50 protein-coding genes and 1 pseudogene (2 of these 51 only partly in view) are annotated in these 57671 nt (G+C 63.0%); 30 read left to right on the top strand and 21 right to left on the bottom strand.

What is annotated here, in order from left to right:
• The 7 genes and pseudogenes from MA07_RS15215 to MA07_RS15185 form a co-directional block, all read left to right on the top strand.
• Positions 1 to 811: the 3' portion of an extracellular solute-binding protein gene (locus tag MA07_RS15215; RefSeq protein ID WP_036352464.1), read on the top strand. Its footprint begins 326 nt before the window's first position; 811 of the gene's 1137 nt are visible here — the last part of the coding sequence; its start codon lies off the left edge, out of view; its stop codon occupies positions 809 to 811.
• Between the two features lie 143 nt (positions 812 to 954).
• On the top strand, positions 955 to 1779 hold the full coding sequence (locus tag MA07_RS15210) for a sugar ABC transporter permease (protein WP_036352461.1): 825 nt from the start codon (positions 955 to 957) through the stop codon (positions 1777 to 1779).
• Positions 1776 to 2588 carry an ABC transporter permease subunit gene (locus MA07_RS15205; protein WP_036352458.1) on the top strand — a complete coding sequence of 271 codons (813 nt, stop codon included), beginning with the start codon at positions 1776 to 1778 and terminating at the stop codon, positions 2586 to 2588. The genes MA07_RS15210 and MA07_RS15205 overlap by 4 nt, the downstream gene beginning before the upstream one ends.
• 37 nt (positions 2589 to 2625) lie before the next feature.
• The gene (locus MA07_RS15200) at positions 2626 to 3639 is read left to right on the top strand and encodes a LacI family DNA-binding transcriptional regulator (protein ID WP_244445261.1); all 1014 of its coding nucleotides are present in this window, start codon (positions 2626 to 2628) and stop codon (positions 3637 to 3639) included.
• A gap of 4 nt (positions 3640 to 3643) precedes the next feature.
• Complete coding sequence (locus MA07_RS15195) at positions 3644 to 4198, top strand: haloacid dehalogenase (RefSeq protein WP_152568879.1); 555 nt, start codon at positions 3644 to 3646, stop codon at positions 4196 to 4198.
• Positions 4199 to 4377: 179 nt separating this feature from the next.
• Positions 4378 to 5163 (top strand): annotated as a pseudogene (locus MA07_RS15190) (aldehyde dehydrogenase family protein); the annotation flags it as partial.
• 225 nt (positions 5164 to 5388) lie between these two features.
• Positions 5389 to 6684: an FAD-binding oxidoreductase gene (locus tag MA07_RS15185; protein WP_036352525.1), complete on the top strand. Its 1296-nt coding sequence runs from the start codon at positions 5389 to 5391 to the stop codon at positions 6682 to 6684.
• Positions 6685 to 6711: 27 nt separating this feature from the next.
• Here MA07_RS15185 and MA07_RS15180 read toward each other — a convergent pair whose 3' ends face one another.
• The 3 genes from MA07_RS15180 to MA07_RS15170 form a co-directional block, all read right to left on the bottom strand.
• Positions 6712 to 7824, bottom strand: a complete 1113-nt coding sequence (locus tag MA07_RS15180) for an amino acid ABC transporter permease (RefSeq protein WP_036352450.1) — start codon at positions 7822 to 7824, stop codon at positions 6712 to 6714.
• A 3-nt stretch (positions 7825 to 7827) separates the two neighbouring features.
• Positions 7828 to 9000, bottom strand: coding sequence for an ABC transporter permease subunit (locus MA07_RS15175; protein ID WP_036352447.1), 1173 nt, complete (start codon positions 8998 to 9000; stop codon positions 7828 to 7830).
• Between the two features lie 66 nt (positions 9001 to 9066).
• Entirely contained in the window at positions 9067 to 10104 is a 1038-nt protein-coding gene (locus tag MA07_RS15170) for an amino acid ABC transporter substrate-binding protein (RefSeq protein WP_052003199.1), read from the bottom strand.
• 188 nt (positions 10105 to 10292) lie between these two features.
• Between MA07_RS15170 and MA07_RS15165 the strand changes: the two genes are divergently transcribed.
• Positions 10293 to 11930 carry an amidohydrolase gene (locus tag MA07_RS15165; protein ID WP_036352442.1) on the top strand — a complete coding sequence of 546 codons (1638 nt, stop codon included), beginning with the start codon at positions 10293 to 10295 and terminating at the stop codon, positions 11928 to 11930.
• A 111-nt stretch (positions 11931 to 12041) separates the two neighbouring features.
• Here the strand turns inward: MA07_RS15165 and MA07_RS15160 are convergent, their stop codons facing one another.
• The 5 genes from MA07_RS15160 to MA07_RS30910 all read right to left on the bottom strand — a co-directional run bounded on the left by MA07_RS15160 (position 12042) and on the right by MA07_RS30910 (position 17777).
• On the bottom strand, positions 12042 to 13493 hold the full coding sequence (locus tag MA07_RS15160) for an amidohydrolase family protein (protein WP_036352439.1): 1452 nt from the start codon (positions 13491 to 13493) through the stop codon (positions 12042 to 12044).
• 48 nt (positions 13494 to 13541) lie between these two features.
• A complete protein-coding gene (locus MA07_RS15155; RefSeq protein WP_036352436.1) occupies positions 13542 to 14213 on the bottom strand; it encodes an aspartate/glutamate racemase family protein in 672 nt (223 codons plus the stop codon).
• Between the two features lie 7 nt (positions 14214 to 14220).
• Positions 14221 to 15669: an amidohydrolase family protein gene (locus MA07_RS15150; RefSeq protein ID WP_036352433.1), complete on the bottom strand. Its 1449-nt coding sequence runs from the start codon at positions 15667 to 15669 to the stop codon at positions 14221 to 14223.
• Between the two features lie 69 nt (positions 15670 to 15738).
• Positions 15739 to 17196 carry a dihydropyrimidinase gene (gene hydA / locus MA07_RS15145; protein ID WP_036352430.1) on the bottom strand — a complete coding sequence of 486 codons (1458 nt, stop codon included), beginning with the start codon at positions 17194 to 17196 and terminating at the stop codon, positions 15739 to 15741.
• A 344-nt stretch (positions 17197 to 17540) separates the two neighbouring features.
• Complete coding sequence (locus MA07_RS30910) at positions 17541 to 17777, bottom strand: hypothetical protein (protein ID WP_036352427.1); 237 nt, start codon at positions 17775 to 17777, stop codon at positions 17541 to 17543.
• Between the two features lie 623 nt (positions 17778 to 18400).
• Here MA07_RS30910 and MA07_RS15135 point away from each other — a divergent pair.
• The 9 genes from MA07_RS15135 to MA07_RS29000 all read left to right on the top strand — a co-directional run bounded on the left by MA07_RS15135 (position 18401) and on the right by MA07_RS29000 (position 29182).
• Positions 18401 to 20347 carry a methyl-accepting chemotaxis protein gene (locus tag MA07_RS15135; protein WP_036352424.1) on the top strand — a complete coding sequence of 649 codons (1947 nt, stop codon included), beginning with the start codon at positions 18401 to 18403 and terminating at the stop codon, positions 20345 to 20347.
• 4 nt (positions 20348 to 20351) lie between these two features.
• On the top strand, positions 20352 to 21797 hold the full coding sequence (locus MA07_RS15130; RefSeq protein WP_052003198.1) for a chemotaxis protein CheW: 1446 nt from the start codon (positions 20352 to 20354) through the stop codon (positions 21795 to 21797).
• On the top strand, positions 21794 to 22894 hold the full coding sequence (gene cheB / locus MA07_RS15125) for a chemotaxis-specific protein-glutamate methyltransferase CheB (protein WP_036352421.1): 1101 nt from the start codon (positions 21794 to 21796) through the stop codon (positions 22892 to 22894). Before MA07_RS15130 ends, cheB begins: the two co-directional genes overlap by 4 nt.
• Complete coding sequence (locus tag MA07_RS15120; protein WP_036352418.1) at positions 22891 to 23748, top strand: protein-glutamate O-methyltransferase CheR; 858 nt, start codon at positions 22891 to 22893, stop codon at positions 23746 to 23748. Before cheB ends, MA07_RS15120 begins: the two co-directional genes overlap by 4 nt.
• A complete protein-coding gene (locus tag MA07_RS15115; RefSeq protein WP_036352416.1) occupies positions 23741 to 25735 on the top strand; it encodes a chemotaxis protein CheA in 1995 nt (664 codons plus the stop codon). Before MA07_RS15120 ends, MA07_RS15115 begins: the two co-directional genes overlap by 8 nt.
• On the top strand, positions 25732 to 26001 hold the full coding sequence (locus MA07_RS15110) for a hypothetical protein (RefSeq protein ID WP_036352413.1): 270 nt from the start codon (positions 25732 to 25734) through the stop codon (positions 25999 to 26001). The genes MA07_RS15115 and MA07_RS15110 overlap by 4 nt, the downstream gene beginning before the upstream one ends.
• A gap of 101 nt (positions 26002 to 26102) precedes the next feature.
• Positions 26103 to 26486 carry a response regulator gene (locus MA07_RS15105; RefSeq protein WP_036352410.1) on the top strand — a complete coding sequence of 128 codons (384 nt, stop codon included), beginning with the start codon at positions 26103 to 26105 and terminating at the stop codon, positions 26484 to 26486.
• Positions 26487 to 26536: 50 nt separating this feature from the next.
• Positions 26537 to 27184 carry a chemotaxis protein CheX gene (locus tag MA07_RS15100; protein WP_244445260.1) on the top strand — a complete coding sequence of 216 codons (648 nt, stop codon included), beginning with the start codon at positions 26537 to 26539 and terminating at the stop codon, positions 27182 to 27184.
• Between the two features lie 3 nt (positions 27185 to 27187).
• Positions 27188 to 29182: a PAS domain-containing sensor histidine kinase gene (locus MA07_RS29000; RefSeq protein ID WP_081928984.1), complete on the top strand. Its 1995-nt coding sequence runs from the start codon at positions 27188 to 27190 to the stop codon at positions 29180 to 29182.
• 158 nt (positions 29183 to 29340) lie between these two features.
• On the opposite strand, the gene MA07_RS15090 is transcribed toward MA07_RS29000, so the two are convergent.
• The 6 genes from MA07_RS15090 to MA07_RS15065 are packed head-to-tail and all read right to left on the bottom strand — an operon-like array spanning position 29341 to position 35872.
• Positions 29341 to 30237, bottom strand: coding sequence for a sugar kinase (locus tag MA07_RS15090; RefSeq protein ID WP_036352405.1), 897 nt, complete (start codon positions 30235 to 30237; stop codon positions 29341 to 29343).
• Positions 30234 to 31304 (bottom strand): sn-glycerol-3-phosphate ABC transporter ATP-binding protein UgpC, encoded by a 1071-nt coding sequence (ugpC, locus tag MA07_RS15085; RefSeq protein ID WP_036352402.1) that lies wholly within the window; start codon positions 31302 to 31304, stop codon positions 30234 to 30236. Before ugpC ends, MA07_RS15090 begins: the two co-directional genes overlap by 4 nt.
• The gene (gene argH, locus MA07_RS15080; RefSeq protein ID WP_036352400.1) at positions 31304 to 32812 is read right to left on the bottom strand and encodes an argininosuccinate lyase; all 1509 of its coding nucleotides are present in this window, start codon (positions 32810 to 32812) and stop codon (positions 31304 to 31306) included. The genes ugpC and argH overlap by 1 nt, the downstream gene beginning before the upstream one ends.
• A 4-nt stretch (positions 32813 to 32816) precedes the next feature.
• Positions 32817 to 33668 carry a carbohydrate ABC transporter permease gene (locus MA07_RS15075; protein WP_036352397.1) on the bottom strand — a complete coding sequence of 284 codons (852 nt, stop codon included), beginning with the start codon at positions 33666 to 33668 and terminating at the stop codon, positions 32817 to 32819.
• Positions 33668 to 34594 (bottom strand): sugar ABC transporter permease, encoded by a 927-nt coding sequence (locus MA07_RS15070; protein WP_036352394.1) that lies wholly within the window; start codon positions 34592 to 34594, stop codon positions 33668 to 33670. Before MA07_RS15070 ends, MA07_RS15075 begins: the two co-directional genes overlap by 1 nt.
• Before the next feature lie 24 nt (positions 34595 to 34618).
• On the bottom strand, positions 34619 to 35872 hold the full coding sequence (locus MA07_RS15065) for an extracellular solute-binding protein (RefSeq protein ID WP_036352391.1): 1254 nt from the start codon (positions 35870 to 35872) through the stop codon (positions 34619 to 34621).
• 164 nt (positions 35873 to 36036) lie between these two features.
• Here MA07_RS15065 and MA07_RS15060 point away from each other — a divergent pair, with 164 nt between their 5' ends.
• The 6 genes from MA07_RS15060 (at position 36037) to MA07_RS15035 (ending at position 42442) form a co-directional block, all read left to right on the top strand.
• Positions 36037 to 37290 carry an ROK family transcriptional regulator gene (locus tag MA07_RS15060; RefSeq protein WP_036352387.1) on the top strand — a complete coding sequence of 418 codons (1254 nt, stop codon included), beginning with the start codon at positions 36037 to 36039 and terminating at the stop codon, positions 37288 to 37290.
• 88 nt (positions 37291 to 37378) lie between these two features.
• Positions 37379 to 39676, top strand: a complete 2298-nt coding sequence (locus MA07_RS15055) for a PIG-L family deacetylase (RefSeq protein WP_200879380.1) — start codon at positions 37379 to 37381, stop codon at positions 39674 to 39676.
• A 4-nt stretch (positions 39677 to 39680) separates the two neighbouring features.
• Positions 39681 to 40592 (top strand): DMT family transporter, encoded by a 912-nt coding sequence (locus MA07_RS15050; RefSeq protein ID WP_036352381.1) that lies wholly within the window; start codon positions 39681 to 39683, stop codon positions 40590 to 40592.
• 216 nt (positions 40593 to 40808) lie between these two features.
• Positions 40809 to 41132, top strand: a complete 324-nt coding sequence (locus tag MA07_RS15045; protein WP_036352378.1) for a hypothetical protein — start codon at positions 40809 to 40811, stop codon at positions 41130 to 41132.
• Between the two features lie 588 nt (positions 41133 to 41720).
• Entirely contained in the window at positions 41721 to 42125 is a 405-nt protein-coding gene (locus MA07_RS15040) for a hypothetical protein (RefSeq protein WP_036352375.1), read from the top strand.
• The gene (locus MA07_RS15035) at positions 42125 to 42442 is read left to right on the top strand and encodes a cytochrome c (protein ID WP_036352516.1); all 318 of its coding nucleotides are present in this window, start codon (positions 42125 to 42127) and stop codon (positions 42440 to 42442) included. Before MA07_RS15040 ends, MA07_RS15035 begins: the two co-directional genes overlap by 1 nt.
• Positions 42443 to 42486: 44 nt before the next feature.
• Here MA07_RS15035 and MA07_RS15030 read toward each other — a convergent pair whose 3' ends face one another.
• Positions 42487 to 43329, bottom strand: coding sequence for a universal stress protein (locus tag MA07_RS15030; RefSeq protein ID WP_036352373.1), 843 nt, complete (start codon positions 43327 to 43329; stop codon positions 42487 to 42489).
• Positions 43330 to 43526: 197 nt separating this feature from the next.
• Here MA07_RS15030 and MA07_RS15025 point away from each other — a divergent pair, with 197 nt between their 5' ends.
• From MA07_RS15025 to MA07_RS15005, 5 genes are all read left to right on the top strand, one after another.
• Entirely contained in the window at positions 43527 to 43724 is a 198-nt protein-coding gene (locus tag MA07_RS15025; protein ID WP_036352370.1) for a hypothetical protein, read from the top strand.
• Between the two features lie 140 nt (positions 43725 to 43864).
• On the top strand, positions 43865 to 44872 hold the full coding sequence (locus MA07_RS15020) for a 2-hydroxyacid dehydrogenase (RefSeq protein ID WP_036352367.1): 1008 nt from the start codon (positions 43865 to 43867) through the stop codon (positions 44870 to 44872).
• 336 nt (positions 44873 to 45208) lie between these two features.
• Entirely contained in the window at positions 45209 to 45838 is a 630-nt protein-coding gene (locus MA07_RS15015; protein WP_036352512.1) for a TetR/AcrR family transcriptional regulator, read from the top strand.
• 59 nt (positions 45839 to 45897) lie between these two features.
• The gene (locus MA07_RS15010) at positions 45898 to 47031 is read left to right on the top strand and encodes an efflux RND transporter periplasmic adaptor subunit (RefSeq protein ID WP_244445259.1); all 1134 of its coding nucleotides are present in this window, start codon (positions 45898 to 45900) and stop codon (positions 47029 to 47031) included.
• The gene (locus tag MA07_RS15005) at positions 47031 to 50174 is read left to right on the top strand and encodes an efflux RND transporter permease subunit (protein WP_036352365.1); all 3144 of its coding nucleotides are present in this window, start codon (positions 47031 to 47033) and stop codon (positions 50172 to 50174) included. The genes MA07_RS15010 and MA07_RS15005 overlap by 1 nt, the downstream gene beginning before the upstream one ends.
• A gap of 270 nt (positions 50175 to 50444) precedes the next feature.
• Here the strand turns inward: MA07_RS15005 and MA07_RS27860 are convergent, their stop codons facing one another.
• From MA07_RS27860 to MA07_RS14975, 6 genes are all read right to left on the bottom strand, one after another.
• Positions 50445 to 51938 (bottom strand): tetratricopeptide repeat protein, encoded by a 1494-nt coding sequence (locus MA07_RS27860; protein ID WP_081928983.1) that lies wholly within the window; start codon positions 51936 to 51938, stop codon positions 50445 to 50447.
• 180 nt (positions 51939 to 52118) lie between these two features.
• Positions 52119 to 53021 (bottom strand): shikimate dehydrogenase, encoded by a 903-nt coding sequence (locus tag MA07_RS14995; protein ID WP_081928982.1) that lies wholly within the window; start codon positions 53019 to 53021, stop codon positions 52119 to 52121.
• A 5-nt stretch (positions 53022 to 53026) separates the two neighbouring features.
• Entirely contained in the window at positions 53027 to 53476 is a 450-nt protein-coding gene (locus MA07_RS14990) for a type II 3-dehydroquinate dehydratase (protein ID WP_036352362.1), read from the bottom strand.
• 28 nt (positions 53477 to 53504) lie between these two features.
• Positions 53505 to 54806 (bottom strand): TRAP transporter large permease, encoded by a 1302-nt coding sequence (locus tag MA07_RS14985; protein ID WP_036352360.1) that lies wholly within the window; start codon positions 54804 to 54806, stop codon positions 53505 to 53507.
• The gene (locus tag MA07_RS14980) at positions 54803 to 55321 is read right to left on the bottom strand and encodes a TRAP transporter small permease subunit (RefSeq protein WP_036352358.1); all 519 of its coding nucleotides are present in this window, start codon (positions 55319 to 55321) and stop codon (positions 54803 to 54805) included. Before MA07_RS14980 ends, MA07_RS14985 begins: the two co-directional genes overlap by 4 nt.
• An 86-nt stretch (positions 55322 to 55407) precedes the next feature.
• Entirely contained in the window at positions 55408 to 56400 is a 993-nt protein-coding gene (locus tag MA07_RS14975; RefSeq protein ID WP_036352356.1) for a sialic acid TRAP transporter substrate-binding protein SiaP, read from the bottom strand.
• Between the two features lie 196 nt (positions 56401 to 56596).
• Between MA07_RS14975 and MA07_RS14970 the strand changes: the two genes are divergently transcribed.
• Both MA07_RS14970 and MA07_RS14965 read left to right on the top strand, forming a co-directional pair.
• The gene (locus tag MA07_RS14970) at positions 56597 to 57265 is read left to right on the top strand and encodes a GntR family transcriptional regulator (RefSeq protein ID WP_036352355.1); all 669 of its coding nucleotides are present in this window, start codon (positions 56597 to 56599) and stop codon (positions 57263 to 57265) included.
• On the top strand, positions 57262 to 57671 hold the 5' portion of the coding sequence (locus tag MA07_RS14965) for an FCD domain-containing protein (RefSeq protein ID WP_052003195.1). Its footprint extends 271 nt past the window's final position; 410 of the gene's 681 nt are visible here — the first part of the coding sequence; its start codon is at positions 57262 to 57264; the stop codon falls past the right edge of the window. The genes MA07_RS14970 and MA07_RS14965 overlap by 4 nt, the downstream gene beginning before the upstream one ends.

The raw sequence follows: 57671 nt of genomic DNA, 5'->3' as shown, positions 1-57671 counted from the left end.
CCGCAGCAAGATTCCGTCCGGCTCCCTGGTGACGCGCGAGAACGCCAAGATGGCCCTTGGCACGAACGTGGATGGCTATGTCATGCCGATGTTCAACAGCCAGACGGCACTTGCCTATAACCCGGCTCTCGTTCCCAATCCGCCGAAGAGCTATGACGAGATCGTCGAGTTCGCCAAGAAGAACCCAAAGCAGTTCGGCTATAACGGAATCAAGGGCGGCGCGTCCGGCGTGAGCTTCGTCATGGGTTGGATCTATGCCTATGGCGGAGATGCGCAGAAGCTCATGAATGGTCCTTTCGACGAGAGTGAGACCAAGAAATGGGACAAGGCCTTCGCGTCCCTGAAGGAGTTCAGCCGTAACGCGACGCTCACCCCGGGCAACGCCGGAACCCTCGACATGCTCAGCCGCGGTGAAATCGCAATTGGTCCGGTCTGGGTCGACATGTTCTATTCGTGGAAGGCGAACGGACAGCTCCCGCCCGAGATGAAGCTGGTCCTGCCCACGCCCGGCATGCCCGGTCAGCCGATGCACTATGTCATCCCGGCCAAGACCGCGAATGCGGACCTCGCCCAGAAGTTCGTGGCCCTTGCCACCAGCCCGAAGGTGCAGGCCGAGGGGATCGTCAAGCGGTTCAACTGGTATCCCGGAATCGATGCGCAGCACGTTCAGGCGAACCTGGACAAGGAGACGTGGCAGAAGCTCTTCACGGACATCTCGCCCGAAGAGCTCGCCAAGAATGGCAAGCCGTTCCCGATTGCTCCCTACAACAAGGCAATCTTGGAGGCTTATGAGCGCCAGGTCAGCAACTGACATGGTTTCCGAGGCCCGGGGAGGGAACCCTCTCCGGGCAACCCTTCTGTCGCATCCCTTGAGGCGGTAGAACAAGAATTCGGTCCCGTGAGAAGCAACGTCAGGCCCCTGGAGTGACCGGCGCCGATGGAAGATTGTCTGCCATGCCAATTCAACTGATCGGATTCCTGCTCGTCGCTCCGGCGCTGGCGGTTGTCCTTCTTCTCTTCATCGTCCCGCTTGTCAGTTCCGTCACGGGCGCTTTCGACGTCGGCGGATCCTACGGCCTCGGCAACTTCACGAAGGCGTTGGAGCTCTATAGCGGCGACATCCTGTTCACCCTCGTCATCGTGCTGCTGTCGTCGGGACTGATCGGCCTGTTCTCCATCATGATCGGCGGCTACCTGACGCTCGGAACGAACGCCCGGGCTGTGGCCATTCTGCGATGGATCTACCGCTGGCCGCTCTTCATCCCGTTCATCGTCGTCGGTCAGATCCTGCGGACCTTCCTCGCCAAGAACGGATTGATGAACAACATCTTCATCGAACTCGGCCTCATGACCCCTGCCGCGGCCATGAGCTTCCTCGACTGGCGGGGAATCGTCGTCGCTTTCGTGTGGAAGCAGACCCCCTTCGTGACCCTGCTGCTCGCAGGCGCCATGGCGTCCATCGATCAGAGCACCATTGAGGCCGCCCGCAACCTGGGGGCAGGGCGTGTGCGGATCCTCATTGAAGTCGTGCTGCCCCAGGTGCGCCAGACCCTGCTGGTCGGCCTCATCCTCAGCTTCGTCACCATGATGTCGGTGCTCTCCGTGCCGCTCATGATCAACGCCCAATCGCCCACCATGATCACCGCCAACATGGCTTTCCGCATCAACGCCCATGGCGATTATGGCGTCGCCAACGCACTCGGCTTGATCTCGCTCCTGATGACGAGCGTGGCCGCTATGGTCTATCTGCGCCAGACCATGAGGGAGCATAGCCGATGAGTTTTCAAATCGACTGGAAGTGGATCCCGCGCGGCATTGCGTTTGGTCTCCTGGCCTTCATCATCTTCGGCCCCCTGACGAACCTAATCCTGTGGGCTGTCGCGGAGCGCTGGTATTTCCCGCATGTGCTGCCGTTGAAATACGGCTTCTCGTTTTGGGCGAATGTCTTCTCCCCCCGCGGCAACGCGATGGCTTCATTGGGAACGAGCGTTCTGATCGCCGCTTTGACGGTGATCCTCTCGCTCGGCCTCGCCATTCCGGCAGGGTATGCGCTTGCGAGACTGCGCCTGCCGTTCCGCGGCTTGATTCTGCTGGCCCTCCTGATTCCTCAGGCGTTCCCGAACCTGCCGGTCTACGTGAACATCGCCCGGATCTTCTATCAGTACAGCCTCAACGGCACGATCCTTGGGGTCGTCCTCGTGCATGTCACTCACGGGCTGGTCTACGCCGTCTGGATTGCAACTGCCGCCTTCTCGTCCATCGACCGGGAGCTGGAAGAGGCCGCGCGGTCGATGGGCGCCAGCGCCCTGCGAGGCTTCTGGGATGTCACCCTTCCCATTGCGGCGCCGGGGCTGCTCGCCAGTGCGATTTTCGTGTTCCTGGAGTCCCTCGACGAGTTCACGGGGACCTATTTCGTCGGCGCTCCCGACGTCATGACCCTGCCGCTGCTGCTCTACACGGCAGGTTCGGGCGGCAATTACCAGATCGCCTCAATCACAGCCCTGATCCTCCTTGTTCCGTCGATCGCCTTCATGTTCGTGGTCGAGAGATTCCTCAGGTCGGATGTACTCTCCAGGGTCGGACACTAGGCAAGCCATGGAAGAGCCGGAAACAGGACCTGCGGACATGGTGCCGCGCTTCATTAGCGCTCACATGGTGGCGGATCGCGCGGGCGTTTCGCGCTCTGCCGTTTCCCGCGCCTTCACGCCAGGAGCGAGCATCGCGCCGGAAACACGTGAAAAAGTCATGCAGGCGGCGGCCGAGCTGGGCTACCAGGTGAACGATCTGGCTCGCGGACTTCTCGCCAACCGGAGCCGTCTCGTCGGGCTTGTCGCCTCGGATCCTGCGAGCCCATTCCGGACGCAGCAGATCGCCGCCTTGTCCAGACGCCTCGTCGAGCGCGGCAGCGTTCCGGTTCTCATCCCGACCGGGACGGGCGAGGAGCAGGTTAGCGCCGCCCATTCGACGCTGCTGCGCTACAGGGCCGAGGCGACGATCGTGTTGTCGGGCATGCCGTCCACGTCCCTGGTTGAACTCGCGCAGCGAAACGGTCAGCCCCTCATCGTGGTCGGGCGCACTGAACATGGCCCCGATCATATAAGGGTCGATAACGTGCGCGCAGCACAGGTGGCCGTGGAGGTGTTCGTCGCACGAGGGATGAGGAAACTAGGCTTCGTCACCTCGTCCGTCCGTAGCCCCAATCTCATTGAGCGAGAGGAGGCCTTCGTTTCAGCCGCAGCCAGTCATGGCTTGAATGTCCGGATCCAGCGCGCCGGGTACACCGACTACGATGGCGGCCAGGTTGCAGCATCCCTGCTCCTGGGAACGGGAGATGCCGTCGAGGCGGTCTTCTGCGTCAACGACCTGATGGCCTTCGGCCTGATGGATTATGCTCGCGACGTCCTGAATCTGTCCATTCCCCGAGATCTTTCGGTGATCGGATTCGACGGCGTTCCCGCATCGCGCTGGGGCGCCTACAGGCTGACGACCTTCCACCAGGACGAGGAAGTTCTCGCCCATGAAATCATCAGGGTGTTGGACCAAAGGCAAGCCGATCCCAAGGCCCGCCCCATCGTGTCCGTGCTCGACGTTCCCTTGATCTATCGAGGAAGTGTCCGGCCCCTCAGGGGTGAGGCATGAGAATGTGCTGCTCGTGAACGAAGGATGCGCTGCGATGACCGTCCAATACCATTCCATATGGCTGATGCCCCGAGACGAGGATGAGCAGGCATTTGCCGTGATCGTCCGAAATCTCGCTAAGCGGTTCGACAGTCCGGTCTTCCAGCCTCACCTCACCCTCGTCGAGGACATGCCTCGCACCTGTGAGGAGTTGAAGCCGCTCCTGGAGCAGTTGACCGAGGGGATGGCTTCATTCACGGCACCCGTCGACGCCGTCGAGGAAAGCTCCCTTTACTACCGCTCCTTTTATGCCCGTTTTCCTGTCAGTGTGCCGTTGAGGACTTTGAAGGAGAGAGCCGTCGGCCTCTTCGAGGTTGGGAGCCTGGAGACATTCATGCCGCACATATCACTGGCCTATGGGGTTCCGGAAGGCTCGGAAAAGACTGAGGCGGTTACTGCGCTACGACGCGACCTTCAGGGCATGCCCGTGGTTTTCGACAGGGCCTGCATCGTTTCCTCGTCCCAGCAAACTCCTATCGAGGACTGGGCGATCAGACACAGCTCTCGATTGCAGGCCTAAGCTCCTGAAAGATTGATGTCTCGTCCTTCTGAGGCATCGAAATCCGGTCTCGCCATCTATTGCATGCCAGACGGCCGGATGGGCACATCCAAGCGAATCGAGGGAGGTTCACCGTCGGGACTTTCGGGTTCCTGCGGCTCAATAGAATCCAACTGCGGAATGTCGCTTGCAGCCTCGGACGCCGGATCAATCTCACCGGCTCCACCCGGGTCGGGCGCATCATTGCAGATATGGCGGCGCGCTTCCTGAAGCCGGTGCTCCTGGAACTTGGGGGAAAGGCCCCGCTGATCGTTCTCGACGACGCGGATCTCGATGCCACCGTCGCGGCATCGGCCTTCGGAGCCTTCATGAACCAGGGCCAGATCTGCATGTCGACGGAACGGATCGTTGTCGGCAACGCGGTAGCGGACGATTTCATCACGAGGCTGGCTGCGAAGGCGGAGTCGCTTCAGGCCGGCAATCCGCGTCACGGCAATTTCGCTCTGGGCTCATTGGTCGGTGTTGAGGCCGCCGAGCGGATCATCGGTCTGGTCAACGATGCTGTGTCCAAGGATGCCAAGCTCCTCGCGGGAGGGCTGGTCGACGGTACGGTCATGTCCGCGACGGTGCTCGACCATGTCACCCCGGCCATGCGGCTCTACGGCGAAGAGTCCTTCGGTCCGGTGGTTTGCGTCGTGCGCGCAACGGGAGTCGAGGAGGCGGTCCGTATTGCGAACGACACCGAGTACGGCCTCTCAGCCCCCGTCTTCGGTCGCGACATCACGCGTGCTCTCGATGTGGCCCACAGGATTGACCCCGGCATCTGTCACATCAACGGTGCCATGGTGCATGATGAGGCCCAAATGCCATTCGGCGGTGTCAAGGCGAGTGGCTATGACCGCTTCGGCGGCAAGGCCGGGATCAATGAATTTACGGAACTGCGCTGGATCACCATTGAGACAGGCCCGCAGCATATTCCGATCTGAGCTATTTTATTTCACAGAGATATGGATTCTGCGCCAGCCGTCCTCTGAGACGGCAGGCCCATTATAAGCTCTACATTGTCGCCACGTGGGACGACCACAGTGTTCACTCTCGGATTGCTATGGGCGCCAAATGCTTTCGGTTATGTACCTGGAAGCTCATAATCCCTTTGCGTTAGGGGACTCTCCCGCTACGGTCTTATGTGAAACAAGTAAATGGGGCGTTTCATGACTGGATACGGGGATACGTACTACGCCCGCACGCTCGCTGATGTGTCGCAACGGACTTCTCTCAAAGGGGCAGTGACCGCCGACGTTGCCGTCATCGGCGGTGGCCTCGCCGGTCTTACGGCGGCACTCGATCTGGCACGGTCGGGGCGCTCCGTAGTGGTTCTGGAGTCTGAAAAAGTCGGCTGGGGGGCTTCGGGACGGAACGGGGGCTTTGTAGGGCCCGGATATGCGACAGGTCCTGCCGACATCACCCGGATGGTCGGGCCGGAGCGGGCACAGGTTCTGCACCGTCTTTCGATCGAAGGTGCCCGGATCGTCGAGGAGAACATCGACAGCCTTGCCATGAGCGACAACAAGCGGGTCTACGGCAAGTTGAGCGTGCTCCGCTATCATGATCCCGACAGCCTCGAGCGGCATTGCGAGATGATGCAGCGGGAGTTCGGCTACCACCTCGAAGTGATGCCCACCGACGCCGTGCGGGCCCTGCTGCAGTCGCCGAAATACCATCAGGCCGTTTACGACCCTGCGAGCTTTCACTTCCACCCACTCAACTATGCCCGTTCTCTGGCAAATGCCGTCGAGGCCCTCGGCGGACGGATTTTCGAGAAGTCCCGCGTCACGGGATGCGATCTCGACCGGGCGGAGAAAACCGTCAGGACGGCGCAGGGCGAGGTGAAAGCGCGAGACGTGATCCTAGCTGGGGGAGGGTATACGGACGCTCTGGTGCCCCGCCTGCGCAGGAGCATCCTGCCGGTTGCGACCTACGTTTTGCTGACTGAGGCGGCACCCGAGAAGCTCGCGGAGGCCGTGCGCACGCCGATGGCGATCAGCGATAACAGACGTGCCGGAGATTATTACCGCCTCGTCGACGACGGACGGCGTCTTCTGTGGGGCGGTCGCATCACCACGCGCACGACCGAGCCTCGTCGTCTTGCAGAGATGATGCAGAAGACGATGATCTCCACCTATCCGCAGCTCAAGGGCGTCCGCGTTGACACGGCGTGGTCGGGACTCATGGCCTATGCCCGTCACCTGATGCCGCTCATCGGGCAGCTTCAGCCAGGGGTCTGGTACGTGTTCGGCTTCGGCGGGCGCGGCATGAACACGACGGCCATCGGAGGACGCGTGATCGCGGAGGGCATCCTCGGATCAAGCGACCGCTACCGGCTCTATGAACCCTTCGGCCTCAGGTGGAACGGAGGCCCGTTCGGCGTTGCCGCGGCACAGCTCACCTACTGGACCTATCAGGCCATGGATCTCGCCAAGGAGCGTCGTGCCGCCCGAGTGACCTGATAACGATCCCGGATCCAGCACGGTCCTCTAATCGTACCCGAGGCGCATGCGGCGCTCCAGGAATCGGCTGTAGGCGCCCATCCCGTAGGAGAACACCAGGAACACGACGGCCGCGAAGACATAGCCCTCCAGCACGGCAATACCCACCCAGTTGGGATCCGTCATAGCCGTGCGCACGGTGGAGAGGAAATCGAGCAGGCCGATAATCGTGACGAGGGTCGTATCCTGGAAGAAGCCGATGGAGATGTTCACCAGCGGCGGGATCGCGATCTTTAGGGCCTGAGGCAGAACGACGAAACGCATGGACTGCCAGTAATGCAGCCCCATGGCGCTGGCGGCTTCGTGCTGCCCCCGCGGAATTGCCTGCAAGCCGCCGCGCACGGCCTCTGCGATATAGGCGGCAGCGAAGATGATGATCGCGATCTGCGCCCGCAGCAGCTTGTCGACAGTGATCCCGCTCGGCATGAAGAGCGGCAGCATGACCGATGCCATGAATAGGATGCTGATGAGCGGCACGCCTCGGATGACCTCGATGAACACGATGGCGATCACCCGGATGGCGGGGAGCTTCGATGAGCGTGCTAATGCCAGCACCACGCCAAGGGGGAAGCCGAGCGCCAGTCCGACGGCCGAGAGCAGGAACGAGAGTGGGAGACCGCTCCATTGCGTCGTCGGCACATAGGAGAGGCCGAGAACCCCGCCGCTGATCAACACTCCTGTCGCCATGATGACGAAGGCCCAGAAAACGAGGAGCTTGCCGCTCCAGAATCGCGGGATCATCGAGATCGCAATCGCGCCGAGAAATAGAATCATCGCGAGCGCAACACGCCAATGCTCGTCATAAGGATAGACGCCGAAGACCATGAAGCGGAGCTTGGCTTCGTAATAGGGCCAGCAGGCGCCTTGCCCCACCTTACAAGCCTGGGCTCCTCCTTCGGTGACAGCCCGGGTCACGAGCCAGCCGTAGGCGCCCTTGACCCCGAGCCACATGATCCAGAGACAGACCAATGTGATCACCGCATTGACGGGAGTTCCAATGAGAGGCTTGAGCGTACGATGGAACAGGCGGCGTTCCACACCCGGGTCACGCCGAACCGGCATCTTCAATTGCGCTTCGGCAATGTCGGTCGCAGTCGTCATGGCCTAGCGCTCCTTCAGCGCGACGCGGCTGTTGTACCAGTTCATGAACAGGGAGATCGCAATCGACAGGCCAAGATAGACCAGCATGAAGATTGCGATGCCTTCGATCGCCTGACCGGTCTGGTTCATGGTCGTGTTCGAGACCATCACAAGATCCGGGTACCCGATTGCGATGGCGAGCGACGAGTTCTTGAAGAGGCTTAGGTAGCTGCTGGTGAGCGGGGGGATGATGACCCGCAATGCCTGGGGCAGCACGATGAGCCGCATGGTCAAGCCGTCCCTCAGACCTAGGGCGCGCGACGCCTCCCATTGGCCCTTGCGCACCGACAGGATGCCGCTTCGCACGATCTCGGCGATGCCGGCAGAGGCGGATAGGGCAAGGCCGATGAGAAGTGCGGTGAATTCCGGCGTCAGTTGCGAGCCGCCCGTCAGGCGGAAGCGACCTTTCTCGGGAAGGCTGACCGCGAACTCAGGCTGCATGATGAGGAATGCGAGAACCGGCGGGATCAGGAGAGCAAAGGCAACCCATGGCCATGTGGTTCGATCCTTGCCGGTTCTGATGCGCTCTGCGGTCATGCGCCGGTGAAGGACAACCGCCAGGACCCCTCCGAGAACCAACGCGACGATGATGATCGTATGAGCACGAGTCCAGATCAGCGACGGAACGGTCAATCCGCTGTTGCTCACGAACACGTGGGGAAGAACTTCCCACGCTTCGCGCACCGCCGGCAGGGTAGTAACAATCAGGGCGTACCAGAGGAAGAGATAGAGCAGGAGAGGAACGTTCCGCAGCGCCTCCACGTAAAGGAAGGCAAGAAGAGCAAGCAAAGGATTGCGTGACAGACGCGCGATGCCGACGACGAGGCCCAGAATGGACGCAAGCACGACGCTCCAGGCCGAAACCCAAACCGTGTTGACGATGCCGGCCAGGATGGCACGTCCATAGGTGTCTGTCGGCTTATAGTCGATCATCGTCTGGCTGATGACGAAGCCTGCCTCGCGGCTCAGATAGCCGAAGCCCGTAGCGATGTTCTGTTCTGCAAGCTTCTGCGAGACGTTCGAGAAGAGATAAAGCCCGAGAAGGACGATGCTCCCGACGGCGAGAACCTGATAAAGAATGGCCCGGAAGCGAAGATTGTAGAGGAGCCTCGTCACGCTCATCGAATCTGCCGGCATGTTGATCCTTCCCGGAGACTGCTGAAGGCGGAACGGGCGGCCTTGCAGCCGCCCGCTGATCGCAGATTACCGGAACGGTGGCGAGTAGAGCAGGCCTCCCTTGGTCCAGAGCTCGTTCGGGCCGCGAGACAGACCGAGCCGCGTCTCCGGGCCGAGATTGCGCTCGAAGAGTTCTGAATAGTTCCCAAGGGACTTGATGACGTTGTAGCCCCACTTGTTGTCGAGGCCGAGCATCTTTCCAAGGTCGCCGTTCACACCGAGCATGCGCTGGATCTCCGGATCCTTGCTCTTGAGATGCTCGTCCACATTGGCCTGGGTGATGCCCTTTTCCTCGGCGGCGATGAGCGTGTAGACCGTCCAGCTCAGAATGTCGCGCCAGTTCGGATCGTTCTGGCGGACCGTCGGAGCGAGCGGCTCCTTTGAGATGGTCTCCGGCAGGACTACGTATTCCGATGGATTGTTAGCGATAGCGCGTACGGAAGCGAGGTCGGAGCGATCCGACGTGATGGCATCGCAGCGCCCGTTGAAGAACGCATTGCGCCATTCGTCAGAATTCTCGAACACCACGGATTCATACTTGATGTTCCTGGGACGGAAGAAATCCTCCAGATTTTGGAGCGTCGTGGTGCCGGGCAGGAGGCAGATCGCGGCATCGGCGAGTTCGCCGGCGCTCTTCACGTTGAGCTTGGTCGACACCATCAAGCCCTGGCCGTCGTAGAACACCACGGGCCCGAAATCGAGGCCGAGGGACGCGTCGCGCGAGAAGCTCCAGGTGTTCTGGCGGGACAGGATGTCCACTTCACCGGATTGAACGGCCTGGAAACGGACATTGGTGTTGAGCGGGATGAAATCGACCTTGTCGGGATCGGCAAAGATCGCTGCCGACATGGCGCGGCAGACATCGACATCGAAGCCGCGTCGGGCACCTTTATCGTCGGCATAGGAGAAGCCGGGAGAGACGGGCGAGACGCCACAGAGAATCTTGCCGCGCTTCTTGACCGTGTCGAGTGTCGCCTGTGCGGAAGCCGGCGCGGCCGAGACAGCGGCAACACCGGCGATAAGACCCATTGCGAGCCAACGGGTCAAAGATCTGGATTGTTTCATTATATTCCCTCTTTCCGTGCGCCTTATCCGGCTGCTACGCGTCAAAGCTAGACCCTAAACAACTGTAGTTTCAAGGGTAGAATTTCCCAACGGAAGTTGTTCAGGAACTTGCCGGTTGACCAAAAGGGATGCACAGTCTTCCGTCTTCCACAGTAAGTTTCGCCGCTCCTCATTGTTTGCGAGTCGTCATGCCGATCCTGCCCAAAGCCGATGTCGTTCTCACCAATGGCCGAATCTTCCGCGGCTTCTCAGAACAGGTGACCGAAGGGATCGCCCTCTGGGCCGGACAGGTCCTAGCAGCGGGATCGGCTGCCGACATGGAGCCGCTCATCGGGCCGCGGACACGCGTGATCGATCTCGCGGGTCGCCTTGCCACCCCGGGATTGTGCGACTCGCACATGCATCTTCTCCCTTACGGGGTCATCATGGGGCACGTGGATGTGCGCGCTGCCTCCGCACCCACTCTTGCGGCGCTACTCGAAAGAGTTAGGCAGCGCGCCTCTGTTACGCCGCCGGGCCAGTGGATTCAGGGGCGGGGGTACGATCAGTTCGAACTTGACGTGAGACGTCATCCCCTTCGCGAGGAACTCGATGCCGTCGCGCCTGATCATCCGGTGGCGATCGTGAGGGCTTGCGGCCACGTGACGATCTGTAACTCGAAGGCGCTCGAACTGGCAGGAATCGACGAATCGACTCCCGTTCCGCAGGGAGGCGCCATTGAGCAGCGGGACGGGCGCCTGACAGGCCTGCTGGCCGAGACCGGGCGCGACCGACTGAAGGCCGTTCTGCCGGAGCCGACGGATGAGGAACTCGTGCAGGCCATCGACAATGCCGGCCGTGCGTGCCTGTCCTATGGCATCACCAGCGTAATGGATGCGGGCGTCGGCATGAGGGCAGGCTACCGCGAGGTCGCGGCTTACCGCACCGCCCAGCGCCTGGGCCGCCTGCCCGTGCGGACGACGCAGTGCCTGCTTGGAGGTCCGGGCGGCATCGTAGAGCAGGCCTATGCGGATGGTGTGGTGACAGGCGTGGGTGATTCCATGCTGCGCGTCGGTCCCGTGAAGATCTTCACGGATGGCAGCGCCGGCGGCCGGACCGCCGCCATGAGCGAGCCTTATGTCGGAGAACCAAAAACCACCGGCTTGATGCTCCTGCACGACAACGAGATGAACGATCTCGTGCATGAGTACCATAAGAAGGGCTATCAGCTGGCTGTTCATGCCATCGGGGACGCGGCGATCGAGCAGACGCTGAATGCCTTCGAGCGGGCTCTCGAAGCAATGCCGGACCCTGATCGTCGCCACCGGATCGAGCACGCGGGCTATGCAAGGGCCGACCAGAACGCCCGCATGAAACGCCTGGGAGTCCAGCCCGTCCCACAACCTGTCTTCATCTACGATTTCGGCGACCTGTATGTTTCCGTCGTGGGGGAAGAGCGGGCGAAACCCTCCTATCCGCTCAAGACCTGGATTGATCTCGGCTTCAAGCCTGCAGCCGGCAGCGACGCCCCTGTCTGCGACATCAATCCCTTCCCGAACTTCTTCTCGATGCTCACCCGCAAGACCTCCCATGGCACCGTCATGGATCAGCGGGAAGTGGTTTCGATCGAGCAGGCCATCACTGCCTTCACGGAGTTCGGCGCCTATGTGAACAAGGCCGAACACGAATGGGGTCGCCTCGTGCCGGGCCTTGCAGCCGACGTTGCAGTGTTCTCCCGCGATCTGCTGACGGCCTCACCCGAGGAGATCCTTCACGACACCCGTTGCGATCTTACGATCCGTGGGGGCGAGGTCGTGTTCGATCGTCACGGAGAGGTGGCCCGCTGACGCGCCTTGCCTCGAGAGGAGCTGCCGTGACAATGCAAAAGACCCCGAGAGACCTCGGGGTCTTTCTTGCTTTTTGGATCTACGGCAGTGGAGTAGGGCTATCCCGCTCCATCAATTGCGGATGGGGAAGACGCGGGGGCTGAGCTCTTCCAGGGTCCGTCCCGCCCAGTCGCGCTGGGATGCCGACGCAATTGCCTCGGCTTGGCCGCGGCGCAGCATCTCGATATCTTCGCTGATGTCGAAGTCCAGAACCTCTCCGTCGCGGACAACCTGGCGGCCGTCCACATAGACATGCTTGATCGCGCGGTCGTTCGCCGAGTAGACGAGGCTGCGGATGGGTTCGTAGTCGGGCTGCATGTAGGGGTTGCTCATGTCGACGACCGAGAAATCCGCCTTGCAGCCGGGAGCAATGCGGCCCAGATCCGGGCGGCGAATCATGTCGGCTCCCACGGCCGTGGCCGCCATGAACGCGTCCCGCGTCGTGGCTGCCGTGAAGCTGCCCGCGATGATCCGGCCTGCGTAGCAGGCCATGCGGAGTTCATCGAGCATGTTGTGGGGGAAACTGTCCGTGCCGATGCCGCAGCGGATGCCCGCCTTCATATAGCGGCTCAAGGTGTTCAAGGCGATGCCGCGCCGGGCGAAGACCACGGGGCAGTGCGCGACCTGCGCGCCGCTGTCGCGCAGGCGCTCGAAATCGTCAGCATGGGGCCAATGCAGCCACGGATGGTCGTTCAGGAAGATGCAATGGCCGATGATCGTGTCCGGCCCGAGGGCTCCGATCTTGTCGAGCCATTCGATGGGTGTGCAGCCATAGCGGCGCATGATCTCCTGGAACTCGACGATGCTCTGGGCGGCGTGGATCTGAATGGGCTGGTTCCGTTCGCGCGCCGCATCGAGCGCATCCCGGATCTGCCCCTCCGTGCAGGTGTCGATCTGGGCTGGCGTGAAATAGCCCGTGATGCGTCCGCTCGGATGCTTCGAGGCCGCATCGGCAATCTCGATGGCCTCGCGCAGCAGCCGGTCTCCGGTGGCGGGATCGAGGTTGTATTCCACCGAATGGCCGTTGGTGGTTTTCCAGGGGCCGGACCGGAACATCCCCCAGAGGACGGCGCGAATGCCGGTTTCCGCGTATTCGTCGGCCCAGGTATCGCGGGGCCTGCCGAGATCGCAGATGGTCGTGACGCCGCTCTTCAGGAGTTCGGATGCCGCCACGCGAAGCGCCGGGCGCGTGTATTCCGGTCCGATCTGGAAGACGGGCATGAACTCGTAGAGCGAACTCTGGCCGAGGCGCGGGCTCCCCAGCTCTTCCAGCATGCCCTTCCAGCCCGGCTCGTGGCCAGGATGGCTGTGGATATCCACGAAGCCCGGGATGATCATCATCCGGCTCGCATCGACCTCCGCATCGGCGGTGCCGGAATAGCCGCTCCCGACATGGATGATATCCGCGCCTCGGATCACGAAATCAGCGTTGCGAAGATAAACGTGGGATTGGGCCGCCTCATCCCAGGCGACGATCCAGTCGCAGTTCCGGAAAAGGGTCGTCTTGGCGACGGCATCGGTCATTTCAAGCTCCGTGGAGAGATGGGAGGGCATCGGAAGGGGCGAGCGCAGTCAGGGCGTGAAAGCCTGCGAGAGACGGACATGGCCGACCGCCATGGCGACGGCTGCCTGGGTCGGCTCCACGACGGAGACCCCGACGGCCTCCTCCAGGGCGGCGCGATAGCGAGCCATGCCGGCACAGCCCATCACGAGGACGTCAGCTCCATGGGCCGACTTCAGCGTGCGGCCGACCTCGATCATGCGGCCTAAGGTCTCTCTTTCATCGGAGAGCTCGGCAACGCCGAGCCCGATGGGAAGGTCGGCCGCGAAGCGATCCATGACCCCCATCGCGCCGAAATAGCGGAGATGCCTTGGGATGGAGGTCGGCAGGATGGCAATGACGCCGAACCGCTGCCCGAGCGTGAGCGCCGTCAGCACACCGCATTCGGCAATCCCGAAGACACGGCGGCGGCTCTGCTCGCGCAAGGCGTGGAGGCCAGGATCCGAGAAGCATGCGATGACAAAGGCGCCGGCGCTCTCCTCCAGCTCGGATGCCTTGTGCAGCATGGGCGAGATGACGCCGTCCACATCCCGCTGCGACTGGATCCCGGGCGGTCCCTCGGCCAGCGAGAGGCAGACGATGCCCGGACCGTCGACGCTTCTCAGGGGCACTACGGCCGCGTCGATTGCTGCCGTGACCGCCTGAGACGAGTTCGGATTGATGACGTAGACGGAAGAGCTCATGATTGCTTCATCCTCGGGCCGCGATGGGCAATGAGTATGGCGCCAGGACGGAGAGGGAGCGGCCCTGCGGGTCGTCATGCTCCGCTCGCCGGGAGGCGCGCCTCTGCGCATCCTGCAGTTCCCGAACCGCACCTTCGTAGTCCAGGTTCGCGACCCTGCGACCCTTCACGACAGCCTGGCCGTCCACATAGACATCGCGAATGGCTCGCTCTGCGGCGCAGTGGATCAAGTTGCGCAGCGGATCGTGAATCGGCTGCATGGCCGGATGGCTCAGGTCGACCAGCGACAGGTCAGCCTTCGCGCCGGGTGCCAGTCGTCCGATGTCGCTGCGGCCGAGAGCCCTGGCTCCGCCAGTCGTCGCGGCGAAAAACAGGTTGCCCGTATCCAGATCGAAGACGCTGCGCCCGGCAACGCGCGAGCAGATCAGCGCCTCGCGCATTTCTTCCAGCATGTTGAACGGATAGCTGTCGGTGCCGATGCCGACATTGACGCCTGCGCGCTGGTAGGAGCCGAGGCTTTCCAAAGTCATGCCGCTGCGCGCGAAGGTGACGGGGCAATGGGCCACCGAGGTGCCGCTTCGGGCGAGACGGACGAGGTCGTCGCGGCTGCGCTGCCGGGTCCAGGAGTGATGATCGAGGAAGATGCAATGTCCGAGGATCAGGTCGGGCCCAAGCACGCCGAGGCGCTCCAGCATGGCGGGCGCCGTCTCTCCCGTCCGCCGAAGCAGTTCCTCGTGCTCGGCCATGGTCTGCGCCGCATGGATGGTGATCCGCACCCCGCGACGGCGCGCCTCAGCCACCGCATCCGTGATCAGCTCCTCAGAGCAGGTCTCGATCTGCGACGGTGCGATCACACCATCGATGCGGCCGCTGGAATGAGCACGCGCTTCGTCGACGAAGGCGAGCGCTTCCGCATAGCGCTCCCGTCCGCGCGCCTCGTTCCATTCGAAATCGAGACGATGGCTGCCGGCCATGCGCCATTGCGCCTCACGGAAGCCGGGGGCGAGATAGGCCCGCAATCCGCTTTGCGCCGCCAGGGTGAGCCATTGCGCATGAGGCGACGCGATATCCAGGTGCGTGGTGACGCCGCTGCGCATCAGGTCGCCCAGCATGACCGTCTGACAGGCGGCCTTGGCATCGTCATCGGAGTCGATCAGCGCCGAGTATTCGTAGAGCGCATTGCCCCAGAGTGCTGCGGTGCCGACATCCTCGAACAGGCCCTTGGCGATGGGCTCGTCTCCGGAATGGCAGTGAACGTTCACGAGGCCGGGCATCACCATAACAGAGGCGCCGGCAATCTCCTCGTCGGCGCGGTCCTGATAGGCCGGGCCCACATACAGGATCCCCGCCCTGGAGAAGGCTACATCGGTACCCTGCATGTAGACGTGCCGCGAGGCGCCTTCGTCCCAAGCGACCACCCAGGCAGCCTTGCGAACAACCGTTACCGTGTCAGTCATGGTTTAGGGCACCGATGCAGAGGGATGATTGTTCATGGGCCGAAAGGCCGCCTAGTTGCGCCGGGTGGGTCACAGAAGGTGAGCCCCGAAATTGGTGTCTGGGTCGAACTCCGGGCTCAGGCGTCCGGTCGGGCGCATCGAAGCGGCGGGTTCGCGCAGCTGCAGCTGGCCCGATCCAGGAGCGGCCTGAAGCGTTCCGTCGGCGATGATCACCTCACCCCGGCGCAAAACGGTCTCGGGCCAGCCTCGCAGGGCGCGACCGGCGAAAGGATTGTAGCCGACATTGTCGTGCAGCCCGTCATCCGTGAGCACGACCTCCCGATCCGGGTTCCAGATTGCGATGTCGGCATCGGCACCGACAGCAATGGCGCCCTTGCGTGGGTGAAGGCCGTAGATCTTTGCCGGGGCCGTTGCCGTCAGTTCGACAAACTTTTCCAGGCTCGACCTGCCCCGGCTCACCATAGCGTCGAACAGCAGCGGCAGGCGCGTCTCAAGGCCCGGAAGGCCGTTGGCGATCTGCTTAAAGTCCGGGTTGGAGCCTGCGGAAAGCTTGCCGGTCCCATCGAACCTGTAAGGCGCATGATCGGAGGAAATAACCTGAAGGTCGCCGAGTTCGAGCGCGCGCCATAGTGCGTTCTGATCGTCCGTCGAGCGGGGAGGAGGACTGCACATCCACTTGGCGCCCTCCAAACCCGGCCGGTCCAGATCCTTCGCCGTCAGGAACAGGTATTGCGGGCAGGTTTCGGCGAAAACCTTGATGCCTTCGCCGCGCGCGCGCCGGATGACGGCAGCGCCTTCGGCGGTGGAGACATGGAACAGCATGATGGGCTGATCCAGCAGCTGTGAGAAGCGAATGAGACGCTCGAAGGCCTCGATTTCGCACACCCGCGGATGGCTCACGCCGTGGTACTTGGGCTCGACATAGCCGCGGGACATGAGCCTGTCGGCCATCCACTTGATCATGCCGTGATTCTCGGCGTGGGCGCAGACCATGGCTCCATGCCTGCGGGCCACCATCATCACGTCCAGAACCTGCTCGTCGAGAAGGCGAACGCGATCGTAGGTCATGAAGATCTTGATCGACCGGTGGCCGCTCTCGATCAGTGCCGGCAGGTCGCGTTCCAGCGTTTCCGGCGTTGGATCCGAAATCCAGAGATGAAAGGCATAGTCGGTCACTGCGCCGGAAGCAGCAAGGCGCGAGTAGTTCTCGACGACATTACACAGGCTGTCGCCGCGATGCTGCGCCGCGAAGGAGATGACTGTGGTCGTGCCGCCGAAAGCGGCAGAGCGGGTTGCCGTTTCAAAGGTGTCTGCGTTCATCAGCCCGCCGCCCGAGAGTTGCTGAATATGGCAGTGGGCGTCTACGCCACCAGGAAGGATGAGCTTGCCCGTGGCGTCGATGGTGCGCCGACCGGGTGGTAGGTTCCGGCCGAGTGCCACAATCTGACTGCCGCAAATCGCAACGTCAGAGGCCGTGACGCCCTCTGTAGTCGCGAGGCTTCCGCCCCTGATGACCAGATCGTACACGGTCGCTCCCGAGAAGCTTGAAACTGCAAATTCGTTCAAATTGTACCCCGGGAGCAATTTAGGCAGATGGATTGAAGCTCAGCAAGGGGGCAATTCCTCACGGAATCCGTACTTCATCTAAAGCTGCAGTCAACCAAGCTGTATCGGAGGCGTCTCCGTAGATTTCTGTCAGCTGAGAATTGGTTGAACAAAGTTACTAGCAACATTGGCCGCTGTGCTCACCACAATCGTTTCTTAGTCCTGCAGATTCACGCTGGTCCGCTTCAGCAGGTGAAGGATCACGTTCATCCTGAACCGCGAAATTCGTTGGTGGCGCCTTATGGACCTATGCTCCGATTGTCGGGCTAATACTGGGGCGTCGAGATGCGGGTCGTTGCGACAGGTCTCGTCTCCCAGGAGGAGCTGGCGTGGCAGTTCGGCCGGGCGCGCTCGAGCAGCCGGCGCGCTTTGCCGTTGGTGACCGGATCCGCATCCGCAATTTGCATCTCCACGCTCACACCTGCCTGCCGCTCTACGCTTGCCGCAAGTCGGGCGTCGTTGCGATGGGGCAGGGCGCCCACGTGTTTCGGGCGCGAACGCATATGTGCAGGCTAGCAGCCGCAATAGCTCCACGCCGTCGGCTATTCGGGCCGGGAGCTCTGGGGGGAGCAGGCGGATCGAACACCGAGTGTCTCGACCGATGCCCGGGAGAGCGACCTTAAAACCGCATGAGGATGGAGCCCGCGCGGCACACGACGCAGCATGGTCAGCCGATATTGCTCGCGAACGATCCACTCCGATAACTTGCGAGCCAGGACCACGTGTGGGGTGATGCCAAAAGTCGTGAGCCGACCTCAACCTGTCAGGAAGGCACCTACACCCCGAAGAGCGCCGAGTGATATCCTGCACCCAACTCTCTATCCCGGCGCCAGAGCAACTTCAGCCACTGCTGATAGCCTTCAGCAACCGTGTGCCCACCTACATCAACTCAGAGGAAAATCCCGCTTCCGCGAGCGAAGCTGACTTCGGGGAAACATCGTCCAGATTCCGCTTTGACCCAAAGCGGCCCTTCCACTCCTCGCAATTGAGCCCTGCATGCCTTGCTCAGGTGGCGGCTAGACCTATAAGAGTCTAGCTCCTCTCTATATCCTTCGACGAAGCTGGGAACCCGGCTTTCGAGCTGAAGCGGTGTTAGGGTACCGTGTCAAAGCTTCAAGGAACCCCAATGGCATTGGTCAAGACGTCCGAACTTGCGGGCAAGGGCAATTCACGTCCGGCCGGCGATGAAGCCGCCAATTCCAGCATCATGCCTTCACCTTCACGGGGAGCCGCGTCTCAACGGCGGACCCTGGAGCGTGTCAGGGCCCGGCAACAGAAGGCGGCGGAGCGTATCGGTGCTGCGACAGAGGAGCTCGCGAGCGGCGTGGCTGAGGCTTCATCGGCCGCCGAGGAGCTCCGACGCTCCATGGAGCAGATCGCCAGCGGAGCCGAGGAGGCTGCCGGCGCCTCTCAGCAGTCGCTTTCAGCCATCGTGAGCCTGAGTGCCTCGTTTTCCGAGGCGCGCGCTCACGCCGAGGCGACGCGCACCAAAACGGCCGGCCTTCAGAGTCTTTTGATCGAAACAGGAGCCCAGATCGGCACATCCGTGACCGCCGTGGAGGCCAACGCGTCGCGCCAGCGGGGGATGGTCGAAATCGTTTCGCTCCTTGAGCAGCAGGCGGCCGAGATCGGTGAGATCACCCGCGTGGTCGGGGACATTTCCGACCAGACCAATCTTCTTGCGCTGAATGCGGCTATCGAGGCGGCCCGGGCCGGAGAGAGCGGGCGCGGCTTTGCGGTCGTGGCCGATGAAGTCCGAGCCCTCGCCGGCACGTCGGAGAAAAGCGCACAGGATGTCCAGGCCCTGGCGGAGGGCATCGTCAACGAGGTCCGGTCTGTGGCCGAGCGGATCCGTGCGTCGGCAGAGACCGCATCGGGCGAGGCCAAGATCGGCCGGACCGTGGTGTCGGCCCTGGACAAGATCCGAACCGATGTGTCCCTCCTGGCCGAGGGGAGCCAAGCCATCCTTGTGGCAGCCGTCGAGGCTGAAGCGGCCATCCGCGAGGCGCAGCGCGGGGCCGAGCAGGTGGCGAGTGCCGCCGAGGAGCAGGCCGCGGCCGCCGCCGAGGCTCAGCGGGCCGTCCAGCAGCAGAGCGCATCGCTCGATCAAAGCCAGCAGACCGCGCAGGCATTGGCTGCTCTTGCGGACGATCTTCAGGAGGGTGCGGCCGGGGCTGCCAGCGCCGAGCAGGTCGGCTCCGCGGCCGAGGAGCTGTCTGCGGCCATCCAGGAACTCTCCGGGGCATCCGGCGAGATCATGACGGCCGTCGATCAGATCAGTCGGGGAGCCCAGATGCAGGCTGCGGCCACGCAGCAGGCCAACGTGGCGATGGAGCAGATCGAGCGCGCGACTGCCGCATCGCAGGATGCGGCGAGCACCGCCATTAAGCGGATTGAGGCACTTGCAGCTGATCTCCAGGACAATCGCACCGCCACCGAGCGGCTGGCCTCGGGCGTCGAGGAGGGCCTGCGGGAGACGCAGGCCGTGATCGGCCTAATGAGCGGCTTGGACGAGTCCAGTCGCCGCATCGAAAAGATCGTTGATGGCATCGCTCTCGTGGCCGTTCAGACCACCATGCTGGCCGTGAGCGGCTCCATTGAGGCCGCCCGGACCGGCGAGGCCGGGCGCGGCTTCGCGATCGTCTCCAGCGACATCCGCAATCTGGCGCGGGACGCATCCGAGAATGCCGACCGGATCAAGGATGTGGTTCGCCAGATCCGCGATCAGATCACCATCGTCAGGCGCGACCTGGAGCAGAACGCTGCCATTGCCGAAGCCGAGGTTGCCAAGAATGCTCTGACGGCGGAGCGGCTGGGCGCGGCGGAGGCCGGTGTGCAGGCCATCCGCCAGGGAAGCACCGCCATCCTGTCAGGCTCCGAGACGATTCTGACGGCGGTGCGCGAGGTCCGGCTCGGCACCCAGCAGGTTGCCGCCGTGGCCGAGCAGGCCGGCAGTGCCGCCGCGCAGGCCGCCACCGCAGCGCGCCAGCAGGCGCGAGGAGCCGAGGATCTGGCTGCTGCGATCGAAGAGATCGCCTCCCTGGCCGAAGAACTCCAGATGGCGGAGTCTTAAAGCCATGGCAGAGGCGGCCTCTGGGGCTGTCGCCCAGTCGTTCCTGACGGTGCAGGTCGGCGACGAGCGCTTCGCCCTCCCGGCATCCGATGTGGCCGAGGTGATCCGTCCCCCGACTGTGACCCTCGTACCCCTCGGGCCATCAAGCCTGCTCGGAGTGGCCAATCTGCGTGGTGCGGTGATGCCCGTGGTGTCGCTGCATCGACTGCTCGGAGGGGAGGCTGGCCCCTCGTCGAATGCACGTGTTGTGGTGATCGACCGCGGCGCCCCGGTCGGTCTCATGATCGACCGAGTGGCCTCGCTCGGGGAGACGGGCGCCGATGGCGGCACGGGCGCGCCTGCGCAGACGATCGATCTGGATGCGCTGCTGGCCAAGGACTTCGGCCGCTCCATCCGCCGGGTTCAGCACCGGCAGGTCCAGGCCGTGACCGACGGGCAGGATCGAACGGCTGCGGAGCAGAGCCAGGTTGCCCTGGTGTGCTTTGTCGTGGCGGGGCAGGATTTCGCCCTGCCTCTCACTTCCGTTCGCGAGGTGGTGGCCCTGCCGGACGGGGTCGCCGTCGTCCCGCAGACGGATTCCGTCATGCTGGGCGTGACATCCCTGCGCGGGCAACTGCTGCCGCTGGTATCCCTGCGTGCGCTTCTCGGGCTCCGGGTCGGCGGGCAGGGCGGTGACCGGTCCCGCGTGGTGGTGGCACGGATCGGCAATGGGTTCGTGGGGCTTGCCATCGACGGCATGAAGGAAATCCTTCGCCTTCCCAGCAGCGCCATCGACCCTGTGCCGGCCATCCTGACACGGGGGGATGCGGAGGCTCAGATCCAGGGCATCTGCCGTCTCGAAGGCGGCCGGCGGCTGGTCTCGGTGCTGTCGACAGACCACCTGTTCAGAGACCAGGCGCTGATGGAGCAGATCACGTCGCAAACGGGGAAGAACCACGACATGGCCACAGTGGATGGCCCTTCAACGGGCGACGAGCAGTTCATCGTGTTCCAGCTCGGCGGCGAGGAATACGGGCTGCCCATCGGGTCTGTCGATGAAGTGGTGCGTGTGCCCGACACGCTGACACGGCTGCCCAAAGCTCCTGCTTTCATCGAGGGTGTCATGAACCTGCGGGGCCGCGTCGTTCCCGTGATCGACCAGCGGCGGCGCTTCAAATTGGACGGACAAGGAGAACGGCGACGGGAGCGTATCGTCGTCGTCAGGATCGATCAGATGCAGGCCGGCTTCGTGGTCGACACCGTGTCGGAGGTTCTGAACATTCCCCAAAATCAGCTTCGCCCGACGCCCGATCTGGCTGCGGACGGGAGTCAGGTCATCGACCGCATAGCCAATATCGAGGTCGAGGGAAGGATGATCCTCCTGCTCGATCCGCGCGAGCTGCTGGACAGAGCGGAGAAGGATCTGCTCGCCGCCATGGGCGAGAGCGACCCGGAGCGACCCGCTTCGTGATCCGGCTGCTCATCGTCGACGATTCTCCCCTGATGCGACGTCTGCTTGGCGGCGTGTTCACCGCCGAGGGCGATTTCGAGATCGCCTTCGCCCGCAACGGTGTCGAGGCTCTGGAGCAGCTGCGGGCCTTCAAGCCGCACGTGATCACCCTCGATGTGCACATGCCCGAGATGGATGGTCTTGCCTGCCTCGACAGGATCATGCTGGAGCGCCCGTGCCCGGTGGTGATGATCTCCTCCCTGACGGAAGCAGGCGCGCGCGTCACTCTCGAGGCCTTCGAGCTTGGAGCCGTCGACTTCATCACGAAACCTGATCGGGCCATTTCGCTGGAGATGGAAACGCTCGCCCCCCGGCTCGTCGAGACGGTGCGCGCCGCGTCGCGAGCCCGTCTGCCCAGCAGCCTGAGACTGGCCGAGCGGGTGCGGCTGCGCAGCGGCTTGGGACAGGCACCCTCTGCTCAGGCGCCGCGACCTCGTGCGCCGGCCTCGCCGCCGAAGCGACGGATCAAGGCTGCGCCAGCCCATGGTCTCGTGCTGATCGGCGTCTCCACAGGAGGTCCTCCGGCGCTCGATACGGTGCTGTCGCGGCTGCCGGCCAACTTTCCGTGGCCGGTTGTCGTGGCGCAGCACATGCCGGGCACGTTTACTGGTCCCTTGGCCCGCCGGCTCGACAAGCTGTGTGCTCTCAACGTGACGGAAGCAGCCCTGGCGATGCCGCTTGCCCCCGGCAACGTCTATATCGGCAAGGGCGATGCCGACGTCATCGTCAGCGTTCGGCCTGACGGTCCTGTGGTGCTGGCCGCTCCCTCGCTGCCCGAGCACCGCTGGCATCCGAGCGTTGATCGGCTGGTGGACAGCGCCATGCAGCATTTCGCCCCCGAGCGCCTGCTTGGGGTGCTGATGACCGGCATGGGCAGCGATGGAGCCGAGGCAATGACACGGCTCCATGGGCAGGGTGGCCACACCATTGCGGAAGCCGAAGAGAGCGCCGTCGTGTGGGGCATGCCCGGCGAATTGGTTCGCCGGGGCGGCGCGGAGCTCATCGCGCCCCTGGAGCAGATAGCCAACCGGATCATGGATATGGTGGAGCGCTCATGAGCAGGCCACGCAAGGCCCAGGCGCTCACGGCCGACGAGATCCGGCGCCTCGGCGCGTTTCTCCACAGCCGCACCGGTATGATCTTCGGTGAAACCAAGCGCTACTACATCGAAAGGCGCATCGCCGACCGTATGGCTGCGACGGGAATGCTCACCTTCAATGCCTATTTCGCTCATGTCGAGGCCGACCGCCGCGAAGTCGAGCAGTTGATCAACGTCTTCACGGTGAACGAGACCTACTTCTACCGTGAGGAGCATCAGCTCCGCTGCCTGAGCCGCTCGCTCTTGCCCGGAATCGTGCAGGGCAGGAAGCCCGGCGATCTCGTGCGGATCTGGTCCGTGCCCTGCTCGACGGGGGAGGAGCCCTATTCCGTCGCCATCTGGCTGCTCGAGAACTGGCCGCTGGTCGATGCCTATCATATCGAGATCGTCGGCTCGGATATCGACACGCAGGTTCTGCTGGACGCTCAGGCGGGAGCCTACGGCGAACGCGCCCTTTCGCGGTTGCCCTCCGACGTGGTCGAGCGCTATTTCGAACTGTCTCACAAGGATCAGCGCAGGCTGATCCAGGATCTGCGTGAATCGGTGAAGTTCACATCGGCCAATCTTGTCGATCCTGCTTCCGTAGCGGCGCAGGGACAGTTCGACGTCATCTTCTGCCGCAACGTTCTCATCTACTTCGACGATTCCTCACGCCTTCTGGCCGTCGACAATCTCTACAAATCCCTGCACCCGGGAGGCTACATCTGTCTCGGCCATACCGAGTCGATGACCCGGATCTCGAAGCGTTTCGACCTTCGCCGCTTCGAGGATGCGATCGTCTATCAACGGCCCGGGAGCGACCGCGATGGATGACCTACTCCAGCATTTCATCGTCGAGGCCCACGAGCTGATCCAGCAGGCGACGGACGACCTCCTGGCCCTGGAGCGCAACCCGCAGGCAGCAGCGCCCATGGACAGCGCCTTTCGCGCCGTCCACACCCTGAAGGGATCGGTCGGCCTCTTCGATTTCGCCCCGATGGGGATTGCCCTGCATGCCGCCGAGGACCTGCTGGGCGCTCTCAGGGAGAAGCGGGCCGGCATCGACAGCCATGTGATCGACAGCCTGCTCGCCTGCATCGGTCAGGCCGAGCGGTGGGTTGCCGGGATCGAGCAGACAGGAGATCTGCCGCCGGATGCTGCGGAGGAAGGCTACCGTCTGGCACGGGCACTGCGCTCCCAGCTCGATGAGGATCCTGCTCAAGCCGCAGATGCGGTTCCCCAGGCCGATCTCGGCTGGATCGAGGAACTGATGGCTCAGGGCCCGGATTGGGCAGCCCTGAGGGCGCAGGATCGTCCTCTGGTGGCGATCCGGTACACGCCGCGCGCCGATTGCTTTTTTGCCGGCGACGACCCGATGGCGCTCCTGCGCTCGGTTCCTGATCTGATGGCCGTCCGCCTCTCGCCCCGGGACCCGTGGCCGCCTGCGGCTGAGATCGATCCCTTCTCCTGTAACTTGAGGATTGAAGCGATCTCCGGCGCCGAACTGGACAGGGTCAAGGCCATCTTCCGGTTTGTGCCGGATCAGGTGACCCTTCGCGAGATCGCTCGGACTGCCCAGGAACCGGCCTCCGGCATGGTGCTCGCCAGCGGAGCCGCCGGCGTCGCGATGGGAGCCGCCGGTGGAGCGGGCGCACGGATGCTTCGCGTCGATGCCTCGCGAATCGACCGGTTGGCGGACCTCGTCGGTGAAATGGTCATCGCCAAGAACGCGCTGGCGCATCTGGCGGGACAATTCGACGACGGGCTGGACCGGAAGCGCATTTCGCAGGGCCTGCTTGCGAGCCAAGCGGCCATCGAACGCCTCGTGGCCGAACTGCATGGGGCCGTCATGGATGTTCGCATGATGCCCATGCGGGACATCTTCCGACGCTTTCCCAGGGCGGTACGCGACCTCGCAGGTCAGCTGGACAGAGCCATCGACTTCTCCATGGAAGGGGAGGAGGTCGAGGCCGACAAGGCCGTGGTGGAAGGCCTCTTCGAGCCTCTGCTGCATATCCTGCGCAATGCGGTCGGCCATGGTGCCGAACCGGAGTCCCTCCGTCTGGAGGCCGGAAAACCGGTGAGAACGAGAATCGTGCTCAGGGCCTATCGCGATGGCGACCGCGTCAGGGTTGAAGTCGAGGACGACGGACGCGGCATTGATCCGGCGGCGATTCGGGAGGCGGCGCTCCAACGCGGGATCGCCTTGGCGGACGACCTTGACCGCATGAGCGATGCAGACGCCCTCGACCTGATCTTCGCCCCCGGCTTCTCGACCGCCTCGGAGGTGACCGACCTGTCGGGCCGGGGGGTCGGCATGGATGCGGTACGCTCCGCGGTGGAGCGCCTGGGCGGTCAGGTCAGCGTGCGAAGCCGGCCCGGTCAGGGCACGACGATCCGCCTGTCCCTTCCGTTGACCATCGTCATGACGAAGGTCATGGCGGTCCGGCTGGGTCGCGAACTCTACGGCATTCCCCTCGATGGAATCCTCGAGACCGCCTTCGTGCCGGCCTCGCGGGTCCTTCCGATTCGAGACGCGGAGGCTTTCGTCTGGCGTGACAGGACGCTTCCTCTGGTGCGGCTTGCCGATCTCTTGGGAATACAGCCTCCAGGGGAGGACCCTCAACGCCTGAAGGTCATAGTCATGGCAGCGGGTGACGACCTAGTCGGGGTGGCAGTGGATGGATTTGCCGAGCGGATGGACGTTCTGATGCGGCCGATGACCGGTATTCTCGCGGGCATGCCCGGCGTGATGGGGACGACCCTGCTCGGCAATGGCAGCGTGCTGATGATTCTCGATATTCCGGAGCTGATCGGATGAGCGTGCGGCTGGACGGCGACGTCATCATCCTTGAGGGGCAATGCCGCGTCGAGGATGCGGAGCCGCTGCTGGGCTTGCTCCAGGCCGACAGGGGGCGGTCGGTGGACCTGACGGGTGCCGAGCATCTCCACGCCGCCGTTCTCCAGATTCTGATGGCTCTGCAGCCCACGATCGGGGGAACGGCCGGGGACGCCTTTCTCCGAGACTGGATCACTCCGGCCTTGGTGGGAAAAAACCCTGTCGGATCAGACCCGCGGGGCAGCTGAAACGTTGTCATTCTCCCTGCATACACTAAAAGAGACCTACGGCCTTTCTCTCCTAGTCGTTCCGGTTGTCCCGGGCAGTCTATCCCGAGCGGAGTATCTGAGTGGTGATAACGGTTCTGATCGTCGACGACAGCAAGCTCGCGCGCATCGTGGCAGCCAAGGCTCTGGCCGCGCTCCAGCCTGAATGGGACCGAGTCGAGGCCGGCAACGCCCGGGAAGCCCTCACCATCCTGAGCGAGCGGAAAATCGATTTGGCCATGATCGACTTCAACATGCCGGAGAAAGATGGGCTCGAACTGGCCACGGAGATCCGTTCCAGCCACCCGACCATGCCGATTGCGGTCATTACAGCCAACATCCAGGACGAGGTGATCGCTCGGGCGCGCGAGGTGAACGCAACTTTCGTCAGCAAGCCTCTGACGGAGGACGGATTGAGAGGATTCATTTCTGGAGCAGCCCTGCGCCTGCGGTCGAGCGCGGCTTAAGAAGTGTCAGTCCCGAAAAACCTGGCGACACGCCACAGCCGAGGTTTGAAATGACGGTGTCAATGATCTCGGAAGTGCTCAACGAGCTGGAGCTCGATGCTCTGACGGAGCTCGTGAATATCGGTGTCAGCCGCGCCGCGTTCAGCCTTCGCGAGATGGTCGGCGAGCAGGTTCATCTGTCCGTGCCAGGTGTCGATCTTGTGCATCGTACGCGGGCCATTGAGATCCTTGAGGGACGGGAGGCCGGCCCGCTCGTGGCGGTTCACCAGGTCTTCGAGGGAGACATCACGGGGCGCGCCCTGCTGATCTTCCCAGAGACCAAGAGCCTCGAACTCGTCAGGGCGGTCACAGGTGGCGAGCTTTCTCTCGAAGACATCATCGAGCTGGAGCAGGAGGCACTGGCCGAGACCGGCAACATTCTGCTGAACGGCTGCCTGGGTACGATCGCCAACATGCTCCATCGCAGCCTGAGAATGTCCCTGCCGGAAATCATTCGTGGAAAAGGACCCGAACTCTTCAACCTTGCGCCTCCCCCTGAGGCTGCCGACGTGGTGATGTTTCTCTATATAAACTTCACGGTCAGACAACGGGACATCAGCGGCTACATCGTCATGCTGATGGATATCCCTTCTCTGGCTGTGCTCAAGAACCTGCTCGGCGAATTTATCGAGCGGGCAACCGACGGGACGGCATCCTGATCAATGCATCAGCTTGAAGATGAACTTCTGTCGTCGGTCTTCGACGCCGTAGATACGGGCCTCATCGTGCTCGACGCCAGCATGCGGGTTGTCGCCTGGAACGCGTGGTTCGTTTCGGCCAGTGGGATCTCCTGCCCGGAGGCTGTCGGAAGACAGCTGGATGAACTGTTTCCGGGCGCGGTCTCGCCGGGGCTCAAATCCGCCATCACGAACACATTGGAAGCAGGCTCCTCAAGGCTCCTGACCCATTCCCTGCACCCGTTCATCCTGCCGCTGAAGACCCGCTCCGGAAGGCAGCTCATCCACAACGTTTCCGTGCGCCCGCTGGGAACGCCGCCCCATCTCAAATGCCTCGTGCAGATTGCCGACGTGACGGTTGCCGTCCAGCGCGAACAGGTCCTGCGCGAGCGGCAGAACGCGCGCTATGACGCCGTGGTGAACAGCGCGCCGGACGCGATCCTGACGCTCGATGCACAAGGCGTCATCCAGCTCGCCAATCCCGCCGCCGCACGGGAGTTCGGGTATGCTCTCCGTGAGCTTATCGGTATGGAGATGACCGCGCTTCTGAATGTGCCGGAGTCATGGAATGAGCTCTGGACAAGTGTTCTGGCAGGAAACGTCATGCACCGTTCCCTGGAGGTCACGGCGAAGCGCAAGGATGGTTCCATCAGCTTCCTGGAGGTTTCCGCGGCGCGCTGGCAGAGCGATACGCGCGTCTTCGTGACGGCCATTCTGCGCGATGTGAACGAGCGCCGGGCAGCCGAGGAAGCGCTGCGCCACCTGAACCAGACCCTGGAGGAGCGTGTCGACGAACGGACACAGGAGCTTCTGCGGGCCGAAGAGCAGCTTCGCCAGGCTCAGAAGATGGAAGCCGTGGGGCAACTGACGGGGGGAATCGCCCACGATTTCAACAATCTCCTCGCGGGCATCGTCGGCTCCCTCGACCTGATGCAGACCCGCATTACGCAAGGCCGTACGGAGCATGTCGGACGCTATGCCAAGGCGGCCATGAGCTCGGCGCAGCGCGCCGCCGCGCTCACCCACCGCCTGCTCGCCTTCGCCCGCCGGCAGCCCCTCGATCCGAAGCCGGTCAACGCCAACCAGCTCATTGCCTCCATGGAGGACCTGCTTCGCCGCACCATCGGTCCGCTTCATGCCCTGGAGATCGTCACGACGGGCGGATTGTGGACGACTCTGTGCGATCCCAACCAGCTCGAGAGCGCCATCCTGAACCTTGCCATCAACGCCCGCGATGCCATGCCAGATGGCGGCAAGCTCACCATCGAGACGTCGAATGCCTCCCTCGATGAAACCTATGCGGCGGCGCACCTTGACATCGCACCGGGACAATACGTGGCGATCTGCATAACGGACACCGGCATGGGCATGGCGCCGGATCTGATCGAGCGCGTCTTCGAGCCCTTCTTCACCACGAAGCCCATAGGGCAGGGCACCGGGCTTGGGCTCTCAATGGTCTATGGCTTTGCCAAGCAGTCCGAAGGGCATGTCAAAATCTACTCGGAGGTGGGGCAGGGCTCCACGATCAGAATATACCTGCCGCGGCACCGCGGCGCCGCCCAGGAGGAGCCGTCCACGGTTTCTCTTGCCGAGGCCCCCCGGGCGGAGGCGGGCGAGACGGTGCTGGTGGTCGAGGATGAGCCCGTCATCCGCAACCTGATCGTCGAAGTGCTCCAGGATCTGGGCTACCGTGCGCTCGAAGCACCGGACGGTCCCTCAGGCCTCAAAATCCTGCAATCGCGGCAGCGTATCGATCTGCTCGTCACTGATGTCGGCCTGCCCGGTATCAACGGACGGCAACTCGCCGATGCGGCGCGAGAGACGCGGCCTCACCTGAAGGTGCTATTCATCACCGGCTATGCCGAGAATGCCACATTGGCCAGTGGCTTCCTCGATCCAGGGATGGAAATGATCACCAAACCCTTCGCAGTCGAAGCTTTGGCAACGCGCATCCGGAACATCATCGAGCGGACGAGCTAGGTTGACCTGACTCCGTCAATCATCGGCGATTGTGCCTTAAAACTATAAGGTCCGGAAATGGCACGCGCCGGTCGTTTGTCTCTTGGCTGCTTGAGCTTCAGAGGGTCAGATCTCAACCTGTTCCGCAGTCAGGAGGGCATCGGCTGCGTCACACCCGATCATGACATGCGCGGTGGGGCTCCTCCGGCCGATTGGACAGACAATCCCCCGGCTTTAATTCCGGCCGCCAAGCTGCTCTCGAGGTCTGAGGTGCTGAGCCAGGAGTGCAAAAAGCCTGCGTTGAAGGCATCACCCGCTCCAGTCGTATCGACAACATTCACCCGAGGCGCTTCAGCAGAGACACAGATCGATCCGCAGGACGCCACCGCACCGCGCTCGCCGCGCTTGAGCACCACCAATGGAAAGCGCTCTCGCAGGCTCTCCAGGATAGCGTCGTCCGCGCTTTCTCCCGTCAGCGCCTTTCCCTCCTCGACATTCGGAAGCAGCAGGTCGATCCCTTCGCAGATCTCGAAGAAGTCGGAGTCGCGGCGGATCAGTTCATCGTCCCAGCTCGGGTCAAGGGAGATCGTCAGGCCGAAACTGCGAGCCAAAGCGATCACGTCCGGAGTATCCTTGAGGGTAGCAAATTCCGCGATGTGCAGATGGGCGACATCAGGGGCCGAGAGTGCCTGCTCCAGCGTCGCCGGACGTGAGCCCCCGGCACGCCGGGACACGAAGGCTCTTTCCCCGTGTCTGACCAGGGCCACCGTCGGCTGAGGTCCGGCGTCAGGTGACCGCTCGACAAACGACAGGTCGATCCCGCTGGCTTCGAGTTCCGGGTTGAGGCTTTGGGAGAGTGGGTCCGAACCGAGGCGGGAGAGGAGGGCCGCCGGCCGCCCGAGAGAGGCGAGATGCGCTGCCGTGATATAGGCCCCACCTCCGGCCGCGATGGTCACGTTGTCTGCAAACCTCTCGCGGCCTAGCGTCGGCATCTCGTGCAGGCCGGTGAAGATGATGTCGCAGTAGGTCCGCCCAAGGCATAGGACCTTGCCGCGGTCAGTGGGCGTTCCGGTCATCGGGCTGCCAGCGCTTTCTCGGTGGCCTTGTCGAAATAATAGAGGCGCTCTGCCGGAGCATGGAGTGTTAGATGCTCGCCGATCTGTGGGATCTGTCGACCCGGGGCGGAGCCGATGATGGTCTGACCCGCGCTCTCGATGTGCACGAGGGTCTCCGAGCCGAGGGTTTCCACCACCGCCACCGTGCCCGAGACGGTCAGCCCCGGCACACCGGCGCTGCCTGGGACAAGATCCTGTGGGCGTGCCCCAACAAGGATGTCGGCGGTGGTTGCGGTTGCCTGCGGAACCTGAACGGATCCGCCGAGTGACAGATCCGCTCCGCCGTCCCGAAGGGATGCCGGCACTAGGTTCATCGTCGGGCTGCCGATAAAGCGGGCGGTGAATACATCGACCGGGTTCTCGTAGAGATCAAGGGGCGTACCCACCTGCAGGATCCTGCCGTCGCGCATGACCACGATCCGGTCGGCCATGGTCATGGCCTCGACCTGATCGTGCGTGACGAACACCGAGGTCGTGCCGAGCCTGTGGTGGAGCCGTTTGATCTCGATCCGCATCTGGGTGCGCAGTTGGGCGTCAAGGTTGGAAAGAGGCTCGTCAAACAGGAATGCGGCAGGGTCCCGCACCATGGCGCGGCCGATGGCGACACGCTGGCGCTGGCCGCCGGACAGCGCCGAAGGGCGGCGATCCAGGAGCTGGGAAAGGCCGAGCGTTTCGGCAGCCTGCTCGACGCGCTGACGTTTCTCGCTCTTCGAGAGCTTGGAGCGGTAGAGACCGAAAGCGATGTTGTCGGCGACTGTCACGTGCGGATAGATGGCATAGTTCTGGAACACCATGGCAATGTTCCGATCCCTGGGCTGGAGATCGTTGACGACACGCCCGTCGATCCGAATCTCGCCGCCGCTGATTTCCTCAAGTCCGGCGATCATCCTGAGCGTCGTCGACTTGCCGCAGCCCGAAGGGCCTACGAGGACGACGAATTCGCCGTCATGAACCGACAGGTCGATCCCATGGACGACAGTGGTAGGCCCGTAGCGTTTGACGAGGTGATCGAGGTCAATGGTCGCCATTACTGGGCTCCCAGAAGTGCTGTGAAACGGGATTGAAGGTCACGTGCAGAGGTCTGCTCGCGCTGCGCCGCGTTCTGCATACGTGTGCGAATGCCGGATATCTCATCATTGTAGGCAGCGATGGCCAGGGAGAGCGCCCCAGGCGCCGGTCCACCGAACCGGTCGCGTACAGCGACGAAGTTCTCGGGCGAAACGATTTCAGCAAACTGATCCTTGTCGATGATCGTCGAACGTCCGGTGCAGTGCTCGAAAGCCTTTCGGAAAGCCTCGTAGCCGTCGATCCCGATGTCACCCTCGATGGCCACGACGGCGCGGGCGACGGATGCCGCAATCTCATGAGCCTCCCGGAACGAAAGTCCCTCACGGCGGACGAGGCTGTCGGCGAGTTCCGTCACCGTGATGCAACTGCGGCGGATGTTCTGACGCACCCGGTCGGGATTGATGCGCAGCGCCGGTACCAGGGCCGTGAGCAAGTCGAGCACGCGCCCGCCGCTCTCAAAAGCGCCGTATCCGAAGCCCTGACTTTCGCCCTCGCTATCGTTCATATCGGTGAACGGCGTATTATGCATGATCGTGAGCATGGCCTGCGCCCGCCCGACCGTCTGGGAGGCAAGGTGGCGCATGTGCTCGATAGGAACGGGATTGCGCTTCTGCGGCATGATCGAGCTGATCTGCACGAAGGCGTTGGGCACATAGACTTGGCCGACTTCGAAGCTCGTCCAGAACTGCAGATCTTGGATGAAGCGGCCGAGATGCAGGAAAACCAGCTCGATGGCGGAATAAGTCGAGGTGATATAGTCGATCGACGCGATGCAGCCATAGGAGTTCTGCAGGGGACGGCTGAAGCCGAGAAGCCGCGCTATCAGGTCTCTGTCGATGGGAAAGCCGCTCGTGGTGATGGCGGCGGCTCCCATGGGGCTGCGGTCCACGATGTCACGCGCCGCCTCCAGCCGCGCGATGTCGCGCAGCAGGGTTTCCAGCATCGCCGCAAGGTAGTGTCCAAAGACGGTCGGCTGCGCCGGCTGGCCGTGGGTATAGGCAACGATGAGCGTGCTGCTCTCCCGCTCGGCGACCGACGCCAGGGTCTCGGCAAGGCGGACGAGACGCTCCAGCAGGAGGTCGATCCGGTGCTTGAGACGAAGCTTGAACAAGGTATGGTCAATGTCGTTGCGCGAGCGCGCGGTGTGCAGGCGGCCTGCCAGATCCGGTCCGAGCCGCGCACGCAGTTCCTTCTCGATAAGGAAGAAGAAGTCCTCGACTTCTCCCGTGTATGTGAGGGTGCTGACATCCACCTCGCGGTCAATCGCCTCAAGCGCCTGGGCAATTGGACGTGCCTGCTCGATCGACAGGATGCCGGTCTCGTGCAGCATCACCAGATGAGCCCTGTCGATCCGGCGGAAGCCCTCGACATGATGATCCTTCGCGCCATCGAAGAGCGGACGCAGAACGGTTTCTTTGTAGACCGGATTGGGGAATACGGAGCCGTCGTTGTAGGGGCCTGCAGTCATCGGCTCAGCCTTTCAGCCCGGCGAGCATCACGCCGCGGACGATGTAACGCTGGAGAAACAGGAAGATAATGAGGGTCGGAAGGGTCGCGATGCTCGCGCCCGTCATGATCTTCTCCCATTGGATCGATTGCTCGACCGCGAAGCTCGAGAGCCCGACGGGCAGGGTGTAGAGTTCGGCGCTCGTGGTCACGATGAGAGGCCAGAAGAATGCCGTCCAATTGCCGAGGAACGTGAAGATGGCGAGCGCCGAAAGGGCTGGAGTGACCAGCGGCATGGCGATCTTCCACCAGATGGTGAACTCGTTGAGCCCGTCGATCCTGGCCGCCTCCAGGAAGTCGTCCGGTACGCCTTCAAAGAACTGCTTCATCAGGAAGGTGCCGAAGGCCGTCATCATCCCTGGGAACATGATGCCCCAGTAGCTGTCGATCCAGCCGAACTGGCTCGCCATGAGATACCAGGGCAGGACCAGCATCTCGGTCGGTATCATCAGGGTAGACAGGATCGCGATGAAGACGATGTAGCGGCCGCGGAAGCGGAACTTCGCCAGCGTATAGCCGACGAGGCTATCGAAGAACACGTTCGACAGGGTGACGATCACCGCCACAATGGTCGAGTTGATGAGCCAGCGCGTGAAGCGTCCGTCGCCGAGGATTTCGATGTAGTTGTCGAGGGTCGGCGCCTCGGGAATGACGCGCAGATCATAAACCTGCGAGGCGTCCTTTAGGGAAGTCGAGAGCATGAAGAGCAGGGGCGTCACCATGATGACGCCGCCGATGAACAGGAGCGTCCAGGCAAGGATCCGGCCCGGCCGGATATGTGGCATCACAAGGCCCGGTGGGGATGCGGCGGCTTTCATCAGCGGTCCCTCATGAGGCGCAACTGGACGAGGGAGATCACGAGAAGGATCACGAACAGCACCACGGTCTGCGCAGCCGCGTATCCCATTTCGTAGGAGCTGAAGGCGGTCTGATAGATCATCAACACCAGGGGCTTGGTGGAGTTCAGCGGCCCGCCGGGATCGTTCGTGTTGATGTTGTAGACCTGGTCGAAGATGCGCAGGAAGCCGATGGACGAGAACACGACCAGGAACACGAGGGTCGGTTTGAGCAGCGGCAGCGTGATCCTACGGAGGATCGCGCCTTCCGAAAGGCCGTCGATGCGCGCGGCTTCGTAGTAGGTGACGGGAATGGCCCTGAGCCCCGCGAGGAAGATGATGATCTGGAAGCCGAGGCCTGCCCAGACCGCGGGCGCAAGTACGGCCGGCAGCGCCTGCGAGGTGGAGCGCAGGAACGGCTGCTGCGGGATGCCGAAGCTGGAAAGAACATCGTTGATCACCCCGATGGGAACGGGCTGGTAGAACCAGCGCCAGACCCAGGCCATCGCCGCTGCAGTGGTGAGGAAGGGCAGAAAGTAGAGCGCGCGGATGAAGGAATGCATGAACCGCACGCGATCGAGGTAGTAGGCGACCACGAAGGAGATCAGCAGGCTGATCGGGGTGCCGAGGATCAGGTACATGAAGGTGTTGCGGAATACCTGCCAGAACAGCGGATCCTCGAACAGTCTCCAGTAGTTTTCTAGACCGACGAAGGCGGCGGGCTTGGTGATCGTCCAATCCGTTGCCGACAGGTAGAAGGCCTGGAAGGTCGGCCAGAAGCGGATGACTACGTAGAAGACGAGTGGAACCGCGAGAAAGCTCCACGCCCAGATCACCTGCTTCTGGCCGAGGCTCATCCTCGACCAGAGGCCGCCGGAGGCGGCCTCCCGATGTGAGACGGCGGACATGCGCTGCTTCCTCGCGGGCGTGGATTAGCGCTTGGCGCGGTCGATGATTGCCTGCTCGGCCTCCGCGGCCTTGGCGAGGGAGGTCTTGGGGTCCTCGCCGCCGATCAGCACGCGGTTGGCCATGTCGATGGCCACTTGGCGCTGGGCCGCCTCGTCTTTGAACAGGGTGGTGTGGGCATATTCGAGGCCCTTGAGGAACGGGCCGTAGACAGGGTGCGCAACATTCTCGGGCGTCAACGCCACATCACGTCGGGCCGGCAACTCGCCCACGACTTCCATCCAGACCTTCATGGCCTCGGGTGAGGAGACGTATTTCAGGAACTTCTCGGCCGCCGCCAGCTTCTCGCCCTCCGCCTTCGTGGTGATGGCGTTGGCGAAGTAGCTCGCATAGTTGCTGCGCACGCCTTGGGCGTTGGCGGGAAGCTCGGTCACTCCCCATTCGAATGCTTTGATCGTACCGAAGGAGCCGAGGCGGAAGGTTCCATCGATCGTCATGGCGGCAAGGCCCGCACGGAAGGCGGCCTGTCCCTCATCCATGAAGCCGGCTTGACCGACCTTATGCTTCTTCTGCAGGTCCGTGTAGAAGGTGAGCGCCTTCAGGCCAGCCTCGTCGTTGTAGGCGACCTTGGTGTCGTTCTCCGTGTAAGGAGCGCCGCCGAACTGACGGATCAGCACCTCGCGCCACCATTGATGGTCCTGCCCACCCATGTCGAGCGTCATGCCGGCGGAGACGATGTTGCCGCTGCCGTCGCGCTTCACCGTCTTCTCGGCGGCAGCCACGAGCTCGTCGATTGTCTTCGGCGGATTGTTGGGGTCGAGGCCGGCGTCCTTGAAAGCCTTCTTGTTGTAGAAGAGGGCCAGCGAGCGCACCGCGGTCGGCAGGCCGTAATAATCGTTGCCGCGCTTCATGGCGCTTACGATTGGGAAGAAATCGCGCTGGATCTCGGCGACCGGGAAGGCTTCGGCGCGCAAGGGACGGATCATCTTGCCGGCGATGAAATTGTCGGTCCAGCCGTAGAACAGCTGCACGACGTCAGGTCCCTGGCCTGCCAGAATCGCGGCCGCGACCTTGGTCTGGTAATCGGCGTAGGGGAAGGTGGTCTGCTTGACCTTGATATCCCGGTTCGCCTCCTGGAACTTGGCGATGAGCTGGTTCATCGCCTTGACCCGGGTGTCGAACACATATTGCCAGTATTCGATCTCGACGGCCTTGGCGCCGGTGGAGGCCAGGGTGGCGAAGCCCAAGGCAACGCTTGCGAGCATATGACCTAAACGCATGTCCCTCTCCGTTCTTGCTGGCGCTGGGCGCCGATCCTTCTCTGGTGCCGGCCTTTGTGGCCGATCCAACCTCAAGGCTCCCTTAGACTTAACGAGCTGTCAATAAGATAATTCACTTGAGTTATTCCATTCACCGGGTCATTGTTACAGCCTGGAGTTTGGAGATGCCGAGAAAATCCAAGGCCGGGGTACGCTCGACGATCGGCAGCAATCCGGAGCGCAACCGCTCCCACAACCGCCGCGTGGTGCTCGACGTCGTGCGCCAGCTTGGTCCTGTTGGGCGCACCGAGATCTCGCGCCATGCGCACCTGAGCACCCAGGCCGTTTCGAACATCGTCGATGACCTCGTTGCCGATGGCCTTCTCATCAAGACTGGGCGACTAAGGGCCGGACGTGGACTGCCGCCGATCCAGTTCGCGGTCAATCCGAACGGCGGGATGACCGCCGGCATCGAGATTGCAGCCGACCACGTTTCCACGCTCCTGGTGGACATCGGTGGGCGCGTCCGGGCGCAGCGCACGGTCACAATCCCACGCAACGATCCTGATACCGTGCTGCCCGTCATCAAGGCCGAGATCGCCGCTGCACAGGCTCAGCTGAAATCCCCCGTGCCGCAGCTTCTCGGGGTCGGGGTGGTGATGCCGGGTCCGTTCAATGTGGAAGGCATGACTTCAGTCGGCCCCACGACGCTGTCAGGGTGGGCAGATTTCGATGCAGTGGCCACCATAGGTCAAATGCTCGCGGCGCCCGTCACGCTCGAGAACGATGCCACTGCCGCAGCCGTCGGGGAGCGCCTTCACGGCGCAGCCAAGGATCTCAAGAATTTCTGTCTGATCTATTTCGGGCAAGGGCTCGGCCTCGGCATCCTGATCGACGGGCGCCCTTACCGAGGCGCAAACGGAAACGCGGGTGAGATCGGGCACGTGCTGATCCAAAGGGACGGGCGCCTTTGCTCTTGTGGCCAGCACGGCTGTCTTGAGGCCTACGCCTCCGTGCAGGCTCTTGCCGAAAAGCTTTCCGCGGCAGGAATTCTGGGGATCGACTACACGCGCTTGGAGCAGTTGCATGGCGAGCGGCACCCGATAATCGCAGAATGGATCGAGGAGGCGGCCGGTTATCTCGCGCCTCAGGTTGCCATGCTCGAAAACCTCTTCGATCCCGAGGCTGTCGTCATCGGCGGTGCTTTGCCGCCAGGTCTCCTGGAAGATCTCACGAAGGCCATGCAACCGCTGCCCCTGTCCGTTGCGCGACGCAGGAACCGGAGCGAAGCGCGCCTGATCCATGGCCGCACGGGGCGGTTCACGGCGGCACTCGGCGCCGCAGCGCTGCCGATCCTCGAAGCCATGACACCTCGGCTCGACACCGCTCAGGCGGCCGCGCGCGAACCGATGAACGAGGAGATCGCACTTGTTGGATGATCACAGCCGTTTGGCCCACGCTGTCCATCAGCCGGCCCTTGTCCGCACACATCGAGCCCTCAGCCGGCTGAATTCCGTTCTGACGGTCATGAACACCGGTGCGCATCCGGATGACGAGATCAACGGGATGCTGTCGGCCCTGCGCTTCGCCTACGGCATGCGAGTCGTAGTAGCCTGCTCCACCCGGGGCGAGGGAGGGCAGAATGCGCTTGGGCCCGAGCGGGGCGGCGTTCTCGGCGTACTGCGTACGGCTGAGATGGAAGAGGCCGCGCGCCGCATGGATGCGGACGTGGCGTGGCTCGGCCATGGTCCCGACGACCCGGTCCACGATTTCGGATTCTCGAAGAACGGCGACGACACGCTCCGTCGCTGGGGCGAGGAGCGCATCGTCGAGCGCCTCGTGCGCGCCTATCGCCGCTACCGTCCGGACATCGTCATTCCGACCTTCCTAGACGTGCCGGGCCAGCACGGCCACCACCGCGCCATGACCCGCGCGGCGGAGACGGCCCTCGCCCTCGCGGCCGATCCGTCTGCCTTTCCGGAGCATAGCGCATCCGGCCTCCTTCCCTGGCAGGTGTCCAAGTACTACCTCCCGGCTTGGTCGGGCGCAGGCTACGCCTATGACGATGAGGTGCCCCCACCGCCAGCGACGCTGAACCTCCAAGCTGCTGGTCCTGACGAGGTAACGGGCCTTGCCTACAAGCAACTCGGCGAGTGGTCGCGTGCCGCGCACTCGTCCCAGGGCATGGGCATGTGGCGGGACAGGCCGGCTGATCGCTGGAAACTGCACCTCAAGGTCCGGGCCGGAGGCGAGGCCGGGCCCGAGAATGACATTCGTGATCACCTTCCTGCAACGCTGGGCGACATTGCGGCCATGACAGGCTTGACCGGTTCGACGGCCGCGGCCCTGCGGGACGCGCAGGCGCAGATCGAGGCCGCCATCGCGGCCTTCCCGAACCGTTCCCGAATTGTCGAAGCGCTGGACGGCGCGGCGTGTCGGATCGAGGAAGCTCGAAAAGACTTGGGCGAGGAGGCGCTGCGCCAAGTAGGCCATCGCCTCGACCGGAAGCTGCGGGAGATTGATGCGGCTCTCTTCGAAGCCAGCGTCAACACGGCCCGAGCCGTGTTCACCGGATCCGCGCATCCAGGCGCGCGGGTGGCCCTGCAGGTGCATCTCGACGCGCGCGAACTTTCCGACGTCACCACGGCGCCCCGCCTTCCCGCAGGCGTCGACGCCACCGCGGCCCGCGACGAACCAGGGCACGTGCAGTATGAAATCGCGATCGCTGAATCGGCGCCTCATACGGGGAACTATCCTGAATCCTTCGATCCGCTGGGCGGCAACGGCGAGGCCGGCCTTCGCATCACGGGAAGGGTCGGAACACGCAGGATCGCGGTCGATCTCGATCCGGAAGAGCCCTTGAAGATCGGGCCGCGTCACTCCCTGTCTCTCGATCCTGCGGTGGCACTCATCAAGACAGGAGAGCCCGCCTCCGGTATCCGGGTGCGAGCGGTGGGAGCCGAGCCGATGGATTGGCAGGCATCAGTGGGGTGGACTGTTCACCAGGAGGGAAGCGACTGGCTTGCCGTGCCGCCCCATGACGTGGGCGCTGGCATTGTGACGCTCGTACCCATTGTGAACGGCAGGCCGGCGAGTTCGATGCGGACCATTGCCTATCCGCACATTCGACCGACATCGATCATCGCGCCAGCGGAGCTGAAGGTCCTCTCGCTCGACGTTGCTCTCCCGGCCGGAGCCCGTATCGGCTATGTAGGCGGAGGGAGCGACAATGTCGGCACCCATTTGCGTCGTCTCGGCCTCGACGTGACGGATCTCGGGGAGGCCGAACTGACGGCGGGTTCGCTTTCCGCCTTCACGACAATTGTCGTCGGCATCTTCGCCTTCGGTCTCAGGCGCGACCTCCGGGATGCGACGGTGCGGCTGCACCGCTTCGTGGAGGACGGCGGCCATCTGGTGACGCTCTACCACCGCCCCACCGATGCGTGGGACCCTGCAACCACACCGCCGCGCCGCCTCGTCATCGGCTCACCGTCACTGCGCTGGCGCGTGACCGATCCTGCCGCTCCCGTCACGATCCTGGACCCGGAACATCCTCTGCTGACCGCCCCAAACCGAATCGACGCTAGAGACTGGCAGGGCTGGGACAAGGAAAGGGGCCTCTACTTCGCGGCGGAGTACGATGCTGTCTACGAGGAGCTGCTGGCCGTGAGCGATCCTGGCGAGAACCCGCTCAAGGGATCCCTGATCTCGGCTAGAATCGGACGTGGGCGGCACACCCATGTGTCGCTCGTGCTGCACCACCAACTCGACAAGCTAGTTCCCGGCGCGTTCCGCCTGCTCGCCAACCTCGTTCAGCCAGCCTGAGCGGATGGCGGTCGAGGACGAAAGCCGGCCGGCGGGCTCCGCAGTCTCCCTGTGGAGCAGCGCGGGATGGCTGTTGCTCGACATGAGCCTGGTGACCGTCATGCAGGCCATGGTCAAGGCGAAGGGCGACATCTATCCGGCAGTCCAGCTCGTCTTCCTGCGCTCTCTCGTCGGGTTCCTGGGCGTGGCGCCGCTCATGTGGCGCCACCGTGCCAAGCTGGCGCAACTGTCGAACATCCGCAGCCATCTGGTGCGCGTCGCCTTCAACTCCACGGCGCTGACCTGCAACTTCGCAGCGTTCGCGGCCCTCCCGCTCGCCCTCGTCACCGCCATCGGCTACACCCGTCCCCTGATCCTGCTGGCCATGGCGGCAGTTCTGCTCGGGGAGAGGGTGAGCCGGATCCGCTATGCGCTCACGGCTCTGGGCTTTGTGGGTGTCATCGTCATGCTGCGGCCCGACGAGATCCCCTGGAACGTCGGCCTTCTCGCCGCTTTCGGCTCCGTGTTCTTCGGCGCTCTCTCCGTGGTGCAGACGCGCCGTCTTGCCGGTGAGGACACGGTCGTTCTGATGCTATTCTACACGGTGGGCCTGACACTCCTGACATCCATTCCGGCGGCCCTCGTCTGGGTGCCGATTTCATGGGCTGAGGCACCGAGCATCATCCTGATCGGGATCCTGGCCCAAGTCGGACAGTATTGCTGGCTCCAGGCCTACCAGAAGCAGGAGGCGCGGCTTCTGGCGCCCATCGGATACCTGTCCATCATCTTCTCGGGTTTTGCAGGCTGGATCTACTTTGACGAGGTTCCATCACTATCGCTGTGCCTCGGCGCGGCCGTCATAGTCCTGACCACGGTACTCGCAACACCCGTCGAGCATTGGCTCAAGAACAAGGCGCAGAGGCAAGACCTGAGCTGAGGTCTAAGACATCAGCACGATGTGAACTTCTGGCACTTCTGAGACATGGCGGATTCATTAGATGACGGGCGCATTGCGGACAGTTTGAAACGGCGGGGAATTTCCCTCGGCACTTCCGATATCAGGAGCCTGCAATATCTCGGTCGACCCGCCAACTGGGGCAGCAACCCCAGGCCACCGGCAAGCTTGTGGTCCTCGTCCACGAGTTCCTCATCAATGTCTCAAGGCTCGAACACCGAACGGGAACTCAACTACCAGCACTTCCCCTTCCGCGCGTCCGGCATTGATCCGCTCTGCCTGACCTATGCGCACATCGACCACAGCGGCGTCGTGCCGAAGCTGCTGAAAGCCGGCTTCGATGGGCCGATCTATGCCACGGGCGGTATGGCCGGTCCGGCTCTCGGACTCCGGCTATATCCAGGAGATGGAGATCGACCAATCGGACCGGCGCAACAGCCGCCGTGGGCAGGACACGGTGTCTCCGACCTACACAGAGGAGGACGCCACGCATGCCTCAGGCAATTCCTCGCCGTGGCTTAGAGCCATTGGCAGGAGGTCGCCCCTGGCTTCCGCGCTCGCTATGAGGCTTGGCTCTGGAAAGACGAGGCTACAGTTCGCTTCGTCGGCTTCCAGGCGCAATGCACCCTCGGGCGCATCCTTCAGGACGGCACATCGAAAGTCCGGATCCATAGCGAGGAGATCAAGGTCCGCTTCACAGAGAGGATCCAGCGCTGAAGGCGCTACAATCGTCGTTTGCTGGCCCGGAGCAGGCGCCGGATGCGCTCATTCCTGAGGTTGATGATGTTTATGACCTGAGTTGCGCATGAACCGCCAAGAGCCGCGGCTGCCGAGTTCAAGCGCTGGCCATCGGGATAGGCACAACGACTATGCGAAGTTGCTTCTCGACATCAACGAGGCCGTCCAGGCCGCCGACAAAAGCTCCAGAGGAGTTATCATCCGGCGCATCCGGAATGCTTTGGAAGATGGTTCCAAGGAGTAGGTCCACTAACCTTCCGTTCCCGCTTCGACACGATTTGATCGGGATCAAGGCTGTCCTGGGGCGTGTCTCTAAGCTTTGCCACAATGGCGAGATTCGCTTCAGACGCGCCCTGAACCCGGGAGGGAGACATGCTTTACCACGTCACACTTCAGCTGGCCCGCAGCAGAGAGTTTCCAGAGGGCAGCCTGCGCCACGGCTACGAGATCACCGCGCCTCTCGATGCACAGGGGCATCTGAACCAAGAAGAATGGGCGGGCAAACGGGCCTATTGCCGGGTTCGGCGGTTCTGGGCCGGTGAGGGGGAGCGGCATGGTATTCTGATCCACCGCCCGGGTGGATCCGGCGGGGCAACCTGGATGATCGACTACAACCAGGACCGTCCCGGCGATGAGGAGGCAGGCTATCGCCTCCATCAGCATCGCTTCGCCGAGGGTGAATACGTCACGATCCAGGACGATGACGAGAAGCCCCATACCTTCCAGGTGACCTCCGTGAAACAGGCTGAGCCTGCCAGAGCAGAGGAGCATCCATGATGAAGCGGCTCACTCTCCTTTGCGTCGCACTGGCGCTTGGCTCATCGGCTGCGATGGCCCAATCCGGACGCGTGCAGCGCGGGTTCACCTTTGCGCAGACCAACTGCTCCCAATGTCACGCCATCGGCCGCTTCGGCAACAGCCCCATTCCCGAGGCGCCCCCGTTCCGGACGCTTCATACCCTCTATCCAATCGAGGATCTGGCGGAGGCTTTTGCCGAGGGCATCACAACCGGCCACCCGTCGATGCCGCAGTTCGAACTCGATCCGGCCCAAATCAATGATCTGCTCGCTTACCTGCAATCCATTCAGGGATAGGGCGTTCAAGGCGGGACGTTTCGTACAAACATCCCGCCGCTGGCTCAATAAGACATGAAGAGAGGCACAGGGCAGTCCTTGAGCAGGGACTGCGTGGTACCGCCGAGCATCATCTGCCGCAGGCGCGAATGCACATAGGCGCCCATCACGATCATATCGGCCCGCGTCAGGCGCGCATGATTGCGCAGCGTCTCGGCCACATCGCCATCCTGGACGGGCAGGGACAGGACATTCACCTTGACACCGTGGCGCGCGAGATGGGGAGCAATCTCGGCTCCCGGGACGGTGTTCGTCAGGTCCTTCTCGCCTGTGACGCTCACCACCTCGACCTGCGAGGCGGCCCGCAGGAAGGGCAGGGCATCATTCAGAGCACGCGCCGCCTTTGCGCTTCCATCCCACGCCACGATGATCCGTTCTCCCGCAAACACCTCACAACCCTGGGGAACGATGATGAGAGGCCGCCCGCTGTCCGTAAGCACCGCCTCGATCAGCCCTCGGTCAACGGCGAGCGAAATCGGCTCGGAGTCCAGAACGGTCAGATCATGGGTCCGAGCCAGAGAGGTGAAGCTCTTGACCAAGGCAGTATAGCCCAAATGCGGTGCCTGCGTCGTGCAGGCGACCCCCGATGCGGCCGCCGCCCGGTGAGACGTTTCCGCAACACTATGTGCCAAGGCATCCAGGCGGCGGTTCTCGGCTGCCACGAGCCCTTCTGCGAAGGTGCTGATGAAGGCATGGGTGACTGTCAGCTTCAGCGAGGCAGCCTGGACCGTGACATGAGCGCCAGCCGTACGGGCCAGTGAGAGTCCGTAGGCCAAGGCGGTGGAGCGCTCCTCGGCATCGCCCTCTTCGGTTAGTCCAATCAGAATGCTGTGAATGTTCTGCAGCATGGTACCCTTCCTTCAAAATTGAACGCGCTTGACGTATTCAGATGCTCCAACCTCACACCAGCATCAGAAGATCAAGACGTCGGAACGCATCGTCGACTCCCCGGCCAGCATCGGCCTTGATCTGCATCAATGCGCCTTGACGAGATCGGCTTGAGTTATGTCTCGGGGAATCCCGAGAGAATTGAGTGGAGGACGCCATGTTCGGCTGGATTGTCCGGTTTCTTCTGATCTCCGCAGGAATTGTGACGGGCTGGTTCGTGGCGCAGGATGCCGCCATTTTCGGAGTCGTCCGGGTGATGGTGGCTCTCCTGTTGATTGCCGCCATCGTAGCCATCCTGGCCTTCTGGCCGTCGCAGTGGACCATCAATGTGAACCGCTTCCGTAAGTCGCGGTGAGGGCCGAGGCTCATCGGGAGTTCCGTGGAGCAGGGCGCTTACTGCACCAAAGCCAGGCGGCGCTATAATCTACTCTCAAGGCCCGACCCGATATCAACGGAGGTCAGGTCCATGATCGTCAGCCCGAAGGAGCGTCGCTCGTGCATGTCACCGTGTTCAGCACAAAACCCTATGATCGCCGTTTTCTCGAGGAGGCGAACGCTACGGCCGGGCATTCTCTGTCATTCCTCGACGCCCGTCTGTCCGCCGCAACGAGCGGCTTGGCCGGAAGCGCCGATGCCGTATGCGTGTTTGTCAATGATGAGGTGAATTCGGATATCCTCGCCAGTCTGGCGTCCATGGGCGTGAAGCTCGTGGCCCTGCGCGCTGCCGGGTTCAACAATGTCGACCTGGAAGCGGCTCGACGTGAGGGCATCACGGTGGCACGGGTTCCGGCCTATTCGCCCCACGCGGTGGCCGAACATACGATCGCGCTCATTCTCACCCTCAACCGCAGCATCCATCGTGCCTACAACCGGGTCAGGGAGGGCAACTTCGCCCTCGATGGGCTGCTCGGCTTCGATCTGTCAGGCAAGACGGCCGGCGTGGTGGGAACGGGAAAGATCGGCGAGGTGGTCTGCCGGATTCTTACGGGGTTCGGCTGCACGGTTCTGGCCTACGATCCGCAGCCCAGTGCCGCCTGCGAGCAGATGGGCGTGCGCTATGTGCCGCTGGGGGAGTTGCTTGCGCTTTCCGACATCGTCACCTTGCATTGTCCGCTGACGCCCGCCACGCATCACCTCATCGACGCGCAGGCTCTAGGGCGCATGAAGCGTGGCGTTATGCTGGTCAACACAAGCCGCGGAGCGGTGATCGACACCAGGGCGGTTCTGCGGGGGCTTAAGGACGGCACCATCGGGTACCTCGGTCTGGATGTCTACGAGGAGGAGGCGGATCTGTTCTTCGAGGACCTGTCGCAACGCTTCATCGGCGACGATGTATTCGCTCGGCTGCTGACCTTTCCGAACGTGCTGATTACAGGCCACCAGGCGTTCTTCACGGAGGAGGCGCTGGCCAATATTGCCGAGACGACGATCGGGAACATTACATCCTTCGAGCGCACGGGGCAGGCTACGCACGAAGTCTCGGTGGAGAAGATCGCGCGGTAGAGACCAGAAGTCAGGGATCGCCGCTGGATGACCCAGAGCAGACATACCGCATTCAATCCAGTCGGTGCGCCATAGCGAAGGGCACCTTGATGGCACCGTCTCAAGCTTTCTTTCGACAGAATAGAGTCCAGGGAGGCCGGCCCAGTATTTCATCGCCGGTGATGAGCAAACTCGCAGCCAAGTCATAGCAGCCAAGTCATAGTTGCCGCCTTTCTTCGAGGGCGCGTCATGCAGTCCGCATTGGTCAGACCCATCAGGGTGTGGGTTGACCCTGCACACCCTGATGCATAAATGAGAATGAACGTTCATTCTCGCAACTTTGGAACTTTGTCCCTCTTGGCAGATCAGCAAACCTCCCTTGACCGGAAACCAGACCCGTCTGCTGAGCGTCAGACGCGGATCCTCAATGCCGCCGAGCGCTGCTTCGTCCGGTCCGGTTTTCACCGCACCACCATGCAGGATGTGGCTGCCGAGGCTGGAATGAGCCCTGGCAATCTCTACCGCTACTTTGGCTCGAAGGACGCAGTCGTTCTGGCTCTCGCCGAGAGGGACCGTGCCCGGATCGGCGAGGATTTCGCTGCATTATCCCGGCCGGGGGAGCTCCTGCCCTCCTTACGCTCCATTGCCCACAAGCATTTCGCCGAGGAGCCACGGGAGCGGGCCGTGCTGTGCCTGGAGATCTGGGCGGAGGCTACCCGCAACCGGTCGTTTGCCGCTATGTCGGAGGCGTTCGACAGAGACATATGCGAGCGCATGTGCGCCTTGTTCCGACAGGCACAGGCAGATGGGGCTATTGCGCCGGAGGTCGACCTGGAAGCCCTCGCGTCCTTGATCGTGACCATTGCCAACGGCCTCTTCGTGCGCCGGGCCGTGGATGCCACGCTGGATGCCGAGCGTGGGGTCTCAAGCCTGATGGCCGTCATTGAGTCGGCCTTTGCCGGGAAGATCAACCTAACACGCACCTGACATCGGGTGCCGGAGATAAGCGTGTCATGATGCGCAGGTTGCACAGTTTGGTGGCTGCCATGGTCTTTCTCCCTCTGGCAACGTTGGCCGCGCAGCCGCAGGGCGCTCCTGCGCCCGCGGTGTCCGTGACGCGCACCGCGGAACGGGAGATCACGGAGCGGGCGGTGGTCACCGGAACGCTTGTTCCTCGCGAGGAGGTCCTCGTCGCCCCGGAACTCGAGGGTCTGCGCATCACGGAGGTTCTGGTCGAAGAGGGGGATGTCGTCACGAAGGGGCAGGTTCTGGCCCGTCTGGCGACCGATCTTCTCGAAACAGAGCTGGCCCGTAACAACGCCTCCTTCGCCCGAGCGGAGGCAGGGGTCGCTCAAGCCCGCAGCCAGATCGTACAGGCCGAGGCCGCGCAGGTCGAGGCGGCTCAGGCCCTGGAGCGCACGCGCTCGCTCATCAAAGGCGGCAACACGACAGAAGCCCAGCTCGAGCAGCGGGTCTCCGCCGCCCGGGCTGCGGAAGGGCGCCTTGCCGCCGCCCGCGACGGACTGCGCATCGCCGAAGCCGAAAGGCAGTCTGAGGAGGCGCAGAAACGGGAGATTCAAGTTCGCCTCGCCCGTGCCGCGATCAAAGCGCCCCAAGCAGGGATCATCTCCCGCAAGAACGCCAAGGTCGGCGCCACTGCGACGGCGGCAGCCGACCCGCTGTTCCGCATCATCGCGAACGGCGAGATCGAACTCGAAGGGGAAGTGACGGAGACACAGCTTGTTCGCCTGCGCGAGGGCGCTCCCGCCCAGGTGAGCATCGACCAGGGCCGGGCGGTCGAGGGCCGCGTGCGCAACATCTCCCCGGAGGTCGATCGCACCACCCGTCTCGGTCGGGTGCGGATCGCCCTGCCTCGGGATCCTGCCTTGCGGATCGGGGCCTTTGCCCGCGGCACGGTCGAACTGGCCCGGACCAGGGGGGTGGCGGTTCCGCTCAGCGCCGTGCTCTACAGCGCCAAAGGCGCAGCGGTCCAAGTCGTGGTTGACGGCCGCATCGAGACGCGCCAGGTCCGCACCGGCCTCTCGGCCGATGGTTTCATCCAGGTCGAGGGTGTCAGCACTGGCGACCTGGTTGTGACCCGCGCCGGCAGCTTCCTGCGCGACGGTGACGTGGTCCGGCCGGTCCTGGCCGAGTCGGCGCAGGCTGAAGGAGTCCGGTGATGCAACTTAACGTCTCCGCCTGGGCGATCCGAAAGCCGATCCCGTCCCTCGTCCTGTTCATCGTGCTGATGATCCTGGGCATCTTCAGCTTCCAGGGGCTGCCGATCACGCGGTTCCCGAACATCGACGTCCCGCTCGTCACGGTCTCGGTCACGCAGGCCGGCGCCGCACCATCCGAGCTCCAGAACCAGGTCACCAAGCGGATTGAGGACTCGGTTGCCGGCGTCAACGGCGTCAAGCACATCACCTCGACGATCTCTGAAGGCATCTCGACCACGACGATCGAGTTCCGGCTTGAGATCAATTCGGATCGAGCGGTCAATGACGTGAAGGATGCGGTTGCCAAGATCCGCTCTGACCTGCCACGTACCATCGACGAGCCCGTCATTCAGCGCTTGGACATCGCCGGTCTGCCGATTGTCACCTATGCCGCCTCCGGCCCTGCCATGACGCCGGAGGAGCTGTCGTGGTTCGTCGACGATGTGGTGGCGCGCCAGCTTCAGAGTGTCCAGGGCGTCGGGCGCGTTGAACGCGTCGGCGGGGTCGAGCGTGAGATCCGTATTGAGCTGAAGCTTGATCGCCTGTTGGCGCTCGGCATCACGGCCGCAGACGTCAATCGGCAGCTGCGCCTGACCAGCGTCGATCTTTCCGGCGGGCGCGGCGAGGTTGGCGGGCAGGAGCAGTCGATCCGGACCCTGGGTGCCGCGCAATCCCTTGAAGACCTCTCTTCGACGAGTATCACCCTCCCGGGCAATCGAAAGGTTCGCCTCGATGAGCTGGCAGCCGTCACCGATACCGCCGCAGAGCCGCGCACCTTCGCACGGTTCAACGGTCAACCGGTCGTCGCCTTCGCCGTCACGCGCGCAACCGGCGCCAGCGACGCGACAGTGGGCGAGGCCGTCGCCTCCAAGGTAGCCGAGCTGGGACAGGCTCATCCGGATGTGCGTTTCGACCTGATCGACGACACCGTCGCTTATACGGTCGGTAACTACGAATCCGCCATGCACACGCTCATCGAGGGTGCCATCCTGGCGGTCATCGTGGTGTTCATCTTCCTGCGCGACTGGCGCGCCACCCTGATCGCGTCCCTGGCCTTGCCGCTCTCGGTGCTGCCCACGTTCTGGATCATGAGCACCATGGGCTTCTCGCTCAACCTGGTGAGCCTCCTGGCGCTGACCCTGGTCACGGGCATCCTGGTCGACGATGCCATCGTCGAGATCGAGAACATCGTGCGCCACATGCACATGGGCAAGTCGCCTTATCGTGCCGCGCTCGAAGGAGCAGACGAGATCGGCCTGGCGGTGATTGCGATCACGTTCACCATCGTTGCCGTGTTCGCCCCGGTCAGCTTCATGGGTGGAATCGCCGGGCAGTACTTCAAGCAGTTCGGCCTCACCGTCGCGGCCGCAGTCCTGATCTCGCTTCTGGTGGCCCGGTTGGTAACGCCGATGCTGGCGGCCTATTTCATGCGGCCTCACAAACAGGTCGAGCAGAAGGACGGGTTCATCATGCGGGCCTACACCCGCCTGGTGGGCTGGTCTGTCCGGCACAAGTTTATCACTTTCATCCTGGGGCTCTGCATCTTCGGAGCATCGCTCTGGTCGACCAATCTCCTGCCGTCGGCGTTCCTGCCGGAGGAGGATATCTCCCGCTCCCTCTTTGTGGCCGAGCTGCCGCCGGGATCGAAACTGAACGACACGCAGCAGGTGAGCGACAGGATCGCGGAGCGCCTGCGTGCCATGCCCGAGGTCAAGTCGGTATTCGTGAACGGCGGCCTTCAGCTTCCCGGCAAGAAGGAGGTGCGCCTGGCAACCTTCACGGTAAACCTCGTCCCGAAGGAGGAACGGTCCCTGCGGCAGCGCCAGTTCGAGGGGCGTATTGTCGACGAGTTCCGCGATGTGCCGGATATCCGCTTCTTCGTCCTCGGCGAGGGCGGACAACGCGGGCTTCAGCTCATCGTCAGCGGACCCGACCAGGATGTGGTGATCGAGACCGCGGCCAAGCTCCAGCGCGAGATGGCGAGCATTCCGACCGTTGAGAACCCCATGTCGACGGCGCCGCTCAACCGGCCCGAGATCCGCATCAGCCCGAAGCCGGACTTGGCGGCGGAGCTCGGAGTGTCGACCGACGTGCTGTCCGAGACGGTGCGGGTTGCGACGATCGGAGATGTCGGAGCCAATCTCGCCAAGTTCAATGCCGGCGACCGGCAGATCCCGATCCGCGTCCAGTTGCCGGAGGCGGTGCGCGGCGACCGCGCGCTGATCGATATCCTTAAGGTCCCGACCAAAAGCGGCGCCGCCGTCCCGCTCTCGGCCGTCGCCGATATTTCTTTCGGGCAGGGGCCGACCTCGATCGATCGCTACGACCGCTCCTTGCGCGTCGCGCTTGAGGCCGACATGCGGGGCACGGATGCACTCGGTGAGGTTCTGGAGGCCATCTACAGCCTGCCGACGGCCAAGAATCTCCCGCCGGGCGTAACCATCAAGCAGACGGGTGACGCCGAGGTCATGACGGAGGTCTTCACCTCGTTCGGCAAGGCCATGGGAGCCGGTATCATGATGGTGCTGGGCGTGCTGATCCTGCTGTTCGCCAACTTCCTGCAGCCGTTCACGATCCTGCTCTCGCTGCCCTTGTCGATCGGCGGCGCGATCATGGCGCTGGTGATCACGCAGAAAGCGATTAGCCTGCCGGTGGTGATCGGCTTCCTGATGCTGATGGGCATCGTGACCAAGAACGCGATCATGTTGGTCGACTTCGCCATCGAGGAGGTGGCCAGGGGTGTGGACCGCAAAACCGCCATCATCGATGCCGGACGCAAGCGGGCGCGGCCGATCGTCATGACCACGATCGCCATGGCTGCCGGCATGCTGCCGAGCGCGCTGGCGCTGGGTGCAGGCGGCGAATTCCGTGCCCCGATGGCAATCGCGGTGATCGGGGGACTGATCGTTTCAACCTTGCTGTCGCTGGTGTTCGTGCCAGCCTTCTTCATCCTCATGGACGACCTATCGCGTCTGTTTAGCCGCCTGTTCAGCCGCTTCATCGGTCCGAAGGACGAGCCCGTGCCGAGTGACTTCGATACAGCAGTGCCCGCGGTCCCACCACACGCTCCCTCAACCGCGCGTTCAAGGATCGCTGCCGAATGACGTCCCGGGCTGCACCGGGGCGGTAATGTCAAGGACTGAGGCCGGTGTCAGGCATCTGTCCGGCTGTGAGAACACGTAAATAAACAGTGTCCTGAATCGTGGTTTCCTGCAGGGCCTTGGCCAGCCGCCGCCCCGCATCGGCACCGGCGCCGGTATTGAGGCAATCCACGTCAAGATTTTGATCGACGAGACCTGCTCGGGGCGCCCCGGCCTACTAGTGGATAGGGCGAATACCTTTGAAGAGAGCCTCGATCGGTCGGCCCCGCGTCGTCAACGTCTTTCCATGATGACGTAGAGACCGGCCACCGGCCGCCCTGCCTCGAGCCGAATGTCGCTTTCCATAGTCTCCAGGATGGTGAAGTCGTCGGCTGCTGTCTTGAGATACTCAAGGGAGTGGGCGAAACGACCGGAGGGCTGCAGCGTGAAGCCGTCTCCCGCGGTGACCTCGATGCTCAAGGCGAACAGGCCCCCTTGCACCATTGCACCGGCCGCGGCGCGCAGGAGCGGTCCGAGATCACCAAAATAGATCAGCGAATCCGCGGCGAAGATGAGATCGAAGCGGTTGGGCGTCGCCTTGAGATAGGCCACAGCCTCCGATTTGACAAGCTCGGTGTATCCACCGCGATTGGCCGCCTCGGCCAGCATGCCTGACGAGATGTCGACGCCGGTCAGGGTCGGGCCGAGGGGCAGCAGTTCCGCAGCGGCAAGTCCGGTGCCGCATCCCAAATCGAGCATGTGCTTAAAGCCGGTCCGGTGCCTTGCCACCAGATTCGTCATCTGGCGCGGGCCATCGTATTGGAGTGTCGCGAGCAGTTTATTGTCGAACTGTGGCGCGAACTGATCGAAGTAGGTTTCAATGTACTCCGCAGGTGCGGCCGTCATGCTCCGCCCGAGGACGGCATCGAGCAGATAGCGCCGGACCGGGTCGTCGGGCTTCTCGGCAAGCCGCATCCGGCCGATCTCGGCGGCCGCTTCAAGGTGACCAGAGGCACTGAGAACGGAAAAGGCGTCCCGCTTAATAATGTCGAGATCCTCGTGGTCCTCGCCTGCAATCTCGTTGTAGTCTCGAAGGGCCTCCTCAACGCGGCCTTCGATCATAGCCTGGAATGTCGTGGCCCGCGCCCGCTTCTGCCGGGCTGCCGCATCGAGCGGCAACGTGAGCCGTGCCGCCTCGTCGAACGCTCTGGCGCAGTCCGCGAATTCAGATGCTATGAAGCACAGGTGCCCGAGGGCGTAATGGGCCAAGCCGTTGACGGGATCGATCGCGATAGACGTCCGCACGGCCGCCAGGGCCTCTTGGTAGAGCTTTTTCCTGAACATCAGAAGGCCAAGCCCAAGATGGGCAGCGGCGGCTTCCGGATTGAGAGCGGCCGTGCGACGGTATGCGTCTTCCGCCGTTTCGATATCGTCCAGCCGGTCCGCCACGCTGGCGAGCGTCTGCCAGGATTGTGCGTTGTACGGATTGATCTCAAGGGACGTCCGTATCGCCGTCAGCGCCTGCTCGTCGCGATCTGAGCCGCTGTAGACGCTTGCCAGATCGCGCCAGAGGTCAGGATCTCTGGGCGTGAGAGAGAGGGCGGCCTCAAAGCTTCGGGCTGCCGTATCGAAGCGTCCATTCTCCCAATGGACAAGACCAAGCTTCCGCAAGGCGGGGCCCGGATGCCCGCACTGATCGATGATGCGGCCGAAGTCCGGCAGGCTCGCCTGCAGGTTGGCCACGAGCGCCATCGTAACGCCGACGTCAGGAAGTTGAATGTTCCTCATGGAAAGGATCCGAATCTCATTGCGGGCTGAAGCCAAGTCACTGAGCAGAGGATCACACGTGTGGCTTTGCTGGGCCTTGCAGGCTAATGCGCTGGACTCTTGAGCCCGCGCATGAAGCGCCTCGTCACAGCCGTGGCTGTCGGTTCGGGGGCATTCTCGGCCTCGGTTTCGAATTTGCGTCTACATCTCGCTGAAGTGACGGAGCATCCGCTCCGTATTCGCCTCCAGGCCTGTAAAGTGCTGGAACGCCCCGATGGCCTGAAAGACAGCCATGCCGCCACCTGACATGGTGCGGCAGCCGCGGATACGGGCCTGGCGCAGCAGCTCCGTTTCAAGCGGGAAATAAACGATGTCGGCAATCCATAGGTCGGAGCGCAGGAGGTCTGGAGGGATCGCCATGCCGGGGTACTTTGCCATGCCCAGAGGTGTTGTGTTGACCATGCCATCGGCCGAACTCAGTGCCTCTTCGGGCGAACTGCCGGAGGAGGCGCGGCCTTTGCCGAACCGTTCACATAGGGCGGCGGCGAGATCTCTGGACCGGGCCTCATCTGTGTCGATGATAACGACTTCGCCCGTGCCAAGGGTGAGAAGGGCATGGGCGACCGCCGCGCCCGCGCCGCCGGCGCCGAACTGGACGACCCGGTCGCGGCGCACGTCCTCCAGTTCGCGCCTGAAGCTCTCGGCGAAGCCCCACCAATCGGTATTGTGGCCAGTGCGACGGCCGTCCTTCAGCACGACCGTGTTCACGGCCCCGAGCGCTTCCGCATCGGGCGACAGCTCGTCGAGAAGCGGAATCACGGCCTGCTTGCAGGGATGCGTGATGTTAAGCCCGGCGAAGCCGAAGCGCTGAGCGGCCGTGAGGATCTCCGGGAGCGCACCTGCATCGAGGCCTAGCGCCTCCAGGTCAATCAGCTTGTAGACGTAGCGCAAACCCTGCATTGCGCCTTCCCGCTCGTGGAGGGCAGGCGTCCGGGAGGCCTGAATGCCGGTGCCCACCAATCCTACGAGGAGGGACGGATGGCGCCATGACCCTGAATCTTCACCAGCCGGGGAGTGTGGTTCAGGTGAAGGGACCCTTGCCATGGGTTTCAAGCCTTCGCCGGAAGGGTGCCGATCATGTCGAGCATGGCTCCTACCGCAATTGGGTAGCCCCTGGTGCCAAGGCCTGCGATGACCGCAGTCGCTACCGGGGAGACGTAGGACTTGTGATAGATCTGCTCACGCTTGTGGATGTTCGAAATGTGCAGTTCGATAAGGGGGCCTGAAAACATCTTCAGGGCATCCATGATGGCCATGGAGGTGAAGGTGAACGCGGCCGGGTTGATGATGATGCCGCTGCCCTCGTCGATGGCCTCGTGCACCCATTCGATGATCTCGTACTCCCGGTTCGACTGACGGAAGACGATGGGATGATCCGGGGCGGCCTCCCGGCACATGGCCTCCACTCCGGCCAAAGTCGTTCGCCCGTAGATCTCGGGTTCGCGTGTTCCGAGGCGGTTGAGATTGGGCCCGTTGAGAATGTAGATCGGCTTGCTCATTGATATCTGTCTCTGAAGGGGAGCAGGCTCATCCTTGGTAGCCGAAAAGGCGGGGCAGCCAGAGGACGGTTTCGGGCACGAAGGTCAGGATCGCCAGAGCGGCCAGCATCGCAAAGAGGAACGGCATCACGTCCCTTACGATGGCGCGCAGCGGTGCCCCTGAGATGTTCGTCATGATGAACAGCAGCAGCCCGTAGGGCGGCGTAATCAGCCCGATCATGATGTTGATGACGACCACCACGCCGAAATGCACGAGGTCGATGCCAAGGGCCTGCGCTGTCGGTATAAACACCGGAACCACGATGAGCAGGATCGCCGTTCCCTCCAGCACACACCCTAAGAGAAGCAGCAGGACATTGACGAAGATCAGAAAGCCGACCGGTGACAGGTCCCAGCTTGCGAGCAGGGTCTTCACGCTTTCCGGAATGTTCTCCACGGTGACGACATAGTTGAACACGAGCGAGCCCGCGATCAGCATGCCGATCGACACGCTCGTACGAGCGCTGATCGCAAGCGATTTGTAGAAGCTGCGCCAACTCACGCTGCGGTAAAGTCCGGCCGAGATGAGAAGGGCATAGGCCGCTGCCACGGCGGCGGCTTCGGTAGGGGTCATCACGCCGCTGTAGATGCCGCCGAGCAGAACGACCGGCATCATCAGGGAGGGAAAGGCGTTCCAGGTGATCCGCGGCAGCTTGCGCAGGGGCACCGGCTTCTCGACAGGGAAGTTCCTGCGGCGCGCCGTGATGGCCACGATGATCATCTGGCCCAGCGCCATCAGCAGCCCCGGGATGACGCCGCCGAGAAACAGGAAGCCGATGGACGCGTCGGACACGAGGGCATAGAGCACCATCGGTATGGACGGCGGGATGATCGGCCCGATCACGGACGAGACGGCAGTCGTGGCCGCCGCGTAGCTCCGCGTATAGCGCCCGTCGCGGGTCATCATGGCCTGCATCATGCGCCCTGTGCCGGCGGCATCTGCGATGGCCGAGCCGGACATGCCGGCGAAGATGATGCTCTGCAGGATATTGACCTGGGCGAGACCGCCGCGGAACCGCCCCACCAGGGCATTGCAGAAGGTCATGAGCCGATCGGTCATGCTGCCGATGTTCATGAATTCCGCCGCCAGGATGAACAGGGGCACCGACAGGATGATGTAGTTGGAATACATGCCGTTGAGCAGTTGCTCGGCGGCGGTTCCCATGTCCAATCCTGCAAGCAGCAGGTAGAGGATGGAGCCCGCGATCATCGAATGGCCGATGGGCAGCCCGAGGAAGGCGAGCACCGTGATGGCGACGAGGGCGAGCGAAAAGGGGCTTGTCAGGTTCATACGCCGGAACTCGCCTTGGTGGGATCGAACTCGTCCGGTTCAACGCCTCGGAGCGCCTGCCAGGCGAGCCAGATGTAGCGGATGATCGTGGCTGCGGCGAACACGATGTAGATCGAGAACAGCCAGTCGAAGCGGATCTTGAGATAGCTCGTCTTCTCCACCTTCATGAAGGTTACGTAGTCGAGGACCGCCGGAAACGAGAGCGAATAGAGCGCGATCAGCACCACGGCGGTGATCAGCATCATCACGCGGCGAGGACCGGGCCCCACGGCTCCGTAGATGATGTCGAAGCGGATCTCCTCGCGTTCCGTGATGACGAACGAGGCGCCCCACAGCACGAGCCAGATCCAGAGGATCACGCTGATTTCGTGCGTCCAGCCGATCGGGAGGCCCAGAACATACCGAAAGACGATCTGCAGGAGGAAAGCCAGGAACATCGTGCCCAGCATGACGGCCGCAACATTCTCCGCGCGACGCGCGAGCCAGGAGCCGATTGTCCGCAATGACGGGGTCATGAAAGGTGTTCCTTCGCGAGAAGGCAAAGAGCGTCCATGAAAAGAGGGCCGCCGGGATGATGCGCCCGGCGCCCGAGGCATTCACCTTACATCGCGTTGATCTTGTCCAGCATGCCCGCCGGCCAGTTCTTTGCGAGATCGGAGGCCAGATACTTTTTCTGCGCGAAGTCGCGGAAGGCCTTCAGGTCGGGAGTATAGACCTCGAGCCCTCGCTCCTTGAACGAGGTTGCGAGCTGTGCCTCCTGCTTCAGGTGCTCCTGCGTGCTCCACTCGATCGCCTTGTCGGCGGCGGCCTGGAAGGTTGCCTTCTTCTCCGGCGAGAGGGAATCCCATACCTTGTTGGATACGGCCAGAAGATCGAAGCCGACGAGGTGGGAGGTGAGGGCGATCTGCGACATCACCTCATAGAACTTCATGTTCTGCACGTTCGGCAGCGGGTTGTCCTGCCCGTCGATGGCACCGGTCTGCAGTCCCGTATAGACCTCCGCGTAGGCCATCGGCGTGGGGTTCGCACCTAGGGACTGTCCGAGGAACTGCCAGGCATCGCCGCCCGGCATGCGCAGCTTGATGCCGGCCAGATCCTCAGGCTTGTTGATCTTCTTGTTGGGCTTCAGGCCCACGTGGCGGGCGCCGAAATAGGTGGGGCCGAGGATGTGGATGCCGAGCTTCTCCGAGGCCATCTTCTTCAGCTGTTGGCCCACATCGCTGGCAAACACCTTCTTCAGGTGGTCCGCATCACGGAACAGATAAGCCGAGGTGACGATGGACCATTCCGGAATCTGGTTCGAGATGTCCTGCGGGGCGATGTTGCCCATCTCGAGGTTGCCGCGCTGCATGGCAACAAGCTCGGTGCCCTGCTTGAACAGGGTGCCGCCATAATAAGGCTGAAGGTGGAAGCCCTGGGCTTTCACCTCCTCACCGAACTGCTTCATCATGTTCGCCCGGATGTCCTGCTCCGAGAACACGGCCGAAAATCTCAGGTTCGTGGGAGCTTGTGCGGCGGCCGGGCCAGCCGTGCCCCACGTCAGAAGGGCTGCACCCGCAGCCATCAGGACACGCCGATTGATATCAAATCCCATGGTTTCCTCTCCTTCAAATTGCTGCGCATGACCCTGCGTCTTGAGGGCACTATCCGCTCCGATTTTTGCAAAATCAATAGGCATTACTGAAATCATATGATATTTTGCATTCTAACATATGCTTCTGCCTCTATCTGAAGGGGTAGAGCGTTCCTGGAGGGGTCTCCATGCTGGCTCAGGAGAAGGCAAAAGCCCGATGAGCATCGAATTGATGGCCACATCCATTGCGGATCGTGCCTATGACCGCATCCGGGGCGACGTCGTCTTCGGGCGCTTGGCCCCCGGGCTGCGCCTGCGGCTCGACCGGCTCGCTGAAGCCTATGGAGCAAGCGTCAGCACCCTGCGGGAAATCCTGAGTCGGCTCTCTTCGGAGGGACTGGTCATCGCCGAGGGCCAACGGGGTTTTCGGGTCGCGCCCGTCTCTCCGGCGGGTTTCGAGGATGTCGCGGCGATGCGGCTGCTGCTTGAGACCTACGCGCTGCCCCTGTCCTTCACGGCTGGCGATCTGGAGTGGGAAAGCCGGGTCGTGGCTGCTCATCACAAGCTTGCCTTCATGGAGCGGCGGATGCTGGCCGGGGACCAAAAAGGAATGGAGCTCTGGAAGCGCTACGACCGTGAGTTCCATCAGACCCTGATCGAGGCCTGCGGCTCACAGACTCTGCTCGACCTCTATGGCGGCGTCTTCGACCAGTATCTGCGCTACCAGATGGTGGCTGTCGTCTTCCGTGGGGAGATCGCCGCGGAGGAGCACCGAACGTTGCTCGATTGCGCCCTGACGCGCAATGCCGAGAAAGCCTGCACGGTGCTCACACAGCATGTGAACGGATGCGTGGCCTACACGCTGGAGAGCGGGGCGCTGACATGACAGACGATACGCTCGCGATCCCGCAATCCGGCACAGTCGGGGAAAGTGCCTACCAGAAGATCCGGTCCGATATCGTGTTCGGCCGCTTGGCGCCCGGCAAGAAGCTGAAGCTTGAACGCCTCAAGGCGGATTACGGCGCCAGCGTCAGCACGCTTCGCGAGATCCTGAACCGCCTTCAGTCCGAGCGGCTCGTGGTGGCCGAGGGCCAGAAGGGCTTCGAGGTAGCTCCCGTGTCGATTGCGAACCTGAGGGAGATCGCCGCGCTGCGGCAGCTTCTCGAATGCCGGGCTCTGGAGCAGTCGTTCCGGGCCGGCGACATGGAATGGGAAGGTCGTGTCGTGGCCGCCCACCACCGGCTCGCCCGAATGGAAGAGCGGATGGCCCAAGGGGACAGATCCCATACCGA

The organism is Microvirga sp. BSC39 (assembly GCF_000739015.1).
Taxonomy (GTDB): domain Bacteria; phylum Pseudomonadota; class Alphaproteobacteria; order Rhizobiales; family Beijerinckiaceae; genus Microvirga.
Note: the sequence above shows the minus strand (reverse complement) of the source record. Positions and strands in the feature narration are given on the sequence as shown.

Bases quoted from the DNA above. Each gene is read 5' to 3' on its own strand.
- MA07_RS14980 (WP_036352358.1), bottom strand. From the start codon at position 55,321: ATGACCCCGTCATTGCGGACAATCGGCTCCTGGCTCGCGCGTCGCGCG.
- MA07_RS15060 (WP_036352387.1), top strand. From the start codon at position 36,037: ATGCCGAGAAAATCCAAGGCCGGGGTACGCTCGACGATCGGCAGCAAT.
- ugpC (WP_036352402.1), bottom strand. From the start codon at position 31,304: ATGGCGACCATTGACCTCGATCACCTCGTCAAACGCTACGGGCCTACC.
- MA07_RS15010 (WP_244445259.1), top strand. From the start codon at position 45,898: ATGGTCTTTCTCCCTCTGGCAACGTTGGCCGCGCAGCCGCAGGGCGCT.
- MA07_RS15070 (WP_036352394.1), bottom strand. From the start codon at position 34,594: ATGTCCGCCGTCTCACATCGGGAGGCCGCCTCCGGCGGCCTCTGGTCG.
- MA07_RS15175 (WP_036352447.1), bottom strand. From the start codon at position 9,000: ATGCCGGCAGATTCGATGAGCGTGACGAGGCTCCTCTACAATCTTCGC.
- MA07_RS15045 (WP_036352378.1), top strand. From the start codon at position 40,809: ATGTCTCAAGGCTCGAACACCGAACGGGAACTCAACTACCAGCACTTC.
- MA07_RS15040 (WP_036352375.1), top strand. From the start codon at position 41,721: ATGCTTTACCACGTCACACTTCAGCTGGCCCGCAGCAGAGAGTTTCCA.
- MA07_RS15065 (WP_036352391.1), bottom strand. From the start codon at position 35,872: ATGCGTTTAGGTCATATGCTCGCAAGCGTTGCCTTGGGCTTCGCCACC.
- MA07_RS15205 (WP_036352458.1), top strand. From the start codon at position 1,776: ATGAGTTTTCAAATCGACTGGAAGTGGATCCCGCGCGGCATTGCGTTT.
- MA07_RS15170 (WP_052003199.1), bottom strand. From the start codon at position 10,104: ATGAAACAATCCAGATCTTTGACCCGTTGGCTCGCAATGGGTCTTATC.
- MA07_RS14970 (WP_036352355.1), top strand. From the start codon at position 56,597: ATGAGCATCGAATTGATGGCCACATCCATTGCGGATCGTGCCTATGAC.
- MA07_RS15130 (WP_052003198.1), top strand. From the start codon at position 20,352: ATGGCAGAGGCGGCCTCTGGGGCTGTCGCCCAGTCGTTCCTGACGGTG.
- MA07_RS15150 (WP_036352433.1), bottom strand. From the start codon at position 15,669: ATGACTGACACGGTAACGGTTGTTCGCAAGGCTGCCTGGGTGGTCGCT.
- MA07_RS15135 (WP_036352424.1), top strand. From the start codon at position 18,401: ATGGCATTGGTCAAGACGTCCGAACTTGCGGGCAAGGGCAATTCACGT.
- MA07_RS15005 (WP_036352365.1), top strand. From the start codon at position 47,031: ATGCAACTTAACGTCTCCGCCTGGGCGATCCGAAAGCCGATCCCGTCC.
- MA07_RS15180 (WP_036352450.1), bottom strand. From the start codon at position 7,824: ATGACGACTGCGACCGACATTGCCGAAGCGCAATTGAAGATGCCGGTT.
- MA07_RS15090 (WP_036352405.1), bottom strand. From the start codon at position 30,237: ATGACCGGAACGCCCACTGACCGCGGCAAGGTCCTATGCCTTGGGCGG.
- MA07_RS15115 (WP_036352416.1), top strand. From the start codon at position 23,741: ATGGATGACCTACTCCAGCATTTCATCGTCGAGGCCCACGAGCTGATC.
- argH (WP_036352400.1), bottom strand. From the start codon at position 32,812: ATGACTGCAGGCCCCTACAACGACGGCTCCGTATTCCCCAATCCGGTC.
- MA07_RS15185 (WP_036352525.1), top strand. From the start codon at position 5,389: ATGACTGGATACGGGGATACGTACTACGCCCGCACGCTCGCTGATGTG.
- MA07_RS14990 (WP_036352362.1), bottom strand. From the start codon at position 53,476: ATGAGCAAGCCGATCTACATTCTCAACGGGCCCAATCTCAACCGCCTC.
- MA07_RS15100 (WP_244445260.1), top strand. From the start codon at position 26,537: ATGACGGTGTCAATGATCTCGGAAGTGCTCAACGAGCTGGAGCTCGAT.
- MA07_RS15155 (WP_036352436.1), bottom strand. From the start codon at position 14,213: ATGAGCTCTTCCGTCTACGTCATCAATCCGAACTCGTCTCAGGCGGTC.
- MA07_RS14975 (WP_036352356.1), bottom strand. From the start codon at position 56,400: ATGGGATTTGATATCAATCGGCGTGTCCTGATGGCTGCGGGTGCAGCC.
- MA07_RS15050 (WP_036352381.1), top strand. From the start codon at position 39,681: ATGGCGGTCGAGGACGAAAGCCGGCCGGCGGGCTCCGCAGTCTCCCTG.
- MA07_RS15120 (WP_036352418.1), top strand. From the start codon at position 22,891: ATGAGCAGGCCACGCAAGGCCCAGGCGCTCACGGCCGACGAGATCCGG.
- MA07_RS15035 (WP_036352516.1), top strand. From the start codon at position 42,125: ATGAAGCGGCTCACTCTCCTTTGCGTCGCACTGGCGCTTGGCTCATCG.
- MA07_RS29000 (WP_081928984.1), top strand. From the start codon at position 27,188: ATGCATCAGCTTGAAGATGAACTTCTGTCGTCGGTCTTCGACGCCGTA.
- MA07_RS14995 (WP_081928982.1), bottom strand. From the start codon at position 53,021: ATGGCAAGGGTCCCTTCACCTGAACCACACTCCCCGGCTGGTGAAGAT.
- MA07_RS15160 (WP_036352439.1), bottom strand. From the start codon at position 13,493: ATGACCGATGCCGTCGCCAAGACGACCCTTTTCCGGAACTGCGACTGG.
- MA07_RS15030 (WP_036352373.1), bottom strand. From the start codon at position 43,329: ATGCTGCAGAACATTCACAGCATTCTGATTGGACTAACCGAAGAGGGC.
- MA07_RS15200 (WP_244445261.1), top strand. From the start codon at position 2,626: ATGGTGCCGCGCTTCATTAGCGCTCACATGGTGGCGGATCGCGCGGGC.
- MA07_RS15165 (WP_036352442.1), top strand. From the start codon at position 10,293: ATGCCGATCCTGCCCAAAGCCGATGTCGTTCTCACCAATGGCCGAATC.
- MA07_RS15055 (WP_200879380.1), top strand. From the start codon at position 37,379: ATGAACACCGGTGCGCATCCGGATGACGAGATCAACGGGATGCTGTCG.
- MA07_RS27860 (WP_081928983.1), bottom strand. From the start codon at position 51,938: ATGAGGAACATTCAACTTCCTGACGTCGGCGTTACGATGGCGCTCGTG.
- MA07_RS15210 (WP_036352461.1), top strand. From the start codon at position 955: ATGCCAATTCAACTGATCGGATTCCTGCTCGTCGCTCCGGCGCTGGCG.
- MA07_RS30910 (WP_036352427.1), bottom strand. From the start codon at position 17,777: ATGCGTTCGCGCCCGAAACACGTGGGCGCCCTGCCCCATCGCAACGAC.
- MA07_RS15025 (WP_036352370.1), top strand. From the start codon at position 43,527: ATGTTCGGCTGGATTGTCCGGTTTCTTCTGATCTCCGCAGGAATTGTG.
- MA07_RS15075 (WP_036352397.1), bottom strand. From the start codon at position 33,668: ATGAAAGCCGCCGCATCCCCACCGGGCCTTGTGATGCCACATATCCGG.
- MA07_RS15110 (WP_036352413.1), top strand. From the start codon at position 25,732: ATGAGCGTGCGGCTGGACGGCGACGTCATCATCCTTGAGGGGCAATGC.
- MA07_RS14985 (WP_036352360.1), bottom strand. From the start codon at position 54,806: ATGAACCTGACAAGCCCCTTTTCGCTCGCCCTCGTCGCCATCACGGTG.